The sequence below is a fragment of the Bradyrhizobium sp. AZCC 1719 genome (genome assembly GCF_036924525.1).
Classification (GTDB): domain Bacteria; phylum Pseudomonadota; class Alphaproteobacteria; order Rhizobiales; family Xanthobacteraceae; genus Bradyrhizobium.
The window spans coordinates 679,221-736,891 of record NZ_JAZHRU010000001.1; the positions used below are offsets into that span (position 1 = coordinate 679,221).

Below are 57,671 nucleotides of genomic sequence, written 5' to 3' on the forward strand. Positions count from 1 at the left end.
GCCGGGCACTACGGCCTCAACGTTCTCATCGTCGAAAAGGAGCTGCGCTTCGGCGGCACCACTGCCCGCTCCGGCGGCTGGCTATGGATTCCCGGCACTTCGCTGGCGAAGGCGTGGGGCATCGAGGAAAGCCCGGAGCAGGCGAAGACCTATCTACGCCACGAGGCCGGCAACAGTTTTGATGCCGCGCGCGTCGATGCGTTTCTCTCCGCCGGTCCGGAAGCGGTGGACTTTTTCACCAGCAAGACGGCCGTCCAATTCGACATGCCCTTGACCTTTCCGGATTACCACGCGGAAGCCCCCGGCGGCGCGCAGGGCGGTCGCTCGATGGTGACGCGGCCGTTCGATGGCCGCGAACTGGGCGAGCATATCAAGGATCTCGGCAATCCCCTCCCCGAACTCACCGTGTTTGGCATGATGCTGGGCTCCGGCAAGGAGATCATCCATTTCATGCGAGCGACCAAATCGCTGACCTCGGCGATCTACGTCGCAAAACGCCTGTCGAAGCATTTGATGGACGTGATGCGCCACGGCCGCGGGATGAGCTTGACCAACGGCAATGCGCTGGCCGGGCGGCTGGCGAAATCCGCGCTCGACTTGAAAATTCCCCTGTGGCTGTCCTCGCCCGTGCACGAACTGATCGTCGAGGACGGGGCGGTGCGCGGCGCGATCGTCGAGCGCCATGGCAAGCTGATCCGTGTCAATGCCAAACGCGGCGTGGTGCTCGCCTGCGGCGGCTTTCCGCATGATGCGGCGAGGCGCAAGACGATGTTTCCGCACGCGCCCACCGGCGCCGAGCATTTTTCGCCCGGCCCTGTCGGCAACACTGGCGACGGATTGCGCCTGGCGGAGACCGCCGGCGGCCGCATCGAGGATACGCTGCCGAACGCGGCTGCCTGGGTGCCGGTCTCCATCACCGAACGCAAGGACGGCTCCAAGGGCGTGATGCCGCATTTCATCGATCGCGCCAAACCGGGCGTCATCGCGGTGATGCGCGACGGCAGGCGCTTTGCCAATGAAGGCAATTCCTATCATGACTTCGTGCAGGCAATGGTGAAGGCTGCAAAACCCGGCGACGAGATCACCGCGTTCCTGCTGTGCGATCACCGCGCGCTGCGAAAATACGGCCTCGGCTGCGTGCCGCCGTTTCCGATGCCGCTGCGCCATCATCTCGCCACCGGCTACCTCAAGCGCGGCGCAACACTGGCTGAACTGGCTGATAGAACCGGCATCGATCGACAGGGGCTCGAAGCGACGATCGCCGAGTTCAACGCCTCGGCCGCGGAGGGGCGCGATCCTGCGTTTGGCAAGGGATCGCGCGCCTATAACCGCTACCAGGGCGATGCGCTGCACGGGCCGAACCCCTGCGTCGCGCCGATCAAGGACGGACCGTATTATGCGATCAAGCTGGTGGTCGGCGATCTCGGCACCTATGCCGGTATCAAGACCGACGCGCATGCCCGCGCGCTCGACGAACGTGGCCAGCCGATCACCGGCCTCTACGCCGCCGGCAACGACATGGCGAGCATCATGGGCGGCAACTATCCCGGCGCCGGTATCACGCTCGGCCCCGCGCTGACGTTTGGATATATCGCGGGCAAGCACCTCGCGGCAAAGGCTTCCGAGACCGCCACGCGATGAACGGCCCTGCCGGCGGGATCTGATGAGAGAAGGCGCAGCGACAGTCGAAGCCCCTGCAGCAGCAGAGCTGCAGCACACGTCGGACGCGCCGGCTCGATGTGTCGGCAAAAAAATTCCGGACCAATGTGTGCGACACCACATTGACAATCAACATTTCATGGCGCTCAATTAAAAGAATTATTCTTTATAGATACAACCGCATACCATTTCATTTGGTAGTGGGGCAGGTAATTCATGCTCCTTCCGCGTACACACAGCCACGCGATCTCATCCGGCAAGCGATCGGGCATGCGCGCGCAGAATTCCGCGCCACGTTGCCCGCTTTGTGATTCAGGCGACGCGACGTTGAATCGCAGTGCATGGCGGGCGGCGACCACCCGCTGCGCCGTCCTCTCGATAGCACCAAACTTTAGCAACCCGAAAACCCGAGGGGCTGGCTTCGATGGTAGACGAACCCGTACAATCCATTGGTGACGAGGCGGCCGAGGGTGGCCCGCAGGACGGCACTGCACTCTGCCTTTCGGGCGGAGGCTATCGCGCGATGATTTTTCATATCGGCGTGCTTTGGCGCCTCTATGAGACAGGTATCCTTCAGAAGGTGAATCGCATATCGAGCGTCTCCGGCGGCTCGGTCACCGCGGGGCTGCTCGCCCTCAAATGGAACAGGCTTACCGGGAACCAAACCCCGGACATGCCACTCTTTCGTCAGGAATTCGTCGAGCCGCTGCGCGCGCTCGGGCGAACGACCATCGACGTCAAGGCCGTCATCCTGGGCCTGCTCCTGCCCGGGCGCGTGAGCGACCGTGTCGTTGCGGCGTATGAGAAGCACCTGTTCGGTTCGGCCACGCTGCAGGATCTTCCGGACAAGCCGAGTTTTGTCATCAACGCGACCAGCGTGCAGTCCGGCGCGTTGTGGCGCTTCACGAAGCCGTACATGCGCGACTACCGGGTCGGCGAGGTCCTGAAGCCCACCATCAGACTGTCGAAAGCTGTTGCGGCTTCCTCCGCGTTTCCGCCCGTGCTGTCTCCCGTCGAGATCAAGCTGAACGATAGCGCGTTCACGCCGAAGTCGGGATCCGACCTGCAGCGACCTCCGTTCACAACGAACGTCGTTCTCTCGGATGGCGGCGTCTACGACAATCTGGGTCTGGAGACCGCCTGGAAGCGCTACCGCACCATCCTGGTGAGCGACGCTGGCGGAAAGCTTCAGGCCGAAGAAAGCCCGAAAGCCGATTGGGGCAATCACGCCTATCGCGTGCTCGATCTCGTCGATAACCAGGTGCGATCCCTGCGGAAACGTCAGGTGATCGATTCCTTCAAACAACATACTCGTTCAGGAGCCTATTGGGGAATTCGGACCAACATTCTCGATTACGGACTGGCAGACGCCCTGACTTGTCCATTCGACGCGACCATGCGGCTCGCCGAAACGCCCACCCGGTTGCAAGCCATGGACGATCAATTGCAGGAGCGATTGATCAATTGGGGCTATGCAGTATGCGATGCCGCGATCCGGAAACATTTCCAGTCTGGATTGCCAGCACCCAAGGATTTTCCCTTTCCAGCATCAAAGGTCTGACCATGACGGTGCTCATTCCGAGGACCTTGGCCGAATACATTCTGCTTGGACCGACCGGTGACCGCCGTCAGCTCCAGGACTCGCCGATTCTGGGCGATGTCTGGATCGCGTATGCGAGCGAGGCTGGACCGCAGGAGCTGCTGATCACACCGTACAAGACGAATACAGCAGGCCTCGTCGCAAACTGGATCGATGACGAAGTCGATCACGATCGACTGATGCATAACGCGAGTGATCGCGAGCCTCGAAAAATCGCCTATCTGCAGGGTGTAATCGCCGCACGGCTGTACTTCGACGAGGTGCTGCGCGTCATCGTACCGACGACGAACTGGTGGAGCAGCGCGCGCATTCAAAGCGATATGGCGGTCTATCTGCAGGCCGCAAGCGGCAGTCAACGCATCAACGCCGTTCTGGATACAGTTCAGGAAATGGCGGAACACTGGAGCGATCCCAAGACAACCAAGAAATCGGCCGGAATGCTGACGGCACTCGATCGCTACGCCGCACTCGCCGGCATTATTCTCTGGGCGGCCCAAACCACCACGATCGGCCCCGATGCAAAACCGGCGGAACTGGCTGCCGCGATCAAGGCAGGAAAAGGCGACATTGCACGCCTGCTGACCGATTTGTTCTCCGAGATTCTCAGTCGCCAGGAACAGAACGACGCAAACCAGCGCAAGCAATGGAAAGGTTCGCTCGTCTATCAGGTTTCGCTCAATCGGCGCGCCGATATGGCGGTCGCGCGATCCGTCCCTTCAGTCAAGGCGGACGCCGCCCGCCTGCTCTTCACGGTCAATTGCGCAGAGATCGCGTGGGCCGTCATCGATTCCGGGATTCAGGGCGATCACATATGCTTCAAGGATGCGACCGGGAAGGAATCCAGGGTCGTTGCCAGTTTCGATTTCAGCAACTTTCGCAAGATCGTCAACCTCGACAACCTCAGGATCTTCAACGAAAACGAAGATCCGGAAATACAGCAGGGCAAGCTCAAGCAGCTTCTGCCGGACGGGCACAAACTGCCCGAAGGGCAGAAACTGAAACAGGCCGGCGCCAAGCTGATCTCGAACCTCGTTCAATTGTCCAGGGATGCAAGGGCGCAACGCCCGATTCATTGGGAGCTGGTCGAGCCGTTCATCGAAATCAAAGTCGACACGCGCCCATCGGTAAGCGATCACGGCACGCACGTCGCCGGCATCATTGGCGCCAGGGCACCTCAAAAGCGAGCCAAGGCCATTGCGGAAGACGACAGGATCGACGGGATGTGTCCTGATATCCAGCTGTACGATTTCAGGGTGCTTTCGCAAAACAGCGACGAGAAAGATACCGAATTCGCGATTATCGCCGCCTTGCAGTACATCAGGCATCTAAACGAGCGCCACGACCATATTTCAATTCACGGAGCAAACCTCAGTCTTTCGATCAAGCACGATGTGCGGAATTACGCATGTGGCCGAACGCCGATTTGCGAGGAGTGCGAGCATCTGGTCGAAAGTGGCGTGGTAGTCGTCGCGGCCGCCGGAAACTACGGATTTCAGAGCTTTACGACTACCGATGGTGCGTTCGAAAGCTATGCCGCGTTCAGCATCACCGATCCCGGAAATGCCGACGGCGTGATTACGGTCGGATCGACGCATCGATCCCTGCCGCATACCTACGGCGTCAGCTTTTTCTCGAGCCGTGGTCCGACCGGGGATGGAAGATTGAAGCCCGATCTAGTCGCGCCGGGCGAGCGCATCCACGGTCCGTTCCGGGACGGCTGGGGCGACCTCGACGGTACGAGCATGGCCGCACCGCATGTCAGCGGCGCTGCAGCAATGCTGATGGCGCGATATCCGGAATTCATCAAGCAGCCGCGCAAGGTCAAGAAGATATTGTGCGAAACCGCGACCGACCTCGGCCGCGAGCGCAGCTTCCAGGGCAGCGGGCTGCTGGATGTGCTCAGGGCTTTTCAGAGTATTTGAGGAGGCTGCCCATGATTTTCAGTCTGGACGTCCGGCGGGCACGTAAGGGCGATTGCCTGCTGCTGCACTTCGGCACCGAGCAGGAGCCCGGGCTCATCATGATCGACGGCGGACCCAAGTCGGTCTATGCGCCGCATCTCAAGCCGAGATTGATAGAAATCCGCAACGCGCGCAAGATCAAGAAGAACGATCCGCTGCCGATCGACGTGCTGATGGTAAGTCATGTGGACGACGATCATATCCAGGGAATTCTGGATTTCACCAAGGAAGAAATCGCCAATGTGGAGACGCACAAGCCGCGTCTGCTGAACGTGTTCAGCCTGTGGCACAACAGCTTTGACGATATTATTGGCGGTCAGCCGGCGGAATTGACGGCGAGGGTGAACGCGACATTCAAGACGGAGGCCAGCACCGGAGCGGTCGAGCTGTCCGACGAGAAAGTCGGAAACGTGGAAGATATCTTCATCGACCAGAATCCCGGAGGCAATGACGCCGCGGATGCGGAAGTGGTTGGAAGTTCCCTGAAGGTACTCGCCAGCATCGCGCAGGGCTTTCGGCTGAGAAAGGACGCCCAGCGGCTCGGCTATGGGCGCAACGCCGAGTTCGGGGGGAAACTCATCGTCGCGCCACAAGGCAAGGCGCCGATCAGGATAGCCAATTCGCTGGACGTCACCGTCATCGGCCCCATGCTTGAAGAGATTCAGGCGCTGCACAAAGACCATCAGAAATGGCTTGATGATCTCAAGAAGCAAGGAAAGACGGCCGAAGAGGCTCTCGCCGCCTATGTCGACAAATCCGTTCCCAATCTGTCGAGCATAGTAGTGCTCGTGGAGGCAGACAAGAAGCGGATGCTGCTGACCGGGGATGCGAGGGGCGACAAGATTCTCAAGGGGCTGCAACTGGCGGGCAAGCTCGACCGGGACAACGGCACGAAGATCGAAGTCGATCTTCTCAAGGTGCCGCATCACGGAAGCTCCAATAATCTCGACAAGGATTTCTTCGAGCACATCATCGCGAAGCATTATGTGTTCTCGGGCGACGGCCAACACGGAAATCCGGAACGGGAAAGCCTCGAGATGCTGCTGAAGGCGCGCAAGGATGGCAATTACCAGATACACCTAACGTATCCGTTGAAGGAAATAGACCGGCTGCGCGAAGATGACTGGAACAAGGAACGCAACAAGCAGATCGCGCGTAAGAAGAAGAGCGGAAAAGGTACGGTACGCGAGGAATGGTCGGCGCAAGATCACAGTCTGTTGGCGCTTTTCGATGCCAATCCACAATTCAAGGAAAAACTCAGGATTGTCGACGAGAAGAAGCCGCATATTATCGATCTAGGCGATCCGCTGGCGGCTTCCTGGCCGGAGCTGGCCAATTGACCCGCCCACGCGGGCCCTAGTGATGAAGCTAGCGGCTAACACCGTTCCGGCTTCGCCGGCATCAGAACCCGAGGGCCACACAGCGGAACGGGATATCGCAGGCGAGATTTGCACCGGCCGGCGATGCGGTGGAACGAACGTCGATCGATCAGATTGTGTCTTGATCCAACCGGAGATCGTTCCATGCGCGCGCAGCTCCTCGCCACCGCCCTCGCCACCGCCGCAATCTTTGCTCCCGCCCTCGCCCTTGCCGGCGACGCGGAATGGCGGCGATATGTGATTGCGAGCACCGGGACCAGCGTCGACATGCCGGTCTCGATCTTCACCGTCGACGCCGGACCGCCGGAAGGCGGCACAGGACGACGCTTTTTCACCGACGACCGCCGCGCCGACCTGACGGTGCAGTCCGTTCCCAATGCCCAGAACGATTCGCCCGCCACGTTCCTGGCCAAAATGCGGCCGCCTGCCGGCATCATCTATAAACGGATCACATCTGATTTCTTCGTTGTGTCCAGCAATCGCAAGGACCGGATCTGGTACAACCGCTGCAACCGCGGCAACGGCACCCTGGACTGCGTGCTGATCAATTATCCCGTCTCCGAAAAACGCCAGTGGGACGACGTGGTCACGCGGATAAGCCATACGCTGCGAAGCTAGCGCGCTCGTGACCGGATCTTAGGCAATCGGAAAAAACGGCAGCTCTATTCCGGCGCGGGGAACCGTCCGGTGCGCGCTGCGTTGCCGAGGGTGGCGTCAGTAACCGCGAGGTCGTTTCGTGAATCGCAGGGATTTCCTCGCAGCTTCTGCGTTACCATTGGTAACCAGCATGGCGTCCGGGCTTTTGTCCGCCGCCCATGCCCAGCCTGCGCCGTTCGATCGATCCATCGTCCGGCAAATGGCGCGCGACCTCGCAAGCAAACCCTACCAGGCGCCAAGCGAGAAGTTGCCCGACAATCTCGTCAATCTCGATTACGACCGTTATCGGGCGATCCGGTTCTTGCCGGACCGCGCGCTGTGGCGCGGCGAAAAATTGCCGTTCGAGGTGCAGTTTTTCCATCGTGGATTTTTCTACAAGAACAGGGTCGACCTCTTCGAGGTGAAGGACGGCCAGGCGACACCAATCGCCTACCGGCCCGACCTGTTTTCATTCGGCGAGCTGGAGCCGCCCGGCCCGGCAGTCGATCTCGGCTTTGCCGGCTTTCGGCTTCATGCGCCGATCAACAAGCCCGACTATTATGACGAAGTTTGCGTCTTTCTCGGCGCAAGCTATTTCCGCGCCGTTGCCAAGGGACAATTGTACGGTCTTTCGGCGCGGGGGCTCGCCATCAACACCGGCGAGGCCAAGGGCGAAGAATTCCCGTTCTTCAAGACGTTCTGGATCGAGAAGCCGGCGCAGGGCGCCAATTCCATCGTTGTGCACGCGTTGCTCGATAGCGAGAGCGCTGCCGCGGCCTATCGCTTCACCATCCGCCCGGGCGACACCACCGTGTTCGACGTGGAAATGGCGATCTATCCGCGCGTGGATCTAACGCAAGCCGGCCTCGCGCCGATGACCAGCATGTTCTTCTTTGGGTCGAACGACCGCAAGGACGTCGAAGACTTCCGTCCGTCGGTCCATGATTCAGACGGCCTGGCGGTTTTCAACGGCCGCGGCGAGGAGCTTTGGCGGCCGCTGCACAACCCGCGCGACCTTCAGGTCTCTTCGTTTGCCGATCTCAACCCACGCGGCTTCGGCCTGATGCAGCGTCAGAAGGATTTTTCCGCCTACCAGGACCTGGAATCGAATTTCGAACGCCGGCCAAGCCTGTGGGCGGAGCCGATCGGCGATTGGGGCGAAGGCGAGGTGAAGCTGCTTGAAATCCCGACCAAGGAAGAGATTCACGACAACATCGCATTGTTCTGGCGCCCCAAAGCGGCGTTGCCGGCCAAAGGCGAGCACACCTACACCTATCGTTTGCACTGGGGGCCGGATGCTCCAAAGTCGACGTCACTGGCACGCTTTTCCCGAACCGGGATCGGCACACGAGGCGACAACGCGACGCTCTTCGTGCTCGACGTGACCGGCGAGCGGCTGAAATCGGTCGATCCGAAAAGCTTGCGCGGTGTCGTGACGGCCGAGAAGGCGAAGATCCAGAACATCGTTACCCAGCCAAACCCGGCGACAGGCGGCTGGCGATTGAGCTTCGAGTTGTTGAAGGAAAAGACCCCGGTCGAACTCCGCGCATCGCTCATGCAGAACGAAGAGGCGGTATCGGAGGTCTGGGTTTATCGATGGACACCTTGACGAAAGCCGGCGGCTCGCCCGGAAGGCGGGATATCCCGCCGACCGATTTCCTTCCTCCGGAATCGCCGACGGATATGACGGTGCAGGCGTTGCGGCGGTTCGAGCCGCCGCCAGCGCCCGATTTTGCGCCGCTGTGGATCCGGCGCGCCTTCGTTCTGACCGGCACCGCGATCCTGACCGCGGCAGGCTGTTATGAGATGTACCGGGTGCTCCGGGTCGGCGGTGTCACGGTCCTGGAGTCGATCATCCTTGCGCTGTTCGTGCTGCTGTTTGCATGGATCGCCTTCTCCTTCATGTCGGCGCTTGGCGGTTTCTTCGTGCTGCTGATGAGAAGGAAGGATGAACTCGGCATCGACGCCAGCGCGCCCCTGCCCGCGATCCACAGCCGCACCGCGATGCTGCTGCCGACCTATAATGAGGACCCCTATCGCGTGCTGGCGAGATTGCGCGCGATCTATGAATCGGTCGAACAGACCGGACACGGCGCGCAGTTCGACTGGTTCGTGCTGAGCGACACCACCGATACCGCGATCTGGATCGCCGAGGAAAAGTGCTTTCTCAAGCTTCGGCAGGACGTCGGCAGCGCCGCCGCGATCTTCTATCGCCACCGCCCCGAGAACATCGCGCGCAAGTCGGGCAATATCGAGGAGTGGGTCAGGCGGTTCGGCTCCAAATATGAATGCATGCTGATCCTGGACGCCGACAGCTTGATGACGGGCGACAGCATCGTTCGGCTCGTTGCCGCGATGGAGGCGCATCCGAAGGCCGCGCTGATTCAGACGCTACCGGTCATCGTCAATGCTAGATCGCTGTTCGCGCGCTGGCAGCAATTCGCAGGCCGCCTGTACGGTCCGATGCTGGCCGCGGGGATCGCATGGTGGCATGGCTCGGAAGGCAATTACTGGGGCCACAACGCCATCATTCGCGTCCGCGCCTTTGCGCAACATGCAGGCCTACCCGAACTCAGGGGACGCAAGCCGTTCGGCGGGCATATCATGAGCCATGACTTCATCGAGGCGGCGCTGATGCGGCGCGGCGGCTGGGCCATCCACATGGCGCCGGCGCTCCGCGGCAGTTACGAAGAATCTCCGCCCACGCTTTCAGATTTTGCAGCGCGTGACCGTCGCTGGTGCCAGGGCAATCTGCAGCATCTGGCGCTGCTGCCGACCCGCGGCTTTCACTGGGTCTCGCGGCTTCATCTGCTGACGGGGATCGGATCATATCTCACCGCGCCGCTCTGGCTGATCTTTCTTGTTTTCGGAATCCTGGTCTCGTTGCAAGCGCAGTTCGTACGGCCCGAATATTTTCCGAAAGGATATTCGTTGTTTCCGCAATGGCCGGCGCAGGATCCGGTCCTGGCAGCATGGGTATTTGCAGGCACGATGGGAATGCTGATCGTGCCGAAGCTGCTCGCCTTCATCGTGCTCCTTGCCGATCGCGACACGCGGAGGAAGTTCGGCGGCGGCCTGCTGGTGCTTGGCGGCATCGGTGCCGAGACAATCCTTTCCGGTTTGACCGCGCCTGTCATGATGATCTTCCAGTCGTCCGCTGTCGGCGAAATCCTGTTTGGGCGTGACGCTGGATGGCAGGTTCAGCGCCGGGATGATGGCGCAGTCGCGCAGCGCGACATCCTCGGCACCTATTCAGTGCCGACATTGATTGGCATCGCCATGGCCATCAGCGCCTATGCCGTGTCGCTGTCGTTGCTGCTGTGGATGACGCCGGTGATCCTCGGGCTGTTGCTTTCCATTCCGATCGCGATGCTGTCGTCATCGCCGGGTGCGAATCGCAGGTCCGGATTGTTCAGGACTCCCGAGCAGACGGCGCCGCCGCCGGTGCTGGCGCGCGCCAATGAGCTGGCGGGCGTGCCGCATTCGTCGCTCCCCTGCCCGCTGCGCGAATTGCTCGACGATGCTCGCCTGCTCGAAGCACACCTGCACAACCTCTCCGGACAAAAGCCGCGGAAGCGCGGCGACGTTGATCCGCATCTCGCGATCGCGCGCGCGAAGATCGAAGATGCCGAAACGTTCGATGAAGCGGCGGGCTATCTGAGCCAGCGCGAGAAGTTCGCGGTGCTCAATGCGCCTGCGACCCTCACCGCGCTGCTGGCGCTACCCCGCCATCGGGCCTGAAACCCGGGTTCATTTTGCCATCGGGTCACTGCAACCTGAGCTGGCCTTGATCGGACCGGGTCACCCGCGGCGCAACCTTGGCCAATCTGGCAATTCTGCTAGACTGCCCGTCAGCGAGGCAAAAATGGAAGCGCCCGGCCCCGAGCGAAGACTCGCTGCGGTCCTTGCCGCCGACATGGTCGGCTACAGCCGGCTGATGGAGGTCGACGAGGCGGGGACACTCGCACGCCTGAAAACCCATCGGCTCGAGCTGATCGATCCCTCCATCGCCAAGAACCGGGGCCGCATCATCAAGACCAGCGGCGACGGCATGCTGGTGGAATTCCACAGCGTCGTTGATGCGGTATCGTGCGCCGCCGAGATCCAGCGCCGGATGGCGCGGCGCAATGCCGACGTGTCGCCGGCGCGGTGGATCCAGTTCCGCATCGGTATCAATCTGGGCGACATCCTCATCGAGGAGAACGATATTTTCGGCGACGGCGTCAACATCGCGGCGCGTCTCGAAGTGCTCGCCGAGCCGGGCGGCATCTGCGTCTCGGGCGCCGTGCGCGATCAGGTCGGCGACCGGCTTGACGACATCGCCTTTGAGGATCTCGGCAACCAGAACGTCAAGAACATCACCCGCCCGATTCACGTCTTCCGGGTGCGCCTCGCGCTGGATGCAGCCGATGCGCATGCAAGCGGCAAGGACGGCGCGGCGACCGGAATCACGACGAGGAAGCCATCCATCGCCGTGCTGCCGCTGGTCAACATGAGCGGCGATCCGGAGCAGGAATTCTTTGCCGACGGCCTCACCGAGGACATCATCACCGAGCTGTCGCGGTTTCGCGACCTGCTCATCATCTCGCGCAACTCGACCTTCGTGCACAAGGGCAAGGCGGTGAAGGTGCAGGAGGTCGCGCGCGAGCTCGACGTCGAATATGTGCTCGAGGGCAGCGTGCGCAAGGCCGGCGATCGCGTTCGCGTCACCGTGCAGTTGATCGACGCGCAAACCGACCGGCATGTCTGGGCCGAACGCTACGATCGCAAGCTCGAGGATATATTTGCGATCCAGGACGAGGTGACTGGAGCGATCGTTGCCACGCTTCCCGGCCGCGTCGAGGCCGCCACGCAGGAACGGGCGAAGCGCAAGCGGCCGGACAACATGGCAGCCTATGAGTGCGTGCTCGCCGCCAAGGTGCTGCACCACCGCTCGCGGCGCGAAGACAATGCGCAGGCGCAGATCCTGCTCGACCGCGCCATCGCGCTCGATCCGAACTATGCGCACGCCCATGCCTGGAAGGCCTGCGTGCTGGGGCAGACCTGGACCTATGGATGGTGCGAAGATCGCGACGCCACCTTCCAGCAGGTGGCTGCCGAGTTGCAGATCGCGCTGGCGCTCGATGACAATGACAGCGACGTTCACCGCATCCTGGCCGCGGTGAACCTGACGCGCGACGATCATGACAGGGGCGCCTATCATCAGGAGCGGGCGCTCGCACTCAATCCCAACTACGATCTCGTCGTGGTGCAGCAGGGCGAATTTCTGACCTGGCTGGGGCGGCCGGAAGAAGGAATCGACTGGATCAGGAAGGCGATGCGCCTCAACCCGTTCCACCCCGAGCGCTTCTGGAGCCACCTCGGTCGTGCGTATTATTGCGCCGAGAAATTTGCCGAAGCGGCCGAAGCGTTCGCGCGGATCACGCGGCCCGACTTTACCCATCACGCCTTCCTCGCCGCCATCTTCGCGCAGATGGGCGACGCCGTCGCGGCCGGCGCGCATGCCGCAGAAGTCGTCAAGCTCGAGCCGGGTTTCTCGGTGGCCGCCTATCTCGCGACCCAGCACTACAAGCACGAGGCCGATCGGGCGCGTCACGAGGCGGGCCTCCTCAAGGCCGGATTGCCGGCGTGAGGGGTGGCAGGATCAGATCATATAGTGATGGCGGTGTTATCGACGATTCGAAGAAACCGAAGACTCTTGGAGCTTGCTCGCGGTTGGCAGTCCGTCTTCGCTTTCACTTCGTTCAAGCTACGCCGGACACGCTTCGACCTGACAGTCTCCGCGTGGCTGCGCCACGCGTAGCCCGTCAGGGCGAAGCGTGGTGGGCGCGACAGGGATCGAACCTGTGACCCCTACCATGTCAAGGTAGTGCTCTCCCGCTGAGCTACGCGCCCCAGAATGGGATGACCTGTCATCCCGCTCCAGCTTTATTCGTATTGGGTGGGGTCCGTATATCGGCTCCAAAGCGCCCGGGCAAGGATGCTCGGGACTAATTTCTGCTGCCTTTTCGGACGAAATAGCCGCCGAATCAGGCCGCCAGCATCTTGTTCACTTCGCTGACCAGTTCGCGGAGGTGAACGGGCTTGGCCAGCACCTTGGCGTTCTTGGGTGCCTCCGAATCGGAATTCAGGGCGACCGCGGCAAAGCCGGTGATGAACATGATCTTGATGTCGGGGTCGAGTTCCGAGGCGCGGCGCGCCAGTTCGATGCCATCCATTTCCGGCATCACGATATCGGTCAGCAGCATCTCGAACGGCTCCTCACGCAGCCGCTGATAGGCCGACATGCCGTTGTCGTGGGGCGAGACCTGAAACCCGGCGTTTTCCAGCGCCTTGACCAGGAAACGTCGCATGTCGTTGTCGTCTTCGGCGAGGAGGATCTTGTGCATGGCGTTCAGTCGTCGAACCTGGCTTGGAGGATCATTGCGCCCACTAAGCCCGACAGAGGGTAAATTTCGGGTGAAAGGTAACGGCTTCTTGGCGGCAGCGGGTGGCGCTATTTTTGTAGCGGAGCGCATCAGGATCGATCAACGCGGCGCTTTTCAGGCGTTTACGACACCTTCCAGGAGAACGGTGGCTTTTTTCGCTTGGCAGAATGATTACGATTACGGACAATGCATCCTTACAACACCCTGCCCTCCGGCAGAATCGGTCGCATGATCGGCCAGCCGAAGGGAAATGCGGACATTCAAGGGACGGCGCCCGACGATGACCCAGTTTGATGGCGAACTGTCGCCTCCCTTCGAGATCGTGGAGCCGCAGCATTGGCGGGCGCCGATCATCTTCAACTCGCCCCATTCCGGCTCGGTCTACCCGGCCGAATTCCTCAACGCCTCCCGGATCGACCTCGCCGCGCTGCGCCGCTCCGAGGATTCGTTCATGGACGAATTGATCGGCGGTCTGAGCGACCAGGGCTTTCCGACGGTGCGGGTCAATTTCCCCCGCTCCTATGTCGACGTGAACCGCGAGCCCTATGAACTCGATCCACGGATGTTCACCGGCCGCCTGCCGAGCTTTGCCAATACCCGCTCGATGCGGGTGGCCGGCGGCCTCGGCACCATCCCGCGCGTGGTCGGCGACGGGCAGGAAATCTATCGCGAGCGGCTTTCCGTCGATGACGCGCTGGGGCGGATCGAGGCGCTCTACAAGCCGTACCACCGGGCGTTGCGGCGGCTAATCAACAAGGCCCATCAGGCGTTCGGGACCGTGATCCTGGTCGATTGCCACTCGATGCCGTCGGTCGGCGTGTCCAGAGATGAGCCGCGGCGGCCCGATATCGTGATCGGCGATCGCTACGGCACCAGTTGCGCGAGCCTTTTGCCCGATGTCGTCGAGCACATCATGAGCGGGCTCGGCTATTCGATCGGTCGCAACAAGCCCTATGCCGGCGGCTTCATTACCGAGCACTACGGCAACCCGGCGAGCGGCCTGCACACCGTGCAGCTCGAACTCAACCGCGCGATCTACATGGATGAGCGGCGCAGGGAGCGCAGTCCCCGCTTTGCCCAGGTGGCCACCGATTTCGCTGCGCTCGCGGAAGCCTTGGCACGGGTCCCGCTCGGCGACCTCGGCCCATTCCAGGCGGCGGCGGAGTAGAGGCTGCGTCGTCATTCCGGGATGGTCCGAAGGACCGGACCTCAGAAGCGCAATTGCGCATCGGGGAATCTCGAGATTCTCAGGTGCGGAATTGCGCACCATAGTTCGCTTCGCGCTCGGAATGACGTGGCACCCCGAAAGAAAAAAGGGCCGCTTGAATGAACAAGCGGCCCAAGTCTAGGGAGGAAACGCCCAAGGAGGGCAGCGATAGCGCGAGGCGCTACCGCACCGCAACAATATGCGACCGCGCTGCACAAAAGGCAAGAGTTTTCGGACCTCTTCCGGTGCAAACCAGGTCAGTCTGGCGAATCGGCAACACTGGCGGATCCGACATTTTAGTTAAGTAATATCAATGACTTGCAGATAAAGCCGCGTCAGTTCCGTACTTACTGCAGTGCTGGTATGCCAAAACTCGCGACTTCGTGATGGCCGAGCTAACCAAAAATCCACGCCTGAAACGAAGCCTTTTCGAAAGCGATTCGAAAGTCTGTTCGCAAGACGAATGGGAATAACGTGCCGTTAGCGATGCGCGGCAGCCCGGATTGGGCTAGAGCTTCGGTTCTGATTGAATCAGAACCGAAGCTCTAGCTTCTTGTTTCGACGCGTTTTCTTCACGCGAACCGGTATCCACTTCGCTCGAAAACGCTATGGGCAAGAGACGGCATTTCTAGTGCGGTAAGGGACAGCCGTGACGGTCATCGATTTTACAGCCTTTATCGGGCGCCTTGCTACCGCTGCGGGCGAGACCATCCTGCCGTTCTTCCGGACCTCACTTTCGATCGACAACAAGAGCGCCAGCGATTTCGATCCGGTCACCGAGGCCGATCGCGCCGCCGAAGCCGTCATGCGCCGCCTGATCAAGGCCAATTTCCCCCAGCACGGCATCGTCGGCGAGGAATTCGGCACCGAGCGCGAGGATGCCGAATATGTCTGGGTGCTCGACCCGATCGACGGCACCAAGTCCTTCATCGCGGGCTTTCCGATCTGGGGCACCCTGATCGCGCTCTTGCACAAGGGCATGCCGGTGTTCGGGATGATGAACCAGCCCTATATCGGCGAGCGCTTTTCCGGCGACAGCGGCTCGGCGCACTATTCCGGGCCGTCCGGCGAGCGCCGGCTGACGGTGCGCCGCTGCGCATCGCTGAAGGAGGCGACCTCCTTCACCACCAGTCCGCTGCTGATGAACGCCGCCGACCGCGAGATCTTCGGCCGGGTCGAAAATGCAGTGAAGCTGTCGCGCTATGGCGGCGACTGCTATTCCTACTGCATGCTGGCGGCCGGCCATCTCGACCTCGTGGTCGAGACCGAACTCAAGCCCTATGACATCGCGGCATTGATCCCGATCGTCACCGGGGCCGGCGGTGTCGTCACCAATTGGGAGGGCGGACCCGCCCAGAGCGGTGGCCGCATCGTCGCCGCCGGCGACGCCCGGGTACACGAGGCCACGCTGAAATTGCTGAACAGCTAGAGGCGGCCACGTCACCCAGAGTTCGGTAAGACTCGCGCGTACCGACGAACTGCTGCTTTGCTCCCGGTGCAATCGCGGGACCTTGCATCGAGCGGTTCATCGCGTACGATGCCCCGAACACGCACGTTAGATGCGGGATCGGGGAGCACTCATGAGACCGCTGAGCAAGCTGCTTGCCGGACTGACGCTGTTATTGTTGCCGACGCTGGCCTCAGCGCAGGATTTCCCGAGCAAACCGATCAAGCTGATCGTGCCGTTCCCGGCCGGCGGTCCCAACGACATCATCGCGCGGCTGGTCGGCCAGCGCATGTCGGAAATCACGAAGCAGCCGGCCGTGATCGACAATCGCGGCGGCCAGGCCGGCGTGCTCGGCACCGATGCGATCGCAAAGGCAGCCCCCGACGGCTACACGATCGGAATCGTGAGCGCGAGCGCGCTGGTCATCAATCCGACGATGGAAAAGGTGCCCTACGACGTGGCGAAGGATTTCGCGCCCGTCACGCTCGTGACGACAGTGCCGGAAATGCTGGTCGTCGCCAGCAACGTGCCCGCTGGTGATATGAAGGAACTGATCGCGCTCGCCAAGGCGCAGCCCGGGAAACTCAATTTTGCTTCCGCCGGTGTCGGCGGCATGCCGCATCTTGCCGGTGAACTGCTCAAACAGACGGCGGGAATTGACATCGTGCACGTGCCCTACCGCGGCGCTGCGCCCGCCATCAACGATCTGCTCGGCCAGCAGGTGCAGATGGCGTTCCTCGATCTGCCGGTGCTGCTGCCGCATATCAAGGCGGGCAGCCTGCGCCCGATTGCCCTTGGCGCGCCGAAACGCGCGCCCACCTCACCTGACGTGCCGACCACCGCAGAAGTCGGCATGCCGGATCTCCTGATCGAAAACTGGTATGGCATGATCGCGCCGGCCGGAGTGCCCGAGGCGATTGTCGCCACCCTGAACCGCGTCGCCAACGAAGCGATGAACGATCCGCAGGTCAAGCAGAAGCTTGCAGATCAAGGCCTGACGGTTGCCGGCAACACGCCGGGGCATTTTCGCGACTACATCGGAACCGAGGCCCAAAAGTGGGCGCGCGTCATCAAGGCTGCCGGCCTCGCCACCGGCAAGTAACGCCGGGCCATCCAAGCCCCTCAGCATTCGCTTTCCTCAACGTGGCGCAGATTTGCGGAGGTGCTCGGCCAATTGCTGCGCCGGCTTGGGCAGCGCCCGAAAGCTCCGGGCGCAGATCACGAGCCGCCGGTTGGCCCAGGAATCCCTGATCCTGATGACATTGATCTTCGTCGATCTCGCGCATCGCTTTGCCGCGACTTCAGGCATCACGCCAATGCCGATGCCGGCGGCGACCATCTGGCTAATCGCATCGAAATTGTTCAGCCGTGCACGAAAGCGCAGCCGTGCACCGAGACGCGCGGCGTGTCCGCTGACATGGGCGTGCAGCGCGATCGAGCTGATCAAGCCGACGAAATCGCGCTCCACTACTTCGGCGAAATCGACCTGCCGCCGATTAGCCAACTCGTCGTTCCGCGCGGCAACCAGCACCAGCCGATCTTCGCTGAACGGCATCCGCTCGATATTGTCTGCAAGCGCGTGTTCGGCCGCCAGCCCGAGATCGGCGGCACCGATGACGATGGCGCGGGCAATGTCGCTGCTTTCGCGTTCCTCGACATCGATCGAAATGTTAGGATGTGCCGCCAGAAAGGCCGCCAATGTCTTCGGCAGATATTCCGAAAGTCCCGACGTGTTGGCGAGCAAGCGGACGGAGGCCTTCATGCCGCGGGCAAAGTCGGCGAGATCGCCGCGCATGGTCTCGACGTTGTGGAGCACGATCCTGGCATGGTCGAGCAGGCTTTCACCGGCCGGCGTCAGTTCGACGCCGCGCCGGCCGCGCCTCAGCAGCGAAACGCCGAGCGCTTCTTCCAGGCCCTTGATCCGCTCACTCGCCGACGCCAGCGCAAGATGGATCCGCTGCGCGCCGTTGGTGATGCTGCGGGTCTCGGCGACCGCGATGAAAAGCTGAAGATCGACCAGATCGAAACGCATGGGGAATTTCCTAACCCTCATGGTGAGGAGCGCCGAAGGCGCGTCTCGAACCATGCGGCCCGGGTGTCGCCCGCGGCCATCCTTCGAGACGCGCGCCATGCGCGCTCCTCAGGATGAGGACCAACGTGCGTGGCACCGACAGCCTTCGCCTTAGCCGAAGGCTGTCTCCGTAATCTCCAGATTGTGCCTGATACGCCGATAGGTCAATGTCCGCCCATGTTCGATTCCCTGCTCATTCTCATCGCCGCGGCTTTCCTGCTGGCCGGCTTCATCAAGGGCGTGATCGGGCTCGGCCTGCCGACCGTATCAATGGGCCTGCTCGCGGTGACGATGCCGCCGGCGCAGGCGATTGCGATCATGATCGTGCCGGCGATCGTCACCAATATCTGGCAGACCTTCAGCGGTCCGTATTTGCGCGACATCATGCGGCGGCTGTGGCCGCTGATGGCCGGCACCGTCGCCGGCATCTGGCTGAACGCGGGACTGTTGACCGGGCCCTACGCGCCCTATGGCACCGTCGTGCTCGGCACATTGCTGGTGATCTACGCGATCCTCGGTCTCAGCAAGCTCCACTTCAAGGTTGCGCGCCGCGACGAGAAATGGATCGGCGGCATCGTCGGCCTGGTCACCGGCGTGGTGTCGGCCGCCACCGGCGTTCAGGTGATCCCGTCGATGCCTTATCTGCAGGCGATCGGGATGGAGAAGGACGAACTGGTGCAGGCGCTCGGCGTGTTCTTTACCGTCGCCACGGTGGCGCTCGCCTTCAATCTCACCGCCGCGGGCCTGCTGACGGCGGCGACTGCACTGCCCGGCGCCGTCGCGATGGTGGCGTCCTTTACCGGCATGTTCATCGGGCAGGCGGTGCGGAATCGTATGCAGCCGGACGTGTTCCGCCGCTGGTTCCTGATCGCGATGATCTTGCTCGGCCTCTATCTCGCCGGCAGCGCCTTCGTGAAAATCCACGGCTGAAGCATCAGCGCGCCTCCAGCATCGCCACGCGGATACCGAGATAGACGAACAGCCCGCCGAGCGCGCGGTTGATCCAGGCCACCGCGCCGGCCGATTGCCGGATGCGGCCCGCGGCCCGGGCTGCGAAGGCGGCGATGCAAAAGCACCACAACGTGCCGCTGGTGATGAAGATCAGGCCGAGCACCAGGAAGGCCAGCGTCTTGTGAGCAGACTCCGCCGCCACGAATTGCGGCAGGAACGCCAGAAAGAACAGCGCCACCTTCGGATTGAGCACGTTGGTCAGGGCGCCCTGCCAGAACACGCGGGCAAGCGATGTCTCGCTACCTGCCGAGCCATTGCCTGCCACTCCCGCCTCCGCCAGCGGGCGCGAACGCGACAAGAGCATCTGGACACCCGTAAACAGCAGATAGGCGGCGCCGACCCATTTCAGGACCGCAAAGGCCGCAGACGACGCCATCAACAGCGCCGACAGGCCGATGGCGGCGCCGAACACGTGAACAAGGCAGCCGGCACTGATCCCGGTCGCCGCCGCCGCCCCGCCGCGCCATCCGAACTGGATGCTGCGGCCGATAATGTAGGCCGTGTCCGGCCCCGGAGTGATATTGAGCAGCAGGCCCGAGAGGATGAATAGCCAGAGTTGGTGAATGCCGAGCATCTCTATCATCGTTTGACGGTTCCCCTGGGTGTCCCCGCGGCCCTATTGCGCACATGCCAATCCCTTAGGGATTGCAGTACTATCATGAGCAAATCGGGCTTCCACCAGATTGCGCATATTTTATAAACATTGGAATTGGTTGGCTGACCGCGTAGTGGTTATCCTGCCCGTTCAGGGGTCATTGGGGATATAGTGGGGATATGGAAAGACGCTTGGCAGCCATCGTCTGCGCTGACGTCGCCGGCTACTCCCGAATGATGGGAGCCGACGAGGCGGGGACGCACGCCACGTTCAAGGCCCATCGAAGCGCGATCTATCCGATCATCCTCAATCATGGCGGCCGGCTGGTGAAGAACACCGGCGACGGCTTCCTCCTGGAGTTTCCCTCTATCGTCGGCGCCATCGAGGCCGCGGTCGCGATGCAGATGGTGATGGCGGAACGCAACGAACACCTGCCCGCCGATCGCGCCATGCAGTTTCGCATGGGCATCCACATGGGCGACGTGATGGCCGATGAGGACGAGGTGTTCGGCGACGACGTCAATATTGCCGTCCGCCTCGAATCGGTCGCCGCGCCCGGCGGCGTGGCGGTTTCGGGCAAGGCCTGTCATGAAGCGGGCAAGCGCCTCAGCGTCACATTCGTCGACGCCGGTCCCTACCGGTTCAAGAACATCGAGGAGCCGATCCATGTCTGGACCTGGCAACCCGGCGGTGTCGACAGCCCGGCCCGTAAAGCCGCGTCCGAGATATCGGCTACCAACCTGCCTGCCCAATATCGCACCGCGATCGTGGGCGTGCTGCCGTTCACGAATTTGAGCGAAAGCGCGGACGAGTATTTTTCCGACGGGCTGACCGAGGACTTGATCCATGCGCTATCACTGCAATCGTTCTATCGGGTGCTGAGCCGCAACTCGACGTTCTCGTTCAAGGGCAAGAACGTGAGCACGCGCCTGATCGCGCGCGAGATCGACGCCACCTACCTGATCCAGGGCTCGGTGCGCCGCGCCGCCAACAAGATCCGCGTCACCGCCGACTTGATCGCGCCCGAAACCGGCGAGCAATTATGGACCGGCCGGTTCGACCGCGACATGGGCGACCTGTTCGCGATGCAGGACGAACTCACCACCAGCCTGTCGGCGGCGATCGCGGCCGAAATCTACCGGGCGGAAGCCTCCGCCCCGCCCCGTTCCTCGTCGAACGACATCAGCGCCTGGGATCGCTTCCTCAAGGGGCTGTCCTACTACTACCTGCACACCAAGGCGGACTACGAAACCTCGATCAGCCTGTTCAAGGAAGCCATCGCGCTCGATCCGACGCTGTCGATCGCACGCGCCTATCTCGCCACCATCCAGATCCAGGGCATTCAGTTCGGATGGATCAAGAGCACGCGCGAATTGTGGGACTCCGCGATGTGTCTCGCGGAGAGCAGCGTCCGGCTCGATCCCCGCTCGTCTTTCGCGTTTCAGATTCTGGCTTATCTGCACGCGGTGGAAGGACACTACGAGGCGTCAATGGATGCCGCAAAACGCGCAGTCGGGCTCAATCCCTACGACATGGGCGCCCGCGGCGTGCTCGGCTTTTGTCATCTGATGAGCGGCGAACACCGGCAAGCCATCGAACTGTTTACGATGGCAGCGCAGCAAGGCAACAACGACCCTCGATATCAGTGGGCCGCCGTGAACGCGTTCAGCCATTACCTGCTCGGGCAATATGACGCTTCGCTGTCCTGGGCGCGCGAAGAGCTTTACGTCAATCCCAATCATCTCCAGGCGCTGGCGATACGGGCGGCAGCGCTCGCGCAATTGGGACGAACCGCGGAAGCCAAGAGCGCAGCCGAGGTCCTCCTGAGCAACTATCCAAACCTGACCGTCGACCGGTACTTGCGGAACTTTCATTGGAAATCGGCGGCCGACATCGCCCATTATCGCGACGGCCTCGTGAAGGCCGGTATCCCCTTCAGCAGATTGACCGTCGTCGACTCCGCTCCGAAGCTTGCCGCGGATTCTTGACGGGCGGACGGCGCCTCGGTTGACACGGCGTCGAATTCCGCCAAACTTACCTACACCCTGAAGTAGCGCGCCGCCGAATTCCATTTTCAGAACCGTCATCCCCTCCGCGTCGGGAGCGGCCATTTCATATTCGGCGCCTTTGAGGATTTGAGCCATGTCGGACCAACGCATTGCCACCGCCCCGGGCGCTGCGCCCGCCGGGCAGTTACCCGTTTCGCCCAATAATCCCTGCCCCTTCCTGCGCGCATTGGTCGCCAACGGCTATGTCGGCGGCCATGTCGTGCCGCTCTCGCAACTCTCCGAAATGATCGGATTGGCAAGCGGCGAAACCGGCTCGGCTCAAAAAGAGGTGCGGCGGAAAGCCTGGATGGTCGCCGTCATTGCCAACGGCCTCGGGCCGCTGCGCGTATTCAAGAGTGCAACGTCTGGCGCCGTGCTCGACGAGCTGCGCAACGGCCCGCTCGACAAGCATGGCGGCGGTTCACGCATTCTCGACGCCGAAGCAAACGTCCATGAGGACCAAATCGAACGGCTCGCCAGCTTCGGCAAGGACTGCAAGGATCCCGCCGGAGGCATCGAGATCGGGCTGACAGCGAAGGAGATCGAGGCCTTCATGGCAGACAACATCAAGCGCGCCGGCGATGCCGCGCGCTGGTACTTCCCGATCCTGATGAAGGGCGAATGGCCGGTCCTGTTGAAGATCCTCGGCAAGGGCGAAGGCGAGGCGCGATACCTCAGCGTCGCCGAGGTCAGGACGCTGTTCGTCGAGCGGCGGCTGCCCGAGCGGATCACGGATCGGCTGCCGAAGCCGGCGGCTGCCAAGATGTGAGCTCTCGTGTCCCGGACGCGGTGCAGCGTGTAACGCTGCGCCGCAGGGCCGGGACCTGCTGCGGCAACATATGGACCCCGGATCAGCAGCGCACCACGCTGCTCGCCATAGCGCGTCGAAGACGCGCGTGAACGCGCTTATGGCGCTGCGCAGCATCCGGGGCACGCCGGCGCGTACTGCGCAATCACTTGAACAACGGCGTGCCCGGCACGAACGCATCGAACGCCGCCCAGAATTGCGAGCGGTAGCGGTCCTGCTCCTGCAGGATCTCGTGCTTGGAGCCTGCGATCACCAAATGCGAGCCGGCGCGTAAGTGATAGGCGAATTCCTCGATCGCCGCCGTTGAGACGATGGTGTCGTTGCTGGCGGCCAGCATCAGGATCGGCTGGCGGATTTCGGACGGGTAGTTCATGCCGCGAAAGGTATTCATCGCCCGGAACGCGGTATCGGCCCAGGCCACCGTCGGCGAGCCGATGCCCAGAGTCGGGTCTTCTTCCAGGATCGCGGCGTTGCGGGCGTAGCGCACGGGATCGCTGGTGAAGGGGTTGTTGATGAAAGATTCCGTTCCGGTCAGCGCATCGCTGCCACCGGGCACGTAGCGGCCGCCCTGCCCCATCAGCCGCATGATCCGAAGCAGCGCCCGGCTCGGAAACGATGTCGTGCGCCCCGGCAGGTCGATCATCGGCGCCGACAGCACCATGCGGTCGAACCAGCGCTTTCCCGCATGCGCCACCCGCAGCATGACCGCGCCGCCCATCGAATGCGCCAGCGCGAAATAGGGCGGCGGACAATCCGGCAGCACGACCTGCTGCACGAAGGTCTCGACGTCCACTTCGAAATCGGAGAAGTCGCGGACATAGCCTTTGCGCGGATCGCGCAGGCGGCGCGAGGAATGCCCCTGGCCGCGCCAATCGATCATCGCCACCGCAAAACCGCGATCGCGCAAGTCCCGCACCGTCTCGAAATATTTTTCGATCTGCTCGCTGCGCCCGGTGAAGACGCAGACCGTGCCCTTGCGGCCCGCCGGCGGCGCCCAGCGTGCAAACCTCAGTTCCGCGCCGTCGGGCGTCTTGATAGTGCCCGAGACGACGTCCTCCGGAACCGGATTGGCAGGGATCGAGACGAGCGTCATGACGGGAACCGGCTAGGTGAAAAGGGCCGAAAATCAAGGCGGGAGCGTAAAAAAGGGCCTGTTTCGCTCCTCTTGAACGCCGTTTCACCCCTCCCATATCATTTCTGTGCAGGCCACTACCAGTGTTTCGGAACCAAAGCCAAGGGCTTCAAAACCCTAAGGCTCCAAAAACTGAGGCTGCACAGGACTAAAGCCCGGCCCGATGGCGGGCGGGTAAGTGCAACAGTCGCTCAATGGAGGACTACCCTATGCGTACCTACGATCTTACCCCATTTTATCGTTCCACCGTCGGCTTCGACCGCTTCTTCAACCTGCTCGACCAGGTGACCTCCGACGGCAGCCCCGGTTATCCGCCCTACAACATCGAGCGCACCGGTGAGAACGCCTACCGCATCAGCGTTGCGGTTTCCGGCTTCTCGCAGGGCGAGCTTTCGATCGTCGCGAAGGAAAACACGCTGACGATCAAGGGCGAGAAAACCGCCAACGAGAACGGCAAGGACAAATCCGAAGTGCTCTACCGCGGCATCGCCGCACGCGCCTTCGAGCGCGTCTTCCAGCTTGCCGATTTCGTGCAGGTGAAGAACGCCTCGCTGGAGAACGGCCTGCTCCACGTCGATCTCGTCCGCGAGATCCCCGAGGCCAAGAAGCCGCGCAGCATTCCGATCAATTCGGGCGCGCAGGCCCCGCAGGTGGTCGACGCTTCGGTCGCCGCGTAACACGGTAGGTTCAGCCGGTATTGGCTGAACGCGAAAACGCCCCGGAAAGACCGGGGCGTTTTTATTGCTGTCGTCCCTGTGAACGCAGCGACCCATACCGCGTGATCTATCAATCAGGCGATATGGCAGACGCCCTTCGCAAAACGACCGCTGTCGATAGAGTTACTTCAGAGAGTTACTCCAGCCCCTGCACGTCAGGCATCGCCTGCGTCGGCGCAATCTGCGTGGCGGGCTTGGCCGGGACCGAACCCGTCACCGCCGGCGACGCTGCGGCCTGAGCATCGGTTGGCTTCGGCGCAGGCGCTGCAGCCTGCTTGACCGGCGCCGTTGCAGGTTTGGCGGCGACCGGACTGGCCTTCGGCATCGGCACCGCGCGGCTCGCGACATGGGAGGCCGGCCGCTGCGGCCGCGGCGCGGTCTGGACATTGGCCGGGGTAGCCGGCGCATGGGCCTGCGGCGGCGGAGCCCCCGGAGTTGCCGGAAGCGCGCTGTGCTCCTCGTAGAAATTATCGCCCATCCGGGAGGACGGCACGAAACGGATGATCCGGCCGTTGCGTGCGTCGATCACCAGCCGGCCGTCCTCGCCGCCGCGGTCGAGCGCCGCAATCGTGTAAACGATGCCGCGCAGCCTCGGGATACCGAGCGGCGAGAATCCGTTGTCGCGCAGCACGGAATAAACTTCCGTCGACGGCAACAGTCCCGGACCGTATCCATACTGCGGCGCGGCTCCGTAGCGCGGCCCGGGCTCGTCGTACGGCCCGGGAACCGGTTGCGGCGCCACCGCATAGGGAGCGTCGAAATCCGATGCTGCCCTGTATGGCGAGCGCCCGATCTCATAAGGCCCGGGCACCTGCGCCTGCGCGCCGCCCACAAGAAGGACCAGTCCCGCCGCCAAAGATCCCGTGAACAACTTCATCACCGAAAGCTCCTGTAAGCCCCGCAGCCTCCGGACCGTAGCCGGAGCATTTTGCTCGCTCGCCGACGGCCCGGGGCGAATTTCATTGTGAAATCCGGCGGTCCTTGGGCCGGATCGGGGCGCTGCTGCCGCAAAGCCCAGCGGGCGGCTTTTCCCCCAAAGCCAACCAGCCCTGATCCGCATGCGGGCGAGGACTTTCACGCGCTTGTGTGATAAAGAAAAATTTGGCATGGTCGAAGTTAGGACAGTATCACTGTCTCAATTGCGGAGCCGTCCCGGCACAGGGATTGCAACGAAACCGTGGCGACACGAGCTCCAGGGCAGTGCAGGCAAGGCCGTTCCTCAGGGACGTTGAACGCCCAAGCCTGAATTTAAGAAATTGCGGCTCGCGGCGGACGAGCGGTGGCCCGGTGGGTGCCGCAAGCGTCCAAGGTGCGCCGACGATGCGGTGAGGCCCTTAGCCTTTTTGAGAGGAATGAAATGAGCGGGTCGGAATTCGAGCGCGAAAACATCGTGACAGAAACCCTGTCGGCGACCGCGGCTTCGAAACCGGCCGACATTGCGCGCGAGCATGACTGGCGCCCGCCGGCTGAGGGCCTGTACGACCTCGGCATGGAGAAGGATTCCTGCGGCGTCGGCTTCATCGCCAACATCAAGGGCCGCAAGTCGCATCAGATCGTCTCCGACGCGATCAGCATTCTCTGCAACCTCGAACATCGCGGCGCGGTCGGCGCCGATCCGCGCGCCGGCGACGGTGCGGGCATTCTGGTGCAGATCCCGCACGCGTTCTTTTCGCGCAAGACTGCCGAGCTCGGCTTCAAGCTGCCGGAGCCTGGCCACTACGCGATCGGCGCGCTGTTCATGCCGAAGGAGACGGCGTGGCGAAAGGTGATCCAGAGCATCATCGCCGAACAGATCAAGGAAGAGGGCCTCGTGCTGCTCGGCTGGCGCGATGTGCCGTCCGACAACGCTTCGCTCGGCGAAACCGTCAAGCCGACCGAACCCTACCACATGCAGGTCTTCATCGGCCGCAACGGCACGGCGAAGACCGAGGACGAGTTCGAGCGCAGGCTCTACATCCTGCGCAAGTCGATCTCGCAGGCGATCTACCAGCGCCGCGACCGCGGGCTCGCCGGCTATTACCCGGTCTCGCTGTCGTGCCGCACGGTGATCTATAAGGGCATGTTCCTCGCCGACCAGCTCGGCAAGTACTATCCCGACCTGCATGAAGAGGATTTCGAGAGCGCGCTGGCGCTGGTGCATCAGCGCTTCTCGACCAACACCTTCCCGACCTGGTCGCTGGCTCATCCGTACCGGATGATCGCCCATAACGGCGAAATCAACACGCTGCGCGGCAACGTCAACTGGATGGCGGCGCGGCAGGCTTCCGTTCACTCGGAGCTCTACGGCAAGGACATCAGCCGCCTCTGGCCGATCAGCTACGAAGGCCAGAGCGACACCGCCTGCTTCGACAACGCACTCGAATTCCTGGTGCAGGGCGGCTACTCGCTGCCGCACGCCGTCATGATGATGATTCCGGAAGCGTGGGCCGGCAATCCGCTGATGGATGAGCAGCGCCGCGCCTTCTATGAATATCACGCAGCCCTGATGGAGCCGTGGGACGGCCCTGCCGCGATCGCGTTCACCGACGGCCGCCAGATCGGCGCCACGCTCGACCGCAACGGGCTCCGTCCCGCGCGCTATCTTGTCACCAAGGACGACCGCATCGTGATGGCGTCCGAAATGGGCGTGCTCAAGATCCCGGAGGATCAGATCGTCACCAAGTGGCGGCTGCAGCCCGGCAAGATGCTTTTGGTCGACCTCGAACAGGGGCGCCTCATTCCCGACGGCGAGATCAAGGCGACGCTGGCCAAGAGCCACCCCTACAGCGACTGGCTGCATCGCACCCAGCTCGTGCTGGAGGAATTGCCCGATGCGCCCGTCAAGGGCATGCGTTCGAACCTGCCGCTGCTCGACCGTCAGCAGGCGTTCGGCTATTCGCAGGAAGACATCAACATCCTGATGACGCCGATGGCGGCCACCGGCGAGGAAGCCGCCGGCTCGATGGGCAACGATACGCCGATCTCGGCGCTGTCGGACCGGCCGAAGCCGTTGTTCACGTATTTCAAACAGAATTTCGCGCAGGTCACCAACCCGCCGATCGACCCGATCCGCGAGGAACTCGTCATGAGCCTCGTCTCGATCATCGGGCCGCGGCCGAACCTGTTCGACCTGCAGGGCATGGCCTCGACCAAGCGGCTCGAGGTGCGCCAGCCGATCCTGACCGATGCGGACCTGGAAAAGATCCGCTCGATCTCCGATGTCGCTGATACCCATTTCAAGTCGCGCACGCTCGACACCACCTTCCATGCCGGCTTCGGCGCGGCGGGGATGGAGCAAGTGCTCGACGAACTCTGCGCGCGCGCCGAAGGCGCGGTGCGCGAGGGCGTCAACATCATCATCCTGTCCGACCGCATGGCGGGCACCGACCGGATTCCGATCCCCTCGCTACTCGCCTGCGCCGCCGTGCATCATCATCTGATCCGCACCGGCTTGCGCACCTCGGTCGGCATCGTCGTCGAATCCGGCGAGCCGCGCGAGGTGCATCATTTCGCATGCCTGGCCGGATACGGCGCCGAGGCGATCAATCCGTATCTGGCGTTCGAGACCATCATCGCGATGAAGGACCGCCTGCCGGGCGCGCTCGACGACTACGAGATCGTCAAGCGCTACATCAAGTCGATCGGCAAGGGCCTGCTGAAGGTGATGTCCAAGATGGGCATCTCGACCTACCAGTCCTATTGCGGCGCGCAGATTTTTGACGCCGTCGGGCTGAAGGCCGATTTCGTCGCGAAGTATTTTGCCGGCACCCATACTCGCATCGAGGGCGTGGGCTTGGCCGAAATCGCCGAGGAAACCGCGCGCCGTCATACGGACGCGTTCGGCGACGCGCAGGTTTACAAGACCGCGCTCGATGTCGGCGGCGAATATGCCTACCGCACCCGCGGCGAGGACCACGCCTGGACGGCCGAGTCCGTCTCAGCGCTGCAGCATGCCGTGCGCGGCAACTCGCAGGAGCGCTATCGCGCATTCGCGAAGATCCTCAACGAGCAGTCGGAGCGGCTGTTGACGCTGCGCGGCCTGTTCCGGATCAAGACCGCCGAGGACGAGAAGCGCAAGCCGGTGAAGCTCGACCAGGTCGAGCCTGCCTCCGAAATCGTGAAGCGTTTCGCCACGGGCGCGATGAGCTTCGGCTCGATCTCGCGCGAGGCGCACACCACGCTGGCGATCGCCATGAACCGGATCGGCGGCAAGTCGAACACCGGCGAAGGCGGCGAGGAGGCCGATCGCTTCAAGCCGATGCCGAACGGCGATTCAATGCGCTCGGCGATCAAGCAGGTCGCGTCGGGCCGTTTCGGCGTGACGACGGAATATCTCGTCAACTCCGACATGATGCAGATCAAGATGGCCCAGGGCGCCAAGCCCGGTGAAGGCGGCCAGTTGCCCGGCCACAAGGTCGACGCGACGATTGCGCGCGTGCGCCATTCGACCCCCGGCGTCGGCCTGATCTCGCCGCCGCCGCATCACGACATCTATTCGATCGAGGATCTGGCGCAGCTCATCTACGACCTCAAGAACGTCAATCCGGACGGTCAGGTCTCGGTCAAGCTGGTTTCCGAAATCGGCGTCGGCACGGTGGCCGCGGGCGTTGCCAAGGCGCGCGCCGACCATGTCACCATTGCGGGCTTCGAAGGCGGCACCGGCGCCTCGCCGCTCACCTCGATCAAGCACGCCGGCAGCCCGTGGGAAATCGGGCTTGCCGAAACCCATCAGACGCTGGTGCGCGAGCGGCTGCGCAGCCGCATCGTGGTCCAGGTCGACGGCGGCTTCCGCACCGGGCGCGACGTCGTGATCGGCGCGCTTCTCGGCGCCGACGAGTTCGGTTTCGCCACTGCGCCCCTGATTGCGGCCGGCTGCATCATGATGCGCAAGTGCCATCTCAACACCTGCCCGGTCGGGGTCGCGACCCAGGATCCGGTGCTGCGCAAGCGCTTCACCGGCCAGCCCGAGCACGTCATCAACTATTTCTTCTTCGTCGCCGAGGAAGTGCGCGAGATCATGGCGCAGCTCGGCTACAAGAAGTTCGATGAAATGGTCGGCCAGACCCAGATGCTCGACCAGTCCACGCTGGTGGCGCACTGGAAGGCCAAGGGACTCGACTTCTCAAAGCTCTTCGTCCGCCAGAAGGAAGAGAAGGGCCAGAAGATCTATCACGCCGAAGCCCAGAACCATCATCTGGAGAAGGTGCTCGACCGCCGCCTGATCGAGAAGGCGCAGGCCGCGCTCGACCGCGGCGCGCCGGTGAAAATCGAGGAAGAGATCAACAACACCGACCGCTCGGCCGGCGCGATGCTGTCCGGAGCAGTGGCGAAGATCTACGGCCATGCCGGGCTGCCGCATGACACCATTCATGTCAGCCTGAAGGGCACGGCAGGCCAGGCGTTCGGCGCGTGGCTGGCCAAGGGCGTCACCTTCGATCTCGAAGGCGAAGGAAACGACTATGTCGGCAAGGGCCTGTCGGGCGGCCGCATCGTCGTCAGGCCGCCGCGGAATTCCGGCATCGTGCCGGAAGAATCCATCATCGTCGGCAATACGGTGATGTACGGCGCGATCGAGGGCGAATGCTACTTCCGCGGCATCGCCGGCGAACGCTTTGCGGTGCGCAACTCCGGCGCTATCGCGGTCGTCGAAGGCGCCGGCGATCATTGCTGCGAATACATGACCGGCGGCATCGTCGTGGTGCTGGGCAAGACTGGCCGCAACTTCGCGGCCGGCATGTCCGGCGGCATCGCCTATGTGCTCGACGAGGCCGGCGACTTCGCAAAACTCTGCAACATGGCGATGGTTGAACTGGAGCCGGTGCTCTCGGAAGAGATGATCAACCAGAACACCTACCACCATTCCGGCGATCTCGAAGCGCATGGCCGGGTCGACGTGTTCCAGAACCTGCTCGACTCCGACATCGAGCGGCTGCACGTGCTGATCACGCGCCACGCCAAACTGGCTGGCTCGAAGAAGGCCGCCGAGATCCTCGCGAACTGGAAAGTCTGGCTGCCTAAATTCCGCAAGGTGATGCCGGTGGAATACCGCCGCGCGCTGAAGGAATTGAGGGTGAACGCCGACGCCGAGCCGAAAATCGCGATCGGTGCTTAAACCTTAGACCCTCATGGTGGGAGGCGCGAAGCGCCGTCTCGAACCATGAGGCCTACACACGGGCCTTCATCCTTCGAGACGCGGCGCATGCCGCTCCTCAGGATGAGGGTCGAGCGAACAGACGAAAGAGAGATGCAGGGGCATCAGGGTTTAATGGGCAAGATCACAGGTTTCCTCGAGATCGACCGGAACGAACGCAAGTACACGCCGGTCGCCGAGCGGTTGAAGCATTATCGCGAATTCGTCATTCCCCTGAGCGAGAAGGACACCCGCGACCAGGCTGCGCGCTGCATGAATTGCGGCATCCCCTATTGCCATGGCACCGGCTCGGTAGCGCCGGGCACGCCGGGCTGCCCGGTCAATAACCAGATCCCCGATTTCAACGACCTCGTCTACCAGGGCAACTGGGAAGAGGCCTCGCGCAACCTGCACTCGACCAACAATTTCCCGGAGTTCACCGGCCGCATCTGCCCGGCGCCGTGCGAGGCGTCCTGCACGCTCAACATCGACGACAACCCGGTCACCATCAAGACGATCGAATGCGCGATCGTCGACCGCGCCTGGGACAGTGGCTGGCTGAAGCCGGAAGTCGCACCCGCCAAGACCGGCAAGAAGGTCGCGATCGTCGGCTCCGGCCCTGCAGGCCTTGCGGCCGCGCAGCAGCTCGCGCGCGCCGGCCATGACGTCCATGTCTACGAGAAGTTCGCCAAGGCGGGCGGATTGCTTCGCTACGGCATTCCCGACTTCAAGATGGAAAAGCACATCATCGACCGCCGCGTGGCGCAGATGGAGGCCGAGGGCGTGACGTTCCATTACGGCGTCCATGTCGGCGGCACATCACAAGGTGCGATCGATCCGCGCGAGCTGCTCAACCAGTATGACGCGGTAGCCTTGACCGGCGGCGCCGAAGCCGGCCGCGATCTGCCGATCCCCGGCCGTGATCTCGACGGCATCCATTTTGCGATGGACTTCCTGCCGCAGCAGAACCGCCGCGTTTCCTCCGAGCCGCTCGGCGACGCGAAGGACATTCTCGCCGGCGGCAAGCATGTCGTCGTGATCGGCGGTGGCGACACCGGCTCCGACTGCATCGGAACTTCGTTCCGGCAGGGTGCGAAGTCCGTGACTCAACTCGAGATCATGGCGGCGCCGCCCGAGCACGAGAACAAGGGCGTGACGTGGCCGAACTGGCCGTTGAAGATGCGGACCTCGTCGAGCCAGGCCGAGGGCGCAAGCCGCGAATTCGCGGTGCTGACGCAAAAATTCTCGGGTGTCGACGGCAAGGTGCAAAAGCTGCACTGCGTGAAGGTCGACGACAAGTTCAAGCCGATTGCGGGCACCGAATTCGAGCTCGAAGCGCAGCTCGTGCTGCTCGCCATGGGCTTCGTGCATCCGGTTCACGAAGGCATGCTGAAGACGCTCGGCGTCGACCTCGACCAGCGCGGCAACGTCCGCGCCAACATGGCCGACTACAAGACGTCGCTGCCGAACCTCTTCTCCGCCGGCGACATGCGCCGCGGGCAGTCGCTGGTGGTGTGGGCAATCCGCGAAGGGCGCCTGTGCGCCCGGGCGATCGATCAGTATCTGATGGGGACGACGACGCTGCCGCGGTAGGACAACACTCAAAGCCGTTGCGTGTGATCCCGTGTCCCGGACGCGGTGCAGCGTGTAACGCTGCTCCGCAGAGCCGGGACCCATGGTGCCGGTAGCATAGACCCCGGATCAGCAGCGCATCACTTCGTGCTGCGCACATCCGGGGAACGCACGCGGAGAGCCGAGCGCCTAATGCTGCAATCTCACCCCCAACATCACCACCGTCGATGCCGTGCTATTCCCCGCCAGGTTCGAATCCAGCCAGTCGCGCCGCAGCGTGCCCCTGAGCCAGACATTGCGGTTCATCTTGTAGATGGCCTCGCCTGACACCGCGTAGATCTTGTCGCGCCTCGGATTGCCCTGATAGTCGAGCGAGCCCCAGGTGAACTTACCGATCGCGGTCAGCCAGCGGCGGAAGTCGTGGTCGACTTCGACGGTGTAGACATGCGTCAGCACGCCCGACGTGCCCGGCAGCGTGGTCTCCGTGATCGTGGTATCGGAATAGAATTTTGCCGTCGTCAGCGGCGTTGCGGTCCAGACCAGCGAGGACGAGACGAGCAGGCCCTCCAGGCGATCGAGCCTCGGATCGACATAGTCGCGCGCGGCGTAGCCGACGGCGATTTCGCCGGTCAATAGCCGCGAGAATTCGAAGCTGGTGCCGCCCTTGACGTAGCCGCCACTGGAATCGCGCGCAAATCCGCTGCGGTCGAGCCTGACGTCATGCACGCGGCTGTCACCCTGCACTTCCACGAACGGCTTTATGCCCGGCTTCAAATCATAGCTGACGCGGCCGACGCCGCCGTACTGGCTGAAATTGCGGTCGTCGTTGGTGGTTGACGTGCCGTCGGTGAGTTTTGAGTTGGTGTAGTCGGTGCGGTCGACGGTGGCGCCGGCGGAAACCTGCAGCCGGTTGAAGCTCTGGTCGACGCCGACAGTGGTGCCCAGCGTGGTGTAGATCGGATATCTGGCGAGGCCGGCCTGCACGTTCGGACTGCCGGGATTGTCGGTCGAGACGAACAAGCGACCCTGCGCGGTCAGCCTCGTGTCGCGGCTGACGTCGAGCCGGCCGTCGACATGGCCGATGAAGTTGGGCCGGTCGACATCGAGCGGCGCCGACAGCGGCGTGCCGTCCGCGTTCGGCGTGAGATTGCTGCCGTAGCCGGTGAAGGAGCCGCGCAGATCGGCCACCAGCGCATGACGCTCCCAGTCGGAGACCGCCAAAAATTCCGGCGCGATCACATAGAACGGCTTGCCTTGCGCGGGGACGAGCCGGCCGGGATTGGTGTCGTAGCCGCCCGAGAATTCGACCGCGGATTTGATCAGGAAGCTGCCGGCGTAATCGCCGACCGCGCCGAACGGATCGTCATCGATCCTGAGACGCTTGCGCGGCGGCTGCCCCATCACCGTGCCCGCCATTGCCGGCGGGATCGGTGTTTTATGCGCCGACTCCGATGGAGGAATCGACAGCCGCAGCCGCGTGTTCGACGCAATTGGCGGCGGCGGACTGCCGGGTCCGACCGGCGGCTTCGGCTTCACTTGCCCCGGATAGTATTTCGGCTTCTTGCGCTTGCGGTTGAGCGAATCGTAGCCGATGTCGGCTGCGCCGCTCGCGGCCGGCAGACCGTATTTCGGGATCTGCCCGATCCGCGACGGCGCGGGCTTGTCGCTCTCCTGCAGCTTCGTGCTGTTGAGGGGATCGTTCACCTCTGCCGCCGTCCGGCGCAGCGGCGAATCCGGCGGCGGCATCTGGCTGGTGCGGCTTGAGCTGAACAGGTCCGGCGTGAGGGTTTGCGCGCGCACTGCGGTTCCGGTCAGGGCGATCAGCGCAAGGCACGGCAAGGCTGCGCGGAAGAGGCGCGCGCGGCTGTTCCGGCCCGATGCTGGCCCCGCCATCACGATAAAATATACCCCAACAAAAACAGATACTTGGTGGACGAATGCCGAACACTCGCGGAACACGTCGTTAATGGAGTTAAAACAATTATGGTTAATGAGCCGTTGAGGGCGGCAGCCCCGCGTCGCTTCGCCGGACGGCCCATGCTATGCAGGGGTTCGGGGCGCGAAGCCCCTCCTTCCCTGGGACAGACATGGCCAATCCGAATCCGCTGATGGTACAATCATCCGGCTCTGAACCCGCTGATGCCGCCGTCCAATCGGCGCTGCGCACGCTCGATGCCGAGGGCAGCGGCATCGCCGCGATCGCGGCGGCGCTGCAGTCCGATCTCCGCGCACCCTTTGTCGCCGCCACCGATCTGATCCGGAACGCCAAGGGACGGCTGATCGTCACTGGGCTCGGCAAGTCGGGCCATATCGGCCGCAAGGTCGCCGCGACCTTCGCCTCCACCGGCACGCCCGCCTTCTTCGTCCATGCGGCCGAAGCGAGCCATGGCGACCTCGGGATGATCACGCCCGACGACGTCATCCTGGCGCTATCGTGGTCCGGCGAGCAGCCGGAGATGAAGAATCTGATCACCTATGCCAAGCGCTTCCGCATTGCCGTGATCGCCATGACGGCGGAGCGCGAATCTTCCCTCGCCAAGGCGGCCGGCATCGCGCTGACGCTGCCGAAGGCGCGCGAGGCCTGCCCGCACAATCTCGCCCCGACCACCTCTTCCCTGATGATGCTGGCGCTCGGCGACGCGCTGGCGATCGCGCTGCTGGAAGGCCGCGGCTTTACCTCGGTCGATTTCAGCGTGCTGCATCCCGGCGGCAAGCTCGGCGCGCTCCTGAAATACACCCGCGACCTCATGCATACCGGCGACGCGGTGCCGTTGAAGCCGCTCGGCACCAGCATGTCCGAGGCGCTGGTCGAGATGACGTCCAAGGGCTTTGGCTGTGTCGGCATTGTCGATGCACGCGGCCACATCGTCGGCATTGTCACGGACGGCGACCTGCGCCGCCATATGGGGCCGCAGCTCATGTCGGCCACCGTCGACGAGGTGATGACGAGGAATCCGAAGACGATCGACCGCGACGTGCTGGCCGGCGAGGCGCTGGAGATCCTCAACTCCTCGAAAATCACGACGCTGATCGTGACCGACGCCAGCAAGCCGATCGGCATCGTGCACCTGCACGATTTCCTGCGCGCGGGCGTGGCGTAGGTTGGCGCTTGTCATTCCGGGGCGCGTCGAAGACGCGAACCCGGAATCTCGAGATTCCGGGTTCGATGCTGCGCATCGCCCCGGAATGACGGTCAGAGCGGAAACCTTGCCGCGTTCTCCTCCAGCGGCAGCGCCAGTCCGTTCGCGAGATACGACACGGTGCGATAGAATCCACACAGCAGGATGATCTCGAATATTTTCGCCTCGTCGTAATGCGCCGACAGCGCCGCAAATTCGGCGTCATCGAGCGTGGCGCGCTCATGCAGCGCATCGACGGCGGCGATCAGGGCCTGCTCTGCCAGCGACCAGCATGCGTCGGTGGCGGCGCCGAGCACGGTGGCGCGGACCTGCTCTTCCGTCAGATGCGCGGCTTCCGCAAACGTCGTGACATGCACGCCCCATTCGTACTCGCAGCCCGTTCGCGCGCAGGTACGGTCGATGACGATCTCGCGCTCCCGCAAACTAAGCGGCCCGCGATCCAGCAGGCTGCCGGCGCGGAATTTCTCCCAGGCGCGCGCATTGCCCGCCATGACGCGAAACAGCACGAGCGGCGGCGCGCCGCGCATGATGCGGTCGAACTGCTCGGCAATGTCAGGTGCGTAAGGCGGCTCAAGTGGCGCGATGCGCGGCACGGTTTGTGACATGGCCAACTCCATTGCTACTAATACAGTAGCTATGCTACATTTTTTGTAGCATACTGGCAAGGAGATGATGGAGCGCTAAGCCACCGCCACCGTCAGGCTGGCGCCATCGGCCTGCACTACCCTGACGCGGCTGCCGGCCGGCGCGTCGGGGCCGGCGACACGCCAGATCGTGTCGTCGATCCGCACGGTGCCGGTGCCGCCGACGATCGGCTTTTCCAGCGTGAACTCCCGGCCGATCAGCGCCTTGGTCCGGTTGTTGAGAAACGGGTTGCTCAGGCTGCGGCTGCCTTCGCTGCGCGCAAAGTGCCGCCAGGCCGGTACCGCGGCAACCGCGAACACCGCAAACATCAGGAGCTGCGTCTGCCAAGACGGGCTGATCGCAAACGACACGAGCCCGACCAATAGCGCCGCGAGCCCGAGCCAGAACATGAAGACACCCGGCGCGAGCAATTCCAGCGCCATCAGGACGAAGCCGAAGATCAGCCAATTCCAGGTGCCTAACGTCGAGAATATGTCGGTCATGACACGAACCTCTGATCGATCTTCCAGATCAAGCTCTCACCGCTGCGGCGTAACCGGCGGCGGGGTCGGGCCGGTATTCGGCACCGAGGAAGTCCGCCGTGCAGCGGCCGCAGCGGAAGCTGCGCTCTCGCCAAACGTCGCCTTGGCGATCTCGCCAATGCCGGCGAGCGAGGACAGCACGGAAGTTGCTTCCAGCGGGATCATCAGGATCTTCTGGTTCGGCGAATCCGCGAACTGTCCGAACGCCTTGATGTACTTGTCGGCGATAAAATAGTTCAACGCGGCGACATCGCCCTTGGCGATGGATTCGGAGACCATCTGCGTCGCCTTGGCTTCCGCCTCCGCCAGGCGCTCGCGCGCTTCGGCGTCGCGGAATGCGGCTTCGCGGCGGCCTTCGGCCTGCAAAATCTGACCCTGTTTGGCGCCTTCCGCGCGCAGGATTTCCGACTGGCGCTGGCCCTCGGCCTGCAGAATGTCGGCGCGCTTGACGCGCTCGGCCTTCATCTGACGGCCCATCGCTTCCACCAGGTCGGCCGGCGGCACGATGTCCTTGATCTCGATGCGGTTGACCTTGAGCCCCCATGGCGAGACGGCCGCATCAACCACGCGCAGCAGCCGCTCGTTGATCTCGTCGCGGTGCGACAGCACCTGGTCGAGGTCCATCGATCCCATCACCGAGCGGATGTTGGTCATGGTCAGAACGATGATGGCCTGCTCGAGATTAGCGACCTCGTAGCTTGCTTTCGCGGCGTCGAACACCTGGAAGAACGCGACGCCATCCACCGTCACGGTGGCGTTGTCCTTGGTGATCACCTCCTGCTCGGGAATGTTGATCACCTGCTCCATCATGTTCATCTTGCGGCCGACGCGGTCGAAATAGGGAATGATGAGGTTCAACCCCGGCGACAGCGTGCGGGTGTATTTGCCGAACCGCTCGATGGTCCAATCATAGCCCTGCGGCACCGTTTTGACGCCCGCGAACAATGTGGCAATGACAAGTAGAACAAGGGCAATCGCGAAAATGTCGAAGCCACTCATAAAGTCCCTCCAAAGCCGGCAAGGTGCGTTGCCTGGCGCGATCTCTCATTTGTCTGCAACGGCGCAGGCCCGGTTCAGCCGGCTGTTCTCAGTTTACGATTATATAGCTAGGGAATCGTCTGCGGGCCACCAGATGTTCGTGGGCTCCGAACGGCGAGTTGGTTGTTGAGGTGGTTAAATCCAGCCTTGAAGCTCGCGCAAAACGAGTTGGCGGATCACGTCCATGCCGGGCTCGCTGTCGTTCAGGCAAGGAATCGCTGAAAACTGTTCGCCGCCGTTATGCCTGAAAATCTCGGCATTTTCCTGCGCGATCTCCTCCAGCGTCTCCAGGCAATCGGCGGAGAAGCCGGGCGTCACCACCACAATGCGTTTCACGCCATCTTTCGCCAGTTTTTCGATGGTCTTGTCGGTGTAGGGCTGCAACCACTCGTCGCTGCCGAAGCGCGATTGAAATGTCAGGACCAGTTTGGAGGCATCAAGGCCCAAGCGCTTGCGCAAGCTTTCCGTTGTTGCGACGCACTGCGTGTAATAGGGATCGCCCTTGTCGACATATTTCTGCGGCATGCCGTGGAACGACGCCACGATCAGTTCGGGCTGGAATGGCAGGGCCGCCAGATGTTCTGACATCGAGACGGCGAGCGCTTCGATGTACTCGGGATTGTCATAATAAGGCGGGCTTACCCGCAGCGTCGGCTGCGCGCGCATGTCGGCGAGCGCGCGAAACACCTCGTCGCAGACCGTCGCCGAGGTCGCCGCGGAATATTGCGGATAGAGCGGCACCACCAGCAGGCGATCGCAGCCTTGTGCAGCCAAGGCATCGATGCGCGAGCGGATCGACGGGTTGCCGTAGCGCATCGCCCAATCGATGACGACGTGCTCGCGATCGGCGATCGCCGCCGCGAGCTTTTCGGCCTGCGATCGCGTGATGGTCTTGAGCGGGGATTCGCCTCTCTCGGCGTTCCAGATCTTCTGGTAGTCGCGCGCCTTTCTGGCCGGACGCACCCGCAGAATGATGCCGTTGAGAATCGCTTTCCAGACGAGGCCCTGATCCTCGATCACACGCGGGTCGGAGAGGAATTCCTTCAGGTAGACCCGCACCCCCTGGGCATCGGCGGTGTCGGGCGTACCCAGATTGACCAGCAGCACGCCGATGCGTTGCTCCAGGGCTGCCGGCGCCGCTGCATTTCTGGGGGGGACGACCGCGGTCATGATTTCGATGGCTTCGCGCGTTGCACCATCCTTGTCAAGATAACCGCCGGTTCGCTACGCTTCCCAACTGGCGGCTGGGCGCGCGTGCGCGGGGAGGAACCATGACGATCGCCGAGTGGTGTGTTTTCGGAACGCTGATGCTGTATTTGCTGACGATCGCATCGGTCAAATGGGCCGCCTACGGCCGTTTCGACAATGCCAAGCCGCGCGACCCCGCCTTCTACCAGGACCCGATCCGCGCCCGTGCACTTGGCGCGCATCAGAACGGCATCGAGGCCTTTCCGTTCTTCGCAGTCGCCGTGCTGCTGGCGGAATTTCGGCTCGGGCCACAGCGCCTGATCGACGAACTCGCGATTCTGTTCGTGATCGTGCGGATCGCCTATGTCTTCACCTATCTCGGCAACCGCCCAACGCTGCGCTCGATCCTCTGGACGCTGGGGTTCGCAATCAACATCGCGATCTTCTTCATGCCGGCGATCAAGGCGTATCTGCCGGCGTAGTGTGACATTGGGGGTCATACTGGTCTCTCATCGTCATTGCGAGGAGCGCGAGCGACGAAGCAATCCATGTCTTGGCAAGCGGCGCTATGGATTGCTTCGTCGCTTCGCTTCTCGCAATGACCCGGAGATAGCGGCGCGCCCGGTTTATCGCCGCGTGCAGGATCAGTTTTAGGCGCGCGCCTTAGCACCCTTTGATACAGCGGCAGGATTGGCTGATCGCTTTTTAGTTGTATCATATTAAGATTCCCTTAGAGCGTCATCCGGTACATTAGCCCGCCACCTGAGAAACGGTGCCAAGACTGAGCTTTCCGTTTGCGGATTTCGCGCGAGAGAGCCATTGCCGCTTCCGCGGCGAACAGAGGGGGTGAAGTTTGCTTAGAGTTGCTGATCCGAGCCTAGCAGGCTCCATTTCGCCGGCTGACGACGCTCCGCAACACGTCACGGCCGAGGCAAGCAGGTCGGAACGCACGGTCGTTCGACTGTTGCTAGCAAGCTGCCTTATGCTCTTCCTCGAGCTGGCGTTGATCCGATGGCTCGGCGCGAACGTCATACACCTGTCGTATTTCTCGAATTTCGTGCTCCTGGGTTCGTTCCTCGGTATCGGCGCGGGCTTCCTCATCAGCAGGAAAAGCTGGTCCATATGGTCAGCATCGATGCCGCTGCTGAGCATTCTCGTCGTGGGCGCGCTCTGGTTCCCCGTCACGATCGAACGGGCCGGGTCCGACCTAATCTATTTCACCGCGCTCGAAACCAGCGGCCCGCCCGCTTGGCTCGCACTGCCGATCATTTTCGCGATGGTGGCAGTCATCATGGCGGGGCCAGCCGAAGTCGTGGGTCGCTGTTTCGGCAAACTGCCTCCCCTGACGGCATACCGCTACGATCTGATCGGATCGCTTCTCGGGATATCCGCGTTCACGGCTCTGAGCTTTCTGCATGCGCCGTCGGCGGCTTGGGGTTTCATCGCGTTCATCCTCTATCTGGCGTTGGCCACCCCGTCCCGCCGGATTGTGACGTGCGCATGGGCGCTGATGCTGGTCGGCAAGCTGTTGCTGGAGACGCTGGCTCCCGGCGTAAGCTGGTCTCCCTACTACAAGGTCACTACCAGGGAAGTCGACGTGGCGGGCTCGAAACTGCTCGACATCGGCGTCAACGGAGTGCCCCACCAGGTGATGGCCCCCGCGAAGTGGAAGTTGGAGCAGGGTGAAGAAATTTACAGGACGCCCTATCTTCGGCTGCCCGGAAATCCCCTCGATGACGTTCTGATCATCGGAGCAGGGTCCGGGTCCGACGTGGCGATCGCCCTGAGCAAGCAGGCCCGCCATGTCGATGCAGTCGACATCGACCCGCGAATTCTCAAGATCGGCATGGAGCAGAACCCCGACCGGCCATACGCCGACAAGCGGGTGAAGATGCACACGAATGACGGACGGGCATTTCTCGAAAGCACGGACCGCAAGTACGACCTTGTTCTCTTCGCGCTGCCCGACTCGCTGACACTGGTCAGCGGGGCCTCGCAGATCCGGCTCGAGTCATTCCTGTTCACGCAGGAAGCGCTGGCGTCCGTACGCGAGCACCTGAAACCCCACGGCGCCTTCGCCATGTATAATTACTACCGCGAGCGCTGGCTCATCGACAGGCTGGCCGGAACTGCCGCCACGGCATTCGGGCACGCTCCATGCGTCGACACATTCGTCCATGCGCAAGCGGTCATCACGATCGGGATGACAGCCGCGGACCAGCGCTGCGAAACGACCTGGACCCCGGATTCGCGCAATGGCGTGGTTTCTCCGGCAACCGACGATACGCCGTTTCTCTATTTCAAGGGCGGCTCTTTCCCTCCGCTCTATACGATTACGCTACTCGCTGTTCTCCTGACGTCCCTCGTCGCCGTACGCACGCTGGGAGGGCCGCTGCGGGACATGCGCCCCTATGCCGACCTGTTCTTCATGGGGGCGGCGTTCATGCTGCTGGAGACCAAGAACGTGGCGACCTTTGCGCTCCTTTTCGGCACCACGTGGTTCGTCAACGCGCTGGTCTTCGCCGGCGTCCTGGTCATCGTGCTCGCTGCGGTGGAGACGACGCGGAAGTTCCGGACGCCATCACTGCCCGTAGTCTACGCCGGGGTCGCCGCATCTCTGGCCTTGGCCTGGGTCATCCGTCCCGAGTGGCTGCTGCCTCTCCCCTTCGCGCCCAGGCTGCTGGCTGCGACCCTACTGGCATTCCTGCCGATCTATCTGGCGAACATAGCCTTCTCGAAGCGCTTCCAGAGTTCGTCGGACTCGCAGTCCGCATTTGCAATCAACCTGCTGGGAGCGATCGTCGGCGGTTGCCTGGAATATGCAGCGCTGATTACCGGATACAACAATCTCCTGATCGTGACGGGCCTGCTCTACCTCGCGGCTTTCCTCCTGATGCCCCGAACCGTCACTCGTTCCGGATGACGGGACATCTTGGGTTCAGGGTGGGCACGTCGCTTACGCTCCTTTGCCCACCCTCATATGAGGCGTTTTGAGTCAAGGATGCCGACGGAGGCTTGGGTGTAGTTTTTCGCGTCAGGTATAGCGGCGGCGCGCGGAGCCATGCGTAGCGCAGCGTGCCGCCGCGGTCGGTGCGCTCAGGGACTGGCTTCCGGCGATTTATGCAGCAGCTCACTGCATCACCTCATATCCGGTCGGACCGCTGTGATCCGTACCCACATTCCGCATGCATGCGGCGAGGAAGCCACGAGGATGAGACCCATCTACGAAACGGCCTGTATTTTGCTGGCCCAAGGGTGGCACGGTCACCATCCATCCCGCGCTGACCGCAGCAGATGCCGCGACGCTGACGCGTTCGTTGAAGCGTTTACACCTTTACCGCTTTGAGCACCGCTCCGTCAGGCACCAAGCCGGTCGTGAGGTAGCGCCAGAGCGCCACCATCAGCTTGCGTGCCAAGGCGACGATGGCGACGCGCTTGATGCGCTTGCTGGCATCGAGCGTGCGCTTGCGGTACTCCAGGGTGAGCTTGCTGTCCGGCTGATGCCGCAGCCACAGCCAGGCCAGTTCGATCGCGGCACAACGGGCACGTGGATTGCCCGCCTTGCTGATGCCCTGGTCGCGATCAATCCCGCCGCTTTGCCACGGACTGGGCGTCAGCCCGAAATAGCTCGCAACCTCGCGGCGGTTGCGGAAGTCCTTGTAGAATACTTCGTTGGTCAACGTCGTCGCGAACGCCGGGCCGAGGCATTTGAGGCGGAGCAGCAGATCGCTGCGCTTGGTCATCTGCGCCGCCGCAGGGGTTGCATCCGCTTGAGCCGCTGCCTTGGCGAGCTCATCGAGCCGCTCGCGCACCAGCATCAGCCGCGCGTGCTCGTGCCGGATCTCGCTCAGCATCTGCAGCGGCACCGCCTGGCCCTGCCAGTCCCGCTGCGTTGCCAGCCAGCTCAGCCAGTCGCGCCGGCGCGGGTTCCCGACCGCCATGCCCAATAGCCGCAGCAGCGCCTTGATCCGGTTGGTGTGCGCGGTCTGCTCCTTAACCAGCCGGTCGCGTTCGCGGCTGGCGCGGCGGGCGTCCTCCTGTTCGGCAGCAGGCACCCGGACGATCCGCACCACCCGCGGCTCGCCGCGCAAATACGCCATTAGCGTCCGCAGCATCTTCTCGCCGTCGATCCGGTCGGTCTTCACCCGCCGGGCCCGCTGATCCACCGCTATGCTCGCGGGATCAAATACGTAGTTCGTGATGCCGGCCGCCAGCAGAAGCCGGTGCAGCCAAAACCCGTCGTAGCCCGCTTCGTAGCAACTCACCAACGCCGGAACGCCTCCCAGCGCCCGAGCCGCCCGAGTGCGCTCCCGATCGATCAGCGCCAGCAGCTCGGCATGATTGCCACCTTCCAGCTTGTGGCGCGATATCTTGCCCCTGTCCGGGCTGTGCAGCGTCACCAGCCAGGTCTTCTGACTCAGTTCGATCGCAACGAAAATTGTGCCACAATGACCGGCGGTGGGCGTGGCTATGGTCGATGCTTGCATCTGTCTCTCCGTGGGTTCGAGTGTGGAAACCCAAACCTATCGGAAAGGCCACGCTCACCGCCCATGGAATCTATGACTTCGCGCCGCGGCTCCTCCATGTCATTGCGAGCGCAGCGAAGCAATCCATTGTCCCTCGCCCGCGGATGGATGGATTGCTTCGCGGAGCCTGTCATTGGCCGGCGCTTTGCGCCGACCCGTTGGCTCGCAACGAAGATAGTTTCGCGCTCCCGCAACGCACATCTCACGCCGCGAGATGCTTCTCCCGCGTCGCGATCAGGTCGCGGATCGGCTTTGCTATCGGGACGGGACGATGGGTCTGCTGATCGGTGTTCACCCAGACGATCTCGCCGGTCACCAGCGCATCGCCGCCGCCTTTGAGGAAAATCGCAAGCTCGAAGGTCATGCTCGAATTTCCGATCCGCGCCACGCACGCGCCGACCTCGAGCTCCCAGTCGAAGCGGACTGGCGCCTTGTACTCAATGACGGATTTGACGACGTGAAAATCGACGCCGGATTGCCTTGCGTCGGCATATTGATCATAGCCGAGCGCACGAAAATATTCGGTGATGGTGGTGTCGAAATAGGTCAGATAATGCGCGTTGAAGACGACGCCCTGGCCGTCGATCTCGGAGTAGCGCACCCGGAACGGGTGGAAGAACCAGAATTGCTCGCGTGACATGGGATCCCCGGCTTTACGTGTTCTGCCGCCTGCATAGCGCAGCGAACCAATTTCATAAAGCCGGGCAACTTGCGTTACCGAAATAGAGTTGCGGAATCTATCGCGGTAGATTGTCGTCCCTGCCTCCGTGCGCAATCGCGCACTCGGCGCAGGGACCCATACGCCGTGCCGCAAGTTTTGCGAGACCCTGTTCGACGGCTTTCGTCCACCAACTTAATCCTGTGGTTGGGCCCCTGCGCGTTCGCAGGGACGACAGTTCGTCGCATCGATCAGAGACACGTCGCGCGTTCGGCGGCGAGGTAGCCGAACAACAGGCCCAAGCCGAACAAGAGCACCAGGCCGGCGGCGCCGAATTCGATGCCGCGCATGATCAGCGCGCCGCCGCCCTCGCGCCCGGCGCTCAGCCGCTTTGCCAGACCTTTCGCCGATACGGCGATCACAGCGATGGCGGCGACCGTGATCGCGGTCCCGAGACCCATCACGAAGGTCGCGGCGATGCCGGCCAGGAACAGGCCCTGCGCCAGCGAGAATACCAGCACCAGGATGGCGCCCGAGCAGGGCCGCATGCCGACGGCAAAGATCGTCCCCAAGCCGCGCCGCCAGCCGCCGGGGCCGGCGAGTTGGTCCGGTGTCGGCCCGTGCGAATGGCCGCAATGCTCATCATGAACATGGGGATGGCCGTGGTCATGACCATGGCCGTGATGATCGCCGTGATCATGATGATGGTGATGGGCATGGCCGTGATCATGATCGTGATGATGAGCCGTGGCCGATGCCATCGCCAGCTCCGGCTTCGCCTGCAGCGCGCGCATAAAACCGCCGCCCTTGGTCCAGACCAGCCGGGCGCCGAACGCCGCGATCAGCGCGTAGCTGACGACCTCGATCGCCTTCTCCGCAGAGCACATCGTCTTGGCTGTGGAAGAGAGCAGCCAGGCGAAGACGGCCACGATCGCGACCGCCACCAACGCCTGCAGGAACGCCGAGGCGAACGACAGCACGATGCCGCGCCGCGCGGTTTCCTCATTGGCGACGAGATAGGACGAGATCACCGCCTTGCCGTGGCCGGGGCCTGCGGCATGAAAAATGCCGTAAGCAAAGGAAATTCCAAGCAGCGTCCAGACGGCGCTGCCGTCCGATTTCGCCGCGCGGATGGTGGCGGACATTTCGCGGTAGAATTCGGATTGCTTGGCCAAAATCCATCCGATCACGCCGCCGACCTGCGGCTCGGCCGCGGGACGTGGACCACCGAACGGATTCTGCGCCATCAGCGCATGCAAGGCAGCATCGAAAATCGCAACGGCCGCGATCGCCGCGGCCGTCATTGCGATCCCTCGCGCGAGGCTTGCGGGGAGCATCCGCCTCATGGGCAGTTCACCATGATCTTGTTGGCGAACATCGCGCCATAGTTGGAATTGTCGCCGTTCAAGAAATTCTGCTCGTTCAGGCGCTGGGTGTTGGCGGTCTCGTCGTTCGGCCGCTGGAATTGCATCTGGCAGGTGGCGGGCGCGCCGATCAGCTTGACCGGATCCTTGTCTTCGAACTTGAAGTCGATGAAGTAGGAGGGATCGAATACTTCCAGCGCCAACTGCTTCGAGGTCGCCGGCGCCTTCAGCGGCAGCACGAAATGCAGCGTCAGCGCGCTGTCCTTGTATTCGAGGTAATAGTCGACCGGTTCCTCGAATTTCGCCTTCTTGCCGTCGGCCTTGGCGAAGGTGAAATAGGCGAAGTCCTTCAGCGACTCGACGTTGGTCTGTGCCAGCGGCGCCAGTTCCTCGCGGGTATAGACGCCCTTGGTCTTGGTCGCGACGCCCTGCAGCGCGTAGGTCGAGAACATGTCATCGAACGTCCAGGCGTGACGAACACCCGTCATCACCCCGTCGGGCGCGTAGACCACCTCGCTCCTGGCGGTGATCCAGACATGGGGATGGGCCTCGGCCGCGGCTGTGCCGAGCGACAACGCGACGATCAAGCCGAACAGTACACGCAACACGTTGTCCCCGCGAAAGCGGGGAGCCATACGCCGTGTCGTCTCTGTTTGACAGTGTGACAAAGGCTGTTCCTTCACAACGAATACCAGAGGTTATAGGTCCCTGCGCCAAGTGCGCAATTGCGCACAAGGCAGGGACGACTCGTGGAAGCGGCGGCCGGCCAATCAGGCCGCCGGCGTTGCTTCGAGCAGGCCGCGCCGGCGCAACAACGCGTCGGCCTCCGGCTCGCGGCCGCGGAAGGCGATATAGGCGTCCTCGGGGTCGCGCGAGCCGCCCGACGAATAGATGTCGTCGTGCAGGCGTTTTGCCACCGCGGGATCGAAGATGTCGCCGGCCTCCTCGAACGCGCCGAAGGCGTCGGCGTCCATCACTTCCGACCACATGTAGCTGTAGTAGCCCGATGCGTAATGATCGCCGGAGAAGATGTGGCCGAATTGGGTCGGCCGGTGCCGTAGCGCGATTTCGGCGGGCATGCCGATCTTCTCCAGCTCCGCCTTTTCGAACGCCGCCACGTCGCGGCTGGCGGCGGCCGGCTGGGTATGGAATTCAAGATCGACCAGCGCCGAGGAGACGAACTCCACGGTGGCAAAGCCCTGGTTGAATTTTCGCGCGGCGAGGAAGCGCTGCAGCAGGTCGTCCGGCAGCGGCTCGCCGGTCTGGTAGTGCTTGGCGAACTGCCGCAGCACCTGCGGCTGCTCCTGCCAATGCTCGTAGAGCTGCGAGGGCAACTCGACGAAATCGGTAAACACGGATGTCCCCGACAGCGAAGGATAGGTCACATTGGACAGCATGCCGTGCAGGCCGTGGCCGAACTCATGGAACAGGGTGCGTGCGTCATCGGGCGACAGCAGCGACGGCTGGCCGTCCGCGCCCTTGGCGAAATTGCAGACATTGATGATCAGCGGGGCGACGTCGACGTCGAGCTTCTGCTGGTCGCGCAGCGAGGTCATCCAGGCGCCGGAACGCTTTGAGGGTCTCGCGAAATAATCGCCATAGAACAGCGCTTTGTGCTTGCCGGCGGCGTCCTTGACCTCCCAGACCCGGACATCCGGATGCCAGACCGGAATGTCCTTGCGCTCGGAGAAGGTGATCCCGAACAGGCGGGTGGCGCAGTCGAAGGCGGCCTCGATCATGTGGTCGAGCACCAGATAGGGCTTTATCGCCGCGTCGTCAAAATCGGCCCGCCGCTGCCGCAGCTTTTCGGCGTAGTAGCGCCAATCCCACGGGGCGAGCGCGAAGTTGCCGCCCTCCTCCGCGATCAGCCCCTGCAGCGCGTCGCGGTCGGCGAGCGCCTGCTCCCGGGCCGGCTTCCAGACCCGCTCCAGCAGGCTGCGCACCGCCTCCGGCGTCTTGGCCATGGAATCCTCCAGCCGGTAGGCGGCGTAGGTCGGAAAGCCCATGATCCTGGCGGCCTCCTCGCGGAGCGCAAGGATCTCGACGATGGTGGCGTTGTTGTCGTTGGCGTTGCCATTGTCGCCCCGCGCAGTGAAGGCCTTGAAGACCTTCTCGCGCAGGTCGCGGCGGGATGAGCTCTTCAGGAACGGCTCGACCGAGGAGCGCGACAACGTCACAATCGCCTTGCCCGCCATGCCGCGCTCTTCAGCGGCGGCCTTGGCCGCGGTGACGAAGGCCTCGGGAAGGCCGTCACGGTCGTCATCGCCGAGCTCCATGAACCAGTCCTGCTCGTCGCCGAGCAGATGATGGCTGAACGAGGTGCCGAGCTGGGCCAGCCGCTCGTTGATCTCGGCCCGGCGCTTCTTGGCGACCTCGTCGAGGCCGGCGCCGGCGCGGTAGAAGTTGGTGTAGGTGCGCTCCAGGAGCCGCATCTGTTCGCCGCTCAGGCCGAGCGTGGCGCGGTTCTCGTGCAGCAGCGCTATGCGCCCGAACATCACCGCGTTCATCATGATCGGGTTCCAGTGCCGCGCCATCCGCAAGGAGACTTCCGTGTCGATCTCCAGGATCGCCGGATTGGAGTGCGCCGAGACCAGGTCGTAGAACACGGCAGAGACCTTCGCGAGCAGCTTGCCCGAGCGCTCCAGCGCCGTGATGGTGTTGGCGAAGTCCGGCACCGAGGGATCGTGGGTGATCGCCGCGATCTCGGCGGCGTGATCGGCAAACGCCTGCTCGAAGGCGGGCAGGAAGTGTTCCGGCTGGATCTCGCTGAAGGGCGGTGTCTCGAACGGCGTCTGCCACGGCCGGAGCAGCGGGTTTTCGCCAGCTTCCGAAGGGGCCGCCGTCTGCAGGGTTTCTGACATCACAATTCCCGTTTTTGCCTCGTTTTCTTGGGCTGAAACCGGCACCGATTTCGCTCGAAAACGCTCCAGAAGATGCGGCAATCTATAGCACGCGATGCGGCATTTTTGGGCCTTTTGCGCTTGATAGATGGGGCCTTTTCGGAGAGATTGCGCCCCCAGAACAGGACCTTTTTCATGAGCCCACAGCCCGCCTCCACATCCTCCCGCCAGATCGTCTGGCCGAGCGTCATCACCGTCATTTCGGCTGCGATCCTGATCGGCGCGGAAGTGTTCGGCGCGGCGTTTGCCGGCGGCTGGGCGCTCGCGATCCTGTTCGGCCTCGACGACACCAGCGCGCACATCCTCCAGGCGGTGCTGTTCGGCATCGGCGTGATGATCATGGTGGCGTTCATCCGCGGCGCGCAGCGCATCGAGCCGTTCTTCAAGCGCGTCAGGCGCGCTTGAAGAAAGCGCTGCGGCACAGGCGCTAAAGCGTTCATCGCCTGCCTGAGAAAATCTTAACTTCCATTCATGTTTGTCGCGAGCCGTGCGCGCTGCGAACGCTTTCGTAAGCACACGTCGGGGAAATTTGTCCCCAGCCTAAAAAAATTCTTGCGCAGCAGAATCAAAAGTCTTATTTCCAGCCTTGCCCAATTTCGCACGTGCCTGTGGTCGTGTGTCAGTCGGTAGGTATCCGGACAAGAGGCCGGACAGCCGCCAAGGGATGAAGAACCGAGGGTCGCTCCTGTTCGAGTGGCCAGCATCTCTCTCAAGAGATGCCGTTGAAGGTCTCTCCATCTTTTGCAACCGTGACTGGCAGCCGGAGGCGAACCGGCGCACCCCGCTCTCAACGGGGGACGCGACTTAAAGCAACGACGGATCGGGCTTTTTTGGTCTCTACCGGCATTCCACCGCCGGCGCGGGCTACTGAAAAGGCTTGTCCTTCATTGCCAGGTGTGCGGGCGGGAAAATTCCCAACCAATCCACGGCAGCACAATTCGGTTCTTGAGTTCGAGGCTTCGTCGCGTCTCCATCGTGCGGCAACGCCAAAGCACTCACGTCCGAGATCAAATTTGAACGGGACCTTGTCGCAAAGGCCGTTTGGAGGGTGCTATGACCGAACGTATTCAGGAATTCCTGCGTAACCGCCGCAGCGAGGGCCAGGACACCGAGCCGTGCCTCGTCGTCGACCTCGAGGTCGTGCGCGACAACTACCAGACCTTTGCCAAGGCGCTGCCCGACAGTCGCGTGTTCTACGCGGTGAAGGCCAATCCGGCCCCCGAAGTGCTGTCGCTGCTCGCCTCCATGGGCTCCTGCTTCGACACCGCAACCGTTGCCGAAATCGAAATGGCGATGGCTGCCGGTGCGACGCCGGACCGCATCTCCTATGGCAACACGATCAAGAAGGAGCGCGACATCGCGCGCGCCTTCGCGCTCGGCATTCGCCTGTTCGCGGTCGACTGCGCAGCCGAAGTCGAGAAGATCGCGCGCGCCGCTCCCGGCGCAAAAGTGTTCTGCCGCATCCTCTATGACTGCGCCGGCGCCGAATGGCCGCTGTCGCGGAAGTTCGGCTGCGACCCGGAGATGGCGGTCGAGGTGCTCGACCTCGCCAAGCGCCTGGGGCTGGAGCCGGTCGGCATCTCGTTCCATGTCGGCTCGCAGCAGCGCAAGGTGAAGGCGTGGGACCGTGCGCTGGCGATGGCCTCGACGGTGTTCCGGGACTGCGCGGAGCGCGGGATCAACCTGTCCATGGTCAACATGGGCGGCGGCTTCCCGACCAAGTACCTCAAGGACGTTCCTCCGGTCGTGCAGTACGGCCGGTCGATCTTCCGTGCGCTGCGCAAGCACTTCGGCAACCAGATCCCGGAGACCATCATCGAGCCGGGCCGCGGCATGGTCGGCAACGCCGGCATCATCGAGACCGAAGTCGTCCTGATCTCCAGGAAGAGCGACGAGGACGAGGTGCGCTGGGTGTATCTCGACATCGGCAAGTTCGGCGGTCTCGCCGAGACGATGGACGAGTCGATCCGCTACGCCATCCGCACGCCGCATGACGGCGCGGAGATGACGCCGTGCGTGCTCGCGGGGCCCACCTGCGACAGCGCCGACGTGCTGTACGAGAAGATGCCGTACCCGCTTCCGGTGACGCTCGAGATTGGCGACAAGCTGTTGATCGAAGGCACCGGGGCCTACACGTCGACTTACTCGTCGGTGGCGTTCAACGGCATCCCGCCGCTCAGGACCTACCACATCTGAGCTGCCTCTTTTCGAGGCTCGAGTAACGGGAGCCGGTGCGCCGGCTCCCTCCCCTGACATTGCCAATCAATGACAACGCTTTGCGCGGCTTGATCGCCGTTGCGAGCGGGGACTGACGTGCCATGACTGCTTTGCGGAAGACCACTGTTGCCCTCACCCCGAACGCCACTCCGTTCGCGATCCGTGCGGAGCGAGCATCGGACGTCGCTGCGCGCGAGGCGCTGCTGGATGCCTGCTTTGGCGACAACCGCCATATGCGCGCCTGCCAGCGCCTGCGCGACGGACGCGCGCCCGCCGAAGGCCTCAGCCTTTCGGCCGTGAGCAAGGGCCGGCTGGTCGGTACGTTGCGGTTGTGGCACGTCAGCGCCGGGGGCATCCCGGCGCTCATGCTCGGCCCGCTGGCGGTGGAGGCATCCTCCCGCCAGTTCGGGGTCGGGGCTGCGCTGATGGACCACGCGCTCGCGGCGGCGAAGGCGCGTGGCCATCGCGCGGTAGTCCTGCTGGGCGATGCGCCGTACTACGCCCGCTTCGGCTTCTCGGCCGCGAAGACTGGCGAGCTGTCGCTGCCAGGCGCCTTCGAGCGCAACCGCCTGCTCGGCCTGGAGTTTTGCGAAGGCGCGCTTGACGGCGCCTGCGGCATGATCGTTCCGACCGGTGCACGCTTGCCGCAAACAAAGGCAGTGCGGGCCAGGAAGGCGAAGACCTTGCTCCTGCCGCGCGTGGCCTGATCGTCAGCGACATTCTCGTGCGTCGTTGGAGCGCCGGCGCGCCGCCGGCCTCCGACTTCACCCGGCATTCCCAGTGACGTCGCCAGGGGTTGCGCGCGCAGGGGAAAAGCCCTTAAACCGCGCCCATCCCGCCGCCGGATCATTCCCAGGATCGTTCCCAAGATCGAGGTTCCGATGCCCCGCCGCCTGATTTCCACCGGCTCGCCGTTCGAGAAGACCGCCGGCTACAGCCGCGCCGTCATCGACGGCGATTTCGCCTTCGTCGCCGGCACCACCGGCTACGACTACAAGACCATGGTCATTCCGGCCGATATCACGAGCCAGGCCCGCAACTGCTTTGACAACATCGAGGCGGCGCTCAAGGAAGGCGGCTTTGCGATGGCCGACATCGTCCGCGCGACCTACTACATCACCGACATTGCCGATGCGGACGCCTTCTTTGCGGTCTGCGGCGAAGTCTTCGGCGAGATCCGTCCGGCCACGACCCTGCTGGTAGTCGCTGGCCTCTACAAGCCCGAGATGAAGATCGAGATCGAAGTGACGGCGAAGCGCCGCACCGCCTAATCCCCTTCAAGACACATCGTAATTTTTCCGGAGACCCACTTATGAGCCCGTCCGCGCCAATCCATGCGAAAATTTCCGGCCCGATCGTCATGATCGGCTTCGGCTCGATCGGCAAGGGCACGCTGCCCCTGATCGAACGCCATTTCGATTATGACAAGTCGCGTTTCGTCATCATCGACCCGCATGAGGATGGCGAACTGGCCAAGCAGCACGGCGTGCGCTTCATCAAGCAGGCGGTGACCCGCGACAATTACCGCGAGGTCTTGGTGCCGCTACTGACCGCCGGCGGCGGCCAGGGCTTTTGCGTCAACCTGTCGGTCGATACCTCGTCCGTCGACATCATGACGCTGTGCCGCGAGATCGGCGCGCTCTACATCGATACCGTCGTGGAGCCGTGGCACGGCTTCTATTTCGACAAGGCGATTGGCCCCGAGAGGCGCTCCAATTATGCGCTGCGCGAGACGCTGCTGGCGGCCAAGCACAAGAGCCCGGGCGGCACCACCGCGGTCTCCACCTGCGGCGCCAATCCCGGCATGGTGTCCTGGTTCGTCAAGCAGGCGCTGCTCGACATCGCCCGCGACACCGGCGTTGAGGTCAATGAGCCGAAGAGCCGCGAAGGCTGGGGCCAGCTCGCGCAAAAACTCGGCGTCAAGGGCATCCACATTGCCGAGCGCGACACGCAGCGTTCCAAGAAGCCGAAGCTGATGAACATGTTCGTCAACACCTGGTCGGTCGAAGGCTTCGTCTCCGAAGGCATGCAGCCGGCCGAGCTCGGCTGGGGCACGCATGAGAAATGGATGCCGGACAACGGCCGGCAGCACACCGAGGGCTGTGGCGCGGCGATCTATCTCTTGCAGCCCGGTGCCAACACGCGCGTCCGCTCCTGGTGCCCGACGCCAGGCGCGCAGTACGGCTTCCTTGTCACCCATAACGAGTCGATCTCGATCGCGGATTATTTCACGGTGCGCGATGGAACGAAGGTGGTCTACCGCCCGACCTGCCATTACGCCTACCACCCGGCGAATGACGCCGTGCTGTCGCTGCACGAGATGTTCGGCGCAACCGGCAAGATGCAGCCGAAGTGGCACATCCTCGACGAGAACGAGATCGAGGACGGCATCGACGAGCTCGGCGTGCTGGTCTACGGCCACGGCAAGAACGCCTATTGGTACGGCTCGCAGCTCTCGATCGAGGAAACCCGCCGCATCGCGCCCTACCAGAACGCCACCGGCCTGCAGGTGTCCTCGGCCGTGCTGGCCGGCATGGTGTGGGCGCTGGAAAACCCCGAGGCCGGCATCGTCGAGGCCGACGAGATGGATTTCCGCCGCTGCCTGGAAATCCAGATGCCGTATCTCGGCCCGGTGAAGGGATTTTACACCGACTGGACGCCGCTGTCGGACCGGCCCGGCCTGTTCCCGGAGGATATCGACACGTCGGATCCCTGGCAGTTCAGGAACGTGCTGGTGCGGTAACACCGCAACACAGAACACAGGCGCTGCAGCTCCCCCGCTGCAGCGCACATTGTTCTTCCACGGCCTCGACCGGCGTAGAACTACGCACGGGGAACCCGGCGCCGTGTAACAGTCGATTAATCCAATCGCGCCATCCTGAGCGGTGATTTCTGCGAGGGCCCTGGGCCGTCGCCCAAGGTTTTTAGAGCGGCGGCTCCCTCGATGGAGCGAGCAACATGCGCAGCATCATTGCCATCGTGCTGTCAGCGGCGGCGCTGGCGTCGTGCACGCCCGAGAGCGGCAGCTATGCTGACGTCACGGGCTCGATCGACAATTGCGCCCGCAAGCTTTTCAGCCAGTACAATCCCAAGGACAAGAAGCAGTGCGTCGCTGTGTGCATCGCCTGCGAGCGCGGCGTCATGACGACCTGCTCGACCGCCTGCACGCTCAGGGGCGCACAATAATCGTATGGCTCAGAGCGTTTTCAAGCGAAGTGGACATCGGTTCGCGTCAAGAAAATGCGTCAAACAAGAATCTAGAGCCCGGTTCTGATTCAATCAGAACCGAAAGGCTCTACGCGACGCCACCGAGATAGAGCCGCTTGACGATATCGTTGGCCTTCAATTCATCGACCGACTGCGCAGCCACCGCGATCTCGCCGTGAACGATGATGTAGCCGCGGTCGGCGATCCGGATCGCCTGGTTGAAATTCTGCTCCGCCATCAGCACCGTCAGGCCGACGCGCTGCTTGAGCTCGCCGATCTTCGCAATGGTCTGCGACACCAATAGCGGCGACAGCCCGACCGACGGCTCATCGATCAGCAATAGCCGCGGCGACGACATCAGCGCGCGCGCAATCGCCAGCATCTGCTGCTGTCCGCCGGACATGGTGCCGGCGAGTTGGCTGCGCCGCTCCTTCAGCACCGGAAAGGTGTCGAAGACGAGTGTGAGATTCTGCTGGATGACGCTGCGGGCCATTTTCCTGAACGCGCCGAGCATCAGGTTTTCCGTCACCGTCAGCTTGGGAAACAGCCGCCGCCCCTCCGGCACCAGCGCCACGCCGAGATCGACGATCGCCTCGGGCGAGAGCTTTGTCAGGTCATGCGCCACGCCGTCGATCGACAGCGCAAGCCGGCCGCTATCCGGGCGCACCAGGCCCATGACGCACTTCATCAGCGTGCTCTTGCCGTTGCCGTTGGTGCCGAGCAAGGCCACGGTCTCGCCGGCCTCGACATGCAGCGTGACGCCGCGCAGCGCCTTGACGGCCCCGTAGCCAGCATCGAGGCCTTCGATGGCAAGGCTAAGTGCCAAGATAGGCCTCCTGCACCCGCTTGTTGGCCATCACCTCGCTGGGTGCGCCGAGCGCGATGATTTTTCCCGCGTCGAGACACATCACCCGTTCCGAAAAGCGCATCACCGCCTGCATGATGTGCTCGATCATGATGATGGTGATGTCTTCGTCGCCAAGACTGATCAGCAGATCCAGCACCTCATCGACTTCGGAAGACGACAGCCCGGCCATCGCCTCGTCCGAAATCAAAAGCTTCGGACGCACGGCCATCGCGCGGGCGAGCTCCATCTTGCGCAGCTCCACCTGGCTCAGCGTATCGCTCGCGGCGCCGGCTTTCGAGGCCAGCCCCATCCGCGTCAGGATCGACATCGCGATTTCTTCCTCCGCCGCGGCTGAACCCGCGGCAGCGAAGTCGAGCCCGACCATGAGGTTTTCCAGCACCGTCATGCTCCTGAACGGCCGCGGAATCTGGAAGCTGCGGGCGATGCCGCGGCGCGCGCGTAAGTGCGGCGGCAATTGCGTGATGTCCTCGCCGCAGAACACCACGCTTCCGACCTGCGGCTTCAACGCCCCGGAGATGCAGTTGATCAGCGTGGTCTTGCCCGAGCCGTTCGGGCCGATCAGGCCGAACCGTTCGCCCTTTCGGATATCGACGCTGATATTGTCGAGCGCGGTGAAGCCGCCGAAGGTCTTTGTCAGAGTCCCCACCTGCAGCAGGGGTGCGTCGAGGGCTGCTGTATTCATTGCTTGCCTCCCGCGCGCAGACGGTAGCGCGGCCGCAACAGCCCAATGATGCCCTTTGGCGCGCCGACCACGAACAGCACCAGCATGATGCCGAGCACCAGCACGTTGACCTCCGAGGAGATGGTCACGGCGAGGAGCTGCTGCGTCGAGCCGAGCAGGATGGCCCCTAGCACCGGGCCGATCCAGTGTGCGGTGCCGCCGATCAGCGCCATCGCCAGCGCCGAGACCGAGTAGCTCAGGTTGAACGCCGAGGATGGATCGGCATATTGCAGGTACATGGCGGCGGGCGCGCCGGCTGCGGAAATCAGGGCGCCCGAGATCATGCAGGCGATCAGCTTCAATTTCAGCGTCGGCACGCCCGTGCATTCGGCCGCGAGCTCATCGTCCCTGAGCGCCTGCAGGCCGCGGCCGATCCGGGAATTCTGAACGTAGCGCGCGATCGCGATTGCGATGACGACCAGGACGGCCTGCACGAAAAACAGCATCTTCACATAGCTGTCGAACGGCGCCATCACCGGCGGCCGCTGGATCTGGATGCCGGCCGCGCCACCGACGAACCGCCAGTTCATCACAAAGGTCTCGATGATGATCGCTAGCGCAATCGTCGCGATCGAGAAGAAGATGCCGCGCATCCGCAACGTGAGGAGGCCAACGCCAAAGCCGAGCGTCATGCCGACGACGGCGGCGGCTGCGATCTGCACCACGAGCGGCGCGCCTGTCGCCTTGAACAGGGCTACCGCCGTGTAGACGCCGACGCCGAAAAAGGCGTTGGTGCCGAAATTGACGTAGCCGGCATAGCCGCCGAGGATGCTCCAGGCAACCGCAAGCGCGATAAACTGCAGGATCACGTAGCCGGCAAAAAACGGATATTCGTTGCGGACGATCTGCGTCATCGACAACACGGCGACCAGGAAGACGGCGACGGCGGCCCAGAATGCGATGCTGTGGCTGCGCTTGTTCATCGGCCGAGCAGACCTTGCGGCCGGACGGCGAGCACGCCGAGCAGCATTGCGAACGAGATCGCCGGCGCCCAGGAGGCTCCGAACAACGTCAGCACGATGGATTCGGCGACGCCGAGGATGATGGCGGCGATCAGCGTGCCGCTGATGCTGCCGAGCCCGGCCATGACGACGACGCAGAAGGTCCGCCCGATATAGGCGCGATCCAGCGTCGGCTCGACCGGCGCCACGATGATCAGCAGCGCGCCGGCGATGCCAAGCACGGCGGTGGCGATGCCGAAGGCAAATTGCTTGATGCGGACCGGATTGGCGCCCATCAGCCGCAGCGCCTCCTCGTCCTGCGCGACCGCGCGGATCGCGCGGCCCATGAAGGTCTTCGACAGATACACGGCAAGCAGCACCGTCAGCGCCAGCGCCACCGCGAACGCCACCAGTTGCCGGATCGGTATCCGAAACTCGCCGAACCGCCACGACTTGCCGATATAGGTCGCGGAAACCGAGCGCTGGTCGACGCCGAATTGCAGGATGATCAACACCTCGATGATGAAGGCGATGCCGAAGAAGAACGCAATGCCACGGACGGCCGCGTCGCTGCCGCGCCGCTCGAAGGTTTCGTAGTAGACGCGGTAGGCGAGCAGGCCGAACAGGAAGAACAGCGGCGTGATGGCGAGGCCCGCCAGCAGCGGGTCGATGTCGTAGCTCTCGTTGAGCTGGTACACGCCATAGGACGCCAGCACCAGGAACGCCGGATGCGCGACGTGGGGAACGTCGAGCAAGCCGAACGAAACGGACAAGCCAACGCTGACGGCTGCATAGAAACAGCCGAGCAGCACGCCAAGCACTACTGCCCCAAGCAGCAGGTCCATCGAAAGCAATTCAAGTCCCCCCTTGGCCCTGAGCCGGAAAAGCCACGAGGCCTAGTTTCGGCCAGCCTCGAAGGGAGTGATGAGCTCTCCGGTTTTCAATTTATCAGGAAATAGAATCACCTGCTTGCCGGAGGAGCGGAACTGTTCGATATCCTTGTCCTTCACACCGCGGAACTGGGCCTGCAGCGTCGCGGTTTCCTTGCGCTCGCCATCGGCCGAAAAAGCGATCGGGCCGACGATGGTCTTGTGCTCGTTCTCGCGCAGGTATTTCGCGATGCCCTTCTGGTCGAGCGACTTGGTCGCGCCGACCGCCGCCTCGATCATCTGGCCCATCGCATAGCCGAACGGCGCCAGATAGTAGCCGAGCGGATCGACCTTGGCCTCGACGGCGCGCTTGGTGTATTTGTCGAAAAATTCCTTGGTGCCGTCGAAATACATGCTCTTTTCCGGCAGCCAGGTATTGTAGTTCACGACGCCGTTGAGCAGCGAGCCGAGGTTCGACATCACAGCGGC

Annotated in this window: 46 protein-coding genes and 1 tRNA gene (2 of these 47 cut by a window edge); 26 read left to right on the plus strand and 21 right to left on the minus strand. The window is 63.0% G+C overall.

Going from position 1 to position 57,671, the window contains the following annotated elements:
* From V1292_RS03355 to V1292_RS03390, 8 genes are all read left to right on the plus strand, one after another.
* Positions 1-1,641 carry the 3' portion of an FAD-dependent oxidoreductase gene (locus tag V1292_RS03355; RefSeq protein ID WP_334370306.1) on the plus strand. The gene continues 84 nt to the left of window position 1, outside the view, so 1,641 of the gene's 1,725 nt are visible here — the last part of the coding sequence; its start codon lies beyond the left edge, outside the window; its stop codon occupies positions 1,639-1,641.
* Positions 1,642-2,083: 442 nt separating this feature from the next.
* The gene (locus tag V1292_RS03360; RefSeq protein ID WP_334370307.1) at positions 2,084-3,220 is read left to right on the plus strand and encodes a patatin-like phospholipase family protein; all 1,137 of its coding nucleotides are present in this window, start codon (positions 2,084-2,086) and stop codon (positions 3,218-3,220) included.
* Positions 3,221-3,222: 2 nt separating this feature from the next.
* Positions 3,223-5,181 carry a S8 family peptidase gene (locus tag V1292_RS03365; RefSeq protein WP_334376925.1) on the plus strand — a complete coding sequence of 653 codons (1,959 nt, stop codon included), beginning with the start codon at positions 3,223-3,225 and terminating at the stop codon, positions 5,179-5,181.
* Between the two features lie 98 nt (positions 5,182-5,279).
* The gene (locus V1292_RS03370; protein ID WP_334370308.1) at positions 5,280-6,560 is read left to right on the plus strand and encodes a hypothetical protein; all 1,281 of its coding nucleotides are present in this window, start codon (positions 5,280-5,282) and stop codon (positions 6,558-6,560) included.
* A gap of 183 nt (positions 6,561-6,743) precedes the next feature.
* A complete protein-coding gene (locus tag V1292_RS03375) occupies positions 6,744-7,217 on the plus strand; it encodes a hypothetical protein (RefSeq protein WP_334370309.1) in 474 nt (157 codons plus the stop codon).
* Positions 7,218-7,386: 169 nt separating this feature from the next.
* Positions 7,387-8,844: a glucan biosynthesis protein G gene (locus tag V1292_RS03380; RefSeq protein ID WP_334370310.1), complete on the plus strand. Its 1,458-nt coding sequence runs from the start codon at positions 7,387-7,389 to the stop codon at positions 8,842-8,844.
* Positions 8,832-10,976, plus strand: coding sequence for a glucans biosynthesis glucosyltransferase MdoH (gene mdoH, locus V1292_RS03385; protein ID WP_334370311.1), 2,145 nt, complete (start codon positions 8,832-8,834; stop codon positions 10,974-10,976). The genes V1292_RS03380 and mdoH overlap by 13 nt, the downstream gene beginning before the upstream one ends.
* 124 nt (positions 10,977-11,100) lie before the next feature.
* Positions 11,101-12,867 (plus strand): adenylate/guanylate cyclase domain-containing protein, encoded by a 1,767-nt coding sequence (locus tag V1292_RS03390; protein ID WP_334370312.1) that lies wholly within the window; start codon positions 11,101-11,103, stop codon positions 12,865-12,867.
* Positions 12,868-13,055: 188 nt separating this feature from the next.
* Here the strand turns inward: V1292_RS03390 and V1292_RS03395 are convergent.
* A tRNA-Val gene (locus tag V1292_RS03395) sits at positions 13,056-13,130 on the minus strand.
* Positions 13,131-13,264: 134 nt separating this feature from the next.
* Positions 13,265-13,624, minus strand: coding sequence for a cell cycle two-component system response regulator CpdR (gene cpdR / locus V1292_RS03400; protein WP_027539837.1), 360 nt, complete (start codon positions 13,622-13,624; stop codon positions 13,265-13,267).
* Between the two features lie 319 nt (positions 13,625-13,943).
* Between cpdR and V1292_RS03405 the strand changes: the two genes are divergently transcribed.
* The 3 genes from V1292_RS03405 to V1292_RS03415 all read left to right on the plus strand — a co-directional run bounded on the left by V1292_RS03405 (position 13,944) and on the right by V1292_RS03415 (position 17,419).
* Positions 13,944-14,831 (plus strand): N-formylglutamate amidohydrolase, encoded by an 888-nt coding sequence (locus tag V1292_RS03405; RefSeq protein WP_334370313.1) that lies wholly within the window; start codon positions 13,944-13,946, stop codon positions 14,829-14,831.
* 688 nt (positions 14,832-15,519) lie between these two features.
* Entirely contained in the window at positions 15,520-16,299 is a 780-nt protein-coding gene (hisN, locus tag V1292_RS03410) for a histidinol-phosphatase (protein WP_334370314.1), read from the plus strand.
* Positions 16,300-16,450: 151 nt separating this feature from the next.
* A complete protein-coding gene (locus tag V1292_RS03415) occupies positions 16,451-17,419 on the plus strand; it encodes a Bug family tripartite tricarboxylate transporter substrate binding protein (protein ID WP_334370315.1) in 969 nt (322 codons plus the stop codon).
* Positions 17,420-17,455: 36 nt separating this feature from the next.
* Here V1292_RS03415 and V1292_RS03420 read toward each other — a convergent pair whose 3' ends face one another.
* Entirely contained in the window at positions 17,456-18,349 is an 894-nt protein-coding gene (locus V1292_RS03420) for a LysR substrate-binding domain-containing protein (protein WP_334370316.1), read from the minus strand.
* A gap of 216 nt (positions 18,350-18,565) precedes the next feature.
* Between V1292_RS03420 and V1292_RS03425 the strand changes: the two genes are divergently transcribed.
* The gene (locus tag V1292_RS03425; protein ID WP_334370317.1) at positions 18,566-19,318 is read left to right on the plus strand and encodes a sulfite exporter TauE/SafE family protein; all 753 of its coding nucleotides are present in this window, start codon (positions 18,566-18,568) and stop codon (positions 19,316-19,318) included.
* A 4-nt stretch (positions 19,319-19,322) separates the two neighbouring features.
* Here V1292_RS03425 and V1292_RS03430 read toward each other — a convergent pair whose 3' ends face one another.
* On the minus strand, positions 19,323-19,973 hold the full coding sequence (locus V1292_RS03430; RefSeq protein ID WP_334376926.1) for a LysE family translocator: 651 nt from the start codon (positions 19,971-19,973) through the stop codon (positions 19,323-19,325).
* A 200-nt stretch (positions 19,974-20,173) separates the two neighbouring features.
* Here V1292_RS03430 and V1292_RS03435 point away from each other — a divergent pair, with 200 nt between their 5' ends.
* Positions 20,174-21,982: a tetratricopeptide repeat protein gene (locus V1292_RS03435; RefSeq protein WP_334370318.1), complete on the plus strand. Its 1,809-nt coding sequence runs from the start codon at positions 20,174-20,176 to the stop codon at positions 21,980-21,982.
* 154 nt (positions 21,983-22,136) lie between these two features.
* Positions 22,137-22,811 (plus strand): hypothetical protein, encoded by a 675-nt coding sequence (locus tag V1292_RS03440; protein ID WP_334370319.1) that lies wholly within the window; start codon positions 22,137-22,139, stop codon positions 22,809-22,811.
* Between the two features lie 184 nt (positions 22,812-22,995).
* Here the strand turns inward: V1292_RS03440 and V1292_RS03445 are convergent, their stop codons facing one another.
* On the minus strand, positions 22,996-23,943 hold the full coding sequence (locus V1292_RS03445; protein WP_334370320.1) for an alpha/beta hydrolase: 948 nt from the start codon (positions 23,941-23,943) through the stop codon (positions 22,996-22,998).
* 248 nt (positions 23,944-24,191) lie between these two features.
* Here V1292_RS03445 and V1292_RS03450 point away from each other — a divergent pair, with 248 nt between their 5' ends.
* On the plus strand, positions 24,192-24,659 hold the full coding sequence (locus V1292_RS03450; protein ID WP_028350462.1) for an Hsp20 family protein: 468 nt from the start codon (positions 24,192-24,194) through the stop codon (positions 24,657-24,659).
* Between the two features lie 175 nt (positions 24,660-24,834).
* On the opposite strand, the gene V1292_RS03455 is transcribed toward V1292_RS03450, so the two are convergent.
* A complete protein-coding gene (locus tag V1292_RS03455) occupies positions 24,835-25,575 on the minus strand; it encodes a hypothetical protein (protein WP_334376927.1) in 741 nt (246 codons plus the stop codon).
* Between the two features lie 480 nt (positions 25,576-26,055).
* On the opposite strand from V1292_RS03455, the gene gltB reads away from it, so the two are divergent.
* Positions 26,056-30,789, plus strand: coding sequence for a glutamate synthase large subunit (gltB, locus tag V1292_RS03460; protein WP_334370321.1), 4,734 nt, complete (start codon positions 26,056-26,058; stop codon positions 30,787-30,789).
* Positions 30,790-30,942: 153 nt separating this feature from the next.
* Positions 30,943-32,400: a glutamate synthase subunit beta gene (locus V1292_RS03465; RefSeq protein ID WP_334370322.1), complete on the plus strand. Its 1,458-nt coding sequence runs from the start codon at positions 30,943-30,945 to the stop codon at positions 32,398-32,400.
* A 168-nt stretch (positions 32,401-32,568) separates the two neighbouring features.
* Here V1292_RS03465 and V1292_RS03470 read toward each other — a convergent pair whose 3' ends face one another.
* Entirely contained in the window at positions 32,569-34,272 is a 1,704-nt protein-coding gene (locus V1292_RS03470) for an outer membrane beta-barrel protein (protein ID WP_334370323.1), read from the minus strand.
* A gap of 194 nt (positions 34,273-34,466) precedes the next feature.
* Between V1292_RS03470 and V1292_RS03475 the strand changes: the two genes are divergently transcribed.
* On the plus strand, positions 34,467-35,480 hold the full coding sequence (locus V1292_RS03475; protein WP_334370324.1) for a KpsF/GutQ family sugar-phosphate isomerase: 1,014 nt from the start codon (positions 34,467-34,469) through the stop codon (positions 35,478-35,480).
* Between the two features lie 92 nt (positions 35,481-35,572).
* Here V1292_RS03475 and V1292_RS03480 read toward each other — a convergent pair whose 3' ends face one another.
* The 4 genes from V1292_RS03480 to hemH all read right to left on the minus strand — a co-directional run bounded on the left by V1292_RS03480 (position 35,573) and on the right by hemH (position 38,893).
* Positions 35,573-36,124, minus strand: coding sequence for a carboxymuconolactone decarboxylase family protein (locus tag V1292_RS03480; protein WP_334370325.1), 552 nt, complete (start codon positions 36,122-36,124; stop codon positions 35,573-35,575).
* 75 nt (positions 36,125-36,199) lie between these two features.
* Entirely contained in the window at positions 36,200-36,646 is a 447-nt protein-coding gene (locus V1292_RS03485; RefSeq protein WP_334370326.1) for an NfeD family protein, read from the minus strand.
* Positions 36,647-36,682: 36 nt separating this feature from the next.
* A complete protein-coding gene (locus V1292_RS03490) occupies positions 36,683-37,684 on the minus strand; it encodes an SPFH domain-containing protein (RefSeq protein ID WP_334370327.1) in 1,002 nt (333 codons plus the stop codon).
* A gap of 174 nt (positions 37,685-37,858) precedes the next feature.
* On the minus strand, positions 37,859-38,893 hold the full coding sequence (gene hemH / locus V1292_RS03495; protein WP_334370328.1) for a ferrochelatase: 1,035 nt from the start codon (positions 38,891-38,893) through the stop codon (positions 37,859-37,861).
* A gap of 101 nt (positions 38,894-38,994) precedes the next feature.
* Between hemH and V1292_RS03500 the strand changes: the two genes are divergently transcribed.
* Together V1292_RS03500 and V1292_RS03505 are read left to right on the plus strand one after the other, a co-directional pair.
* Positions 38,995-39,393, plus strand: coding sequence for an MAPEG family protein (locus tag V1292_RS03500; protein WP_334370329.1), 399 nt, complete (start codon positions 38,995-38,997; stop codon positions 39,391-39,393).
* Between the two features lie 500 nt (positions 39,394-39,893).
* Complete coding sequence (locus V1292_RS03505; protein ID WP_334370330.1) at positions 39,894-41,834, plus strand: hypothetical protein; 1,941 nt, start codon at positions 39,894-39,896, stop codon at positions 41,832-41,834.
* A gap of 403 nt (positions 41,835-42,237) precedes the next feature.
* On the opposite strand, the gene V1292_RS03510 is transcribed toward V1292_RS03505, so the two are convergent.
* From V1292_RS03510 to V1292_RS03530, 5 genes are all read right to left on the minus strand, one after another.
* The gene (locus tag V1292_RS03510) at positions 42,238-43,398 is read right to left on the minus strand and encodes an IS110 family transposase (protein WP_334370331.1); all 1,161 of its coding nucleotides are present in this window, start codon (positions 43,396-43,398) and stop codon (positions 42,238-42,240) included.
* A 241-nt stretch (positions 43,399-43,639) separates the two neighbouring features.
* On the minus strand, positions 43,640-44,077 hold the full coding sequence (locus V1292_RS03515; RefSeq protein WP_334370332.1) for an acyl-CoA thioesterase: 438 nt from the start codon (positions 44,075-44,077) through the stop codon (positions 43,640-43,642).
* A 269-nt stretch (positions 44,078-44,346) separates the two neighbouring features.
* Positions 44,347-45,441: a nickel/cobalt transporter gene (locus V1292_RS03520; protein WP_334370333.1), complete on the minus strand. Its 1,095-nt coding sequence runs from the start codon at positions 45,439-45,441 to the stop codon at positions 44,347-44,349.
* Positions 45,438-46,094: a DUF1007 family protein gene (locus V1292_RS03525; protein ID WP_334370334.1), complete on the minus strand. Its 657-nt coding sequence runs from the start codon at positions 46,092-46,094 to the stop codon at positions 45,438-45,440. Before V1292_RS03525 ends, V1292_RS03520 begins: the two co-directional genes overlap by 4 nt.
* 135 nt (positions 46,095-46,229) lie before the next feature.
* Entirely contained in the window at positions 46,230-48,320 is a 2,091-nt protein-coding gene (locus V1292_RS03530; RefSeq protein WP_334370335.1) for a M3 family metallopeptidase, read from the minus strand.
* Positions 48,321-48,494: 174 nt separating this feature from the next.
* Between V1292_RS03530 and V1292_RS03535 the strand changes: the two genes are divergently transcribed.
* From V1292_RS03535 to V1292_RS03560, 6 genes are all read left to right on the plus strand, one after another.
* Positions 48,495-48,764 (plus strand): hypothetical protein, encoded by a 270-nt coding sequence (locus tag V1292_RS03535; RefSeq protein ID WP_334370336.1) that lies wholly within the window; start codon positions 48,495-48,497, stop codon positions 48,762-48,764.
* 648 nt (positions 48,765-49,412) lie between these two features.
* Positions 49,413-50,555: a type III PLP-dependent enzyme gene (locus tag V1292_RS03540; protein WP_213288903.1), complete on the plus strand. Its 1,143-nt coding sequence runs from the start codon at positions 49,413-49,415 to the stop codon at positions 50,553-50,555.
* 122 nt (positions 50,556-50,677) lie between these two features.
* On the plus strand, positions 50,678-51,283 hold the full coding sequence (locus V1292_RS03545; protein WP_334370337.1) for a GNAT family N-acetyltransferase: 606 nt from the start codon (positions 50,678-50,680) through the stop codon (positions 51,281-51,283).
* 174 nt (positions 51,284-51,457) lie between these two features.
* Entirely contained in the window at positions 51,458-51,847 is a 390-nt protein-coding gene (locus V1292_RS03550) for a RidA family protein (RefSeq protein WP_334370338.1), read from the plus strand.
* A gap of 41 nt (positions 51,848-51,888) precedes the next feature.
* On the plus strand, positions 51,889-53,319 hold the full coding sequence (locus V1292_RS03555) for a homospermidine synthase (protein WP_334370339.1): 1,431 nt from the start codon (positions 51,889-51,891) through the stop codon (positions 53,317-53,319).
* A 215-nt stretch (positions 53,320-53,534) separates the two neighbouring features.
* Entirely contained in the window at positions 53,535-53,762 is a 228-nt protein-coding gene (locus V1292_RS03560) for a hypothetical protein (protein WP_334370340.1), read from the plus strand.
* A gap of 109 nt (positions 53,763-53,871) precedes the next feature.
* Here V1292_RS03560 and V1292_RS03565 read toward each other — a convergent pair whose 3' ends face one another.
* The 5 genes in view from V1292_RS03565 to V1292_RS03585 are tightly spaced (at most 51 nt apart) and all read right to left on the minus strand, a layout consistent with a single transcriptional unit that may run on beyond the window.
* A complete protein-coding gene (locus tag V1292_RS03565) occupies positions 53,872-54,609 on the minus strand; it encodes an ABC transporter ATP-binding protein (RefSeq protein ID WP_334370341.1) in 738 nt (245 codons plus the stop codon).
* On the minus strand, positions 54,599-55,333 hold the full coding sequence (locus V1292_RS03570) for an ABC transporter ATP-binding protein (RefSeq protein ID WP_334370342.1): 735 nt from the start codon (positions 55,331-55,333) through the stop codon (positions 54,599-54,601). The genes V1292_RS03565 and V1292_RS03570 overlap by 11 nt, the downstream gene beginning before the upstream one ends.
* The gene (locus tag V1292_RS03575; RefSeq protein ID WP_057841532.1) at positions 55,330-56,295 is read right to left on the minus strand and encodes a branched-chain amino acid ABC transporter permease; all 966 of its coding nucleotides are present in this window, start codon (positions 56,293-56,295) and stop codon (positions 55,330-55,332) included. Before V1292_RS03575 ends, V1292_RS03570 begins: the two co-directional genes overlap by 4 nt.
* Positions 56,292-57,158 carry a branched-chain amino acid ABC transporter permease gene (locus V1292_RS03580; protein ID WP_245319730.1) on the minus strand — a complete coding sequence of 289 codons (867 nt, stop codon included), beginning with the start codon at positions 57,156-57,158 and terminating at the stop codon, positions 56,292-56,294. Before V1292_RS03580 ends, V1292_RS03575 begins: the two co-directional genes overlap by 4 nt.
* A 51-nt stretch (positions 57,159-57,209) precedes the next feature.
* Positions 57,210-57,671, minus strand: the end of a protein-coding gene (locus tag V1292_RS03585; protein ID WP_334370343.1) for an amino acid ABC transporter substrate-binding protein. It continues 783 nt past the right edge of the window; the window shows 462 of its 1,245 coding nt (coding positions 784-1,245); its start codon lies beyond the right edge, outside the window; the stop codon is at positions 57,210-57,212.

Coding starts and splice junctions, on each gene's coding strand:
- V1292_RS03555 (WP_334370339.1), top strand. CDS start 51,889: ATGAGCCCGTCCGCGCCAATCCATGCGAAAATTTCCGGCCCGATCGTC.
- V1292_RS03500 (WP_334370329.1), top strand. CDS start 38,995: ATGACGATCGCCGAGTGGTGTGTTTTCGGAACGCTGATGCTGTATTTG.
- V1292_RS03575 (WP_057841532.1), bottom strand. CDS start 56,295: ATGAACAAGCGCAGCCACAGCATCGCATTCTGGGCCGCCGTCGCCGTC.
- V1292_RS03380 (WP_334370310.1), top strand. CDS start 7,387: ATGGCGTCCGGGCTTTTGTCCGCCGCCCATGCCCAGCCTGCGCCGTTC.
- V1292_RS03535 (WP_334370336.1), top strand. CDS start 48,495: ATGAGCCCACAGCCCGCCTCCACATCCTCCCGCCAGATCGTCTGGCCG.
- V1292_RS03530 (WP_334370335.1), bottom strand. CDS start 48,320: ATGTCAGAAACCCTGCAGACGGCGGCCCCTTCGGAAGCTGGCGAAAAC.
- V1292_RS03505 (WP_334370330.1), top strand. CDS start 39,894: ATGCTCTTCCTCGAGCTGGCGTTGATCCGATGGCTCGGCGCGAACGTC.
- V1292_RS03490 (WP_334370327.1), bottom strand. CDS start 37,684: ATGAGTGGCTTCGACATTTTCGCGATTGCCCTTGTTCTACTTGTCATT.
- V1292_RS03370 (WP_334370308.1), top strand. CDS start 5,280: ATGATCGACGGCGGACCCAAGTCGGTCTATGCGCCGCATCTCAAGCCG.
- V1292_RS03475 (WP_334370324.1), top strand. CDS start 34,467: ATGGCCAATCCGAATCCGCTGATGGTACAATCATCCGGCTCTGAACCC.
- V1292_RS03470 (WP_334370323.1), bottom strand. CDS start 34,272: ATGGCGGGGCCAGCATCGGGCCGGAACAGCCGCGCGCGCCTCTTCCGC.
- V1292_RS03550 (WP_334370338.1), top strand. CDS start 51,458: ATGCCCCGCCGCCTGATTTCCACCGGCTCGCCGTTCGAGAAGACCGCC.
- V1292_RS03365 (WP_334376925.1), top strand. CDS start 3,223: ATGACGGTGCTCATTCCGAGGACCTTGGCCGAATACATTCTGCTTGGA.
- V1292_RS03455 (WP_334376927.1), bottom strand. CDS start 25,575: ATGAAGTTGTTCACGGGATCTTTGGCGGCGGGACTGGTCCTTCTTGTG.
- V1292_RS03545 (WP_334370337.1), top strand. CDS start 50,678: ATGACTGCTTTGCGGAAGACCACTGTTGCCCTCACCCCGAACGCCACT.
- V1292_RS03480 (WP_334370325.1), bottom strand. CDS start 36,124: ATGTCACAAACCGTGCCGCGCATCGCGCCACTTGAGCCGCCTTACGCA.
- V1292_RS03540 (WP_213288903.1), top strand. CDS start 49,413: ATGACCGAACGTATTCAGGAATTCCTGCGTAACCGCCGCAGCGAGGGC.
- V1292_RS03390 (WP_334370312.1), top strand. CDS start 11,101: ATGGAAGCGCCCGGCCCCGAGCGAAGACTCGCTGCGGTCCTTGCCGCC.
- V1292_RS03435 (WP_334370318.1), top strand. CDS start 20,174: ATGGAAAGACGCTTGGCAGCCATCGTCTGCGCTGACGTCGCCGGCTAC.
- V1292_RS03375 (WP_334370309.1), top strand. CDS start 6,744: ATGCGCGCGCAGCTCCTCGCCACCGCCCTCGCCACCGCCGCAATCTTT.
- cpdR (WP_027539837.1), bottom strand. CDS start 13,624: ATGCACAAGATCCTCCTCGCCGAAGACGACAACGACATGCGACGTTTC.
- V1292_RS03485 (WP_334370326.1), bottom strand. CDS start 36,646: ATGACCGACATATTCTCGACGTTAGGCACCTGGAATTGGCTGATCTTC.
- V1292_RS03405 (WP_334370313.1), top strand. CDS start 13,944: ATGACCCAGTTTGATGGCGAACTGTCGCCTCCCTTCGAGATCGTGGAG.
- V1292_RS03430 (WP_334376926.1), bottom strand. CDS start 19,973: ATGCTCGGCATTCACCAACTCTGGCTATTCATCCTCTCGGGCCTGCTG.
- mdoH (WP_334370311.1), top strand. CDS start 8,832: ATGGACACCTTGACGAAAGCCGGCGGCTCGCCCGGAAGGCGGGATATC.
- V1292_RS03415 (WP_334370315.1), top strand. CDS start 16,451: ATGAGACCGCTGAGCAAGCTGCTTGCCGGACTGACGCTGTTATTGTTG.
- V1292_RS03440 (WP_334370319.1), top strand. CDS start 22,137: ATGTCGGACCAACGCATTGCCACCGCCCCGGGCGCTGCGCCCGCCGGG.
- V1292_RS03520 (WP_334370333.1), bottom strand. CDS start 45,441: ATGAGGCGGATGCTCCCCGCAAGCCTCGCGCGAGGGATCGCAATGACG.
- V1292_RS03465 (WP_334370322.1), top strand. CDS start 30,943: ATGGGCAAGATCACAGGTTTCCTCGAGATCGACCGGAACGAACGCAAG.
- V1292_RS03560 (WP_334370340.1), top strand. CDS start 53,535: ATGCGCAGCATCATTGCCATCGTGCTGTCAGCGGCGGCGCTGGCGTCG.
- gltB (WP_334370321.1), top strand. CDS start 26,056: ATGAGCGGGTCGGAATTCGAGCGCGAAAACATCGTGACAGAAACCCTG.
- V1292_RS03525 (WP_334370334.1), bottom strand. CDS start 46,094: ATGGCTCCCCGCTTTCGCGGGGACAACGTGTTGCGTGTACTGTTCGGC.
- V1292_RS03450 (WP_028350462.1), top strand. CDS start 24,192: ATGCGTACCTACGATCTTACCCCATTTTATCGTTCCACCGTCGGCTTC.
- V1292_RS03570 (WP_334370342.1), bottom strand. CDS start 55,333: ATGAATACAGCAGCCCTCGACGCACCCCTGCTGCAGGTGGGGACTCTG.
- V1292_RS03515 (WP_334370332.1), bottom strand. CDS start 44,077: ATGTCACGCGAGCAATTCTGGTTCTTCCACCCGTTCCGGGTGCGCTAC.
- V1292_RS03445 (WP_334370320.1), bottom strand. CDS start 23,943: ATGACGCTCGTCTCGATCCCTGCCAATCCGGTTCCGGAGGACGTCGTC.
- hemH (WP_334370328.1), bottom strand. CDS start 38,893: ATGACCGCGGTCGTCCCCCCCAGAAATGCAGCGGCGCCGGCAGCCCTG.
- V1292_RS03420 (WP_334370316.1), bottom strand. CDS start 18,349: ATGCGTTTCGATCTGGTCGATCTTCAGCTTTTCATCGCGGTCGCCGAG.
- V1292_RS03580 (WP_245319730.1), bottom strand. CDS start 57,158: ATGGACCTGCTGCTTGGGGCAGTAGTGCTTGGCGTGCTGCTCGGCTGT.
- V1292_RS03425 (WP_334370317.1), top strand. CDS start 18,566: ATGTTCGATTCCCTGCTCATTCTCATCGCCGCGGCTTTCCTGCTGGCC.
- V1292_RS03510 (WP_334370331.1), bottom strand. CDS start 43,398: ATGCAAGCATCGACCATAGCCACGCCCACCGCCGGTCATTGTGGCACA.
- V1292_RS03360 (WP_334370307.1), top strand. CDS start 2,084: ATGGTAGACGAACCCGTACAATCCATTGGTGACGAGGCGGCCGAGGGT.